We start from the raw sequence: 54,741 nt of genomic DNA on the forward strand, positions 1-54,741 counted from the left end.
CCCAGGCTGTTGAAGATGATCTTGTCGGCATGGGACACCGCCTCGTCGATCTCGTGATCGGCCCAGGCGACGGAATAGGCGTGGGTTTCCTTGCCGAACTCCTCGGCGCCCAGACGCAATTCATACAGCGACGACGAGGTGGTGCCGTCCATGTAGTCGCGCATCAGGTCGAACACCGACCAGGTCGCAAAGCATTTCAGTGCCAGCAACGCCCGCGCGCCCGAGCGGTCGCGCAGCCGCGCGATCTTTTCCATGTTGGCGCGCAGCAGGGATTTGTCGATCAGATAGAAGGGGGTCTGCGGCTGCGTCATGCTGATCCTTGGGGCAAAGACCGTGGGGGCGAAAGCGGAAGGCCCGATATAGCCACGCCGGCCCCTGTCCGCAAGCGAAGGGGGGTGCAGGGCCGCTGCCGGGCGGGTGTCGGGGTCAGTCCCGAAGGCTGGCGGCAAGACGCCGGAATTCGCGTTTCAGCAGATCCATCTCGGCCCGCAGGGCCGAGATTTCGGCGGCCAGATCCTGATCCAGCGGCTTGCCCGCCGCCAGCGTCACGCGGTCCAGACGCTGCGACGCGGCGCTGACCGGCGCGCCGGGTTCGCCCGGATCGGCCACCAGGACCAGCGTCGCCACACCGTCCGAGATCAGCGAGGCGGGCAGGTCCAGCCGCACCCGGCAATCGCCGTCGGCGCTGTCGGTCAGGCTTGCCTCGGCCACCACCTCGCCCAGGCAGGTCGCGCAGATACGGGCGGGGCGCGGATCGCCGCGCAGAACGCCGGACCAGACGCCGCCCCTGATGCCGTGGCTTTCGAAAATCGGCATGGATCGTCCCTATATCTCGGCGCGGGAATGGCGCGACAGAACCGCGTCGCTCAGCGTGACGGCGTTCATGTAGGGCGCCTCGAACAGCAGGTCCAGCCAGACCTTGTCCACCGCGCGGTCCGACAGATCGGCAAAGCCCAGATCGAATTCGACCGTGCGCGCGCAGTCGCGCCCCTCGACCGGATCGCCCAGCTGGCGCAGGACGGTTTCGGTGTTCGGACCCTGCGCGATGTTCAGCCGGGCATAGATCCGGATGGCGCGTTCCGATTGCAGCAGCGCGTCCAGCCGGACGATGCGATGGCGGTCGAAGCCCTGCCGCGCATCGGGCGGCACGGCAAGCGCCAGCGACAGATAACTGCCCGAGAATCCCAGCATCTCCAGCGTCAGGCAATAGGGCGCCAGATCGGTGGCCCGGCGGTTGCGGCGCTGGCGCAGGATCAGCGCGCGGTGGGGGCAGTCGTGAAACAGCGTCACCTCGTCCCCCAAGGGCTGGCCGTCGGCGGGCGCGGACAGCGTGTCGGGCGAGATCCGGCCGCGCAGCATCAGCGGACGCCACTGCCAGTCGGTGCCGGGCGGCAGGACGGCCAGCGAGGCACCGCCGCCGCGCGGCAGGCGCGAATCCGACAGTTGCAGGAACCGCGTCAGCGACCGGTGCAGCGCCGCCGCCTGATCGCGCAGGTCCGGCGGCGGCACGCGGTTGCGCCGGGCCAGCGCATCGGCCTGCGCGTCCCAGTGGCGCACGGCCCGGTCGCGCAGCCGCCGCGACAGCCAGTCCTGGGCCTTGCCCGCCATCGCTGTCTACTGATCCATGTAGATATGGGTTTCCGCCGCCGCGCCGGGATGCGTCACCGCCCCCCAGCGCGCGCCGCCGACAAGCTGCGCGTATTTCCACAGCGCCCCGGCGGCGTAATCGGTCGGCCGCGCCCCGGACCAGTCTTCCTTGCGGGCGGCCAGTTCGTCGTCGGACAGATCGACGCTGATCTGTCCCTTGACCGCGTCGATGGTGATCCTGTCGCCGTTGCGCAGCAGCGCGATGGGTCCGCCATGCGCGGCCTCGGGCCCGACATGGCCGACGCAGAAGCCGCGCGTGGCGCCCGAGAAGCGTCCGTCGGTGATCAGCGCGACCTTCTTGCCCATGCCCTGCCCCGACAGCGCGGCGGTGGTGGCCAGCATCTCGCGCATGCCCGGCCCGCCTGCCGGCCCCTCGTTGCGGATCACGATGACCTCGCCTTCGCGGTATTCGCGGCGCTGGACGGCGGCGAACGCCTCTTCCTCGGATTCGAAGACCCGCGCCGGGCCGGAGAAGACCTGATCCTCGGCCTTCATGCCGGCGACCTTCACGATGGCGCCGTCCGGCGCCAGATTGCCCTTCAGCCCGACGACGCCCCCGGTCCTGGACAGCGGCGTGGCGGCGGGGTGGATCACCTTGCCGTCCACCTCGCGGTCGACGCGGTCCAGTTCCTCGCCGATGGTGCGGCCGGTGGCGGTCATGCAATCCTCGTGGATCAGGCCGGCGTTGCGCAGCTCGCGCATCACCACCGGCACGCCGCCGGCCTCGTACAGATCCTTGGCGACATATTCGCCGCCCGGCCGCAGGTTCACGAAATAAGGCGTGTCGCGGAAGATGTCGCAGACGTCGAACAGGTCGAAATCGATCCCGGCCTCGTGGGCGATGGCGGGCAGGTGCAGACCGGCATTGGTCGATCCGCCGGTGCAGGCCACCACGCGCGCCGCGTTTTCCAGCGATTTTCGCGTGACCACGTCGCGGGCGCGGATGTTCTTCTCGATCAGCGCCATCACCGCCTCGCCCGAGGCCAGGCCGTATTGATCGCGGGATTCATAGGGTGCGGGCGCGCCGGAACTGTTGGGCAGCGCCAGCCCGATCGCCTCGGACACGCAGGCCATGGTGTTGGCGGTGTATTGCCCGCCGCAGGCCCCGGCCGAGGGGCAGGCGACCCGTTCCAGGATGTCCAGCTCGGCATCCGACATGTTGCCGGCCTGATGCTGGCCCACCGCCTCGAACACGTCCTGCACCACCACGTCGCGCCCGTTCAGCCGGCCCGGCAGGATCGAGCCGCCATAGATGAAGACCGACGGCACGTTCAGCCGCACCATCGCCATCATCATCCCCGGCAGCGACTTGTCGCAGCCGGCAAGCCCCACCAGCGCGTCATAGCAATGCCCGCGCATGGTCAGTTCCACCGTGTCGGCAATCGCATCGCGGCTGGCAAGGCTGGACCGCATCCCCTCGTGCCCCATGGCGATGCCGTCGGTGACGGTGATGGTGGTGAATTCGCGCGGGCAACCGCCGCCCTTCTTCACGCCCTGCTTGACCGATTGCGCCTGCCGGTTCAGCGCGATGTTGCACGGCGCGGCCTCGTTCCAGCAGGTCGCGACGCCGACCCAGGGGCTGTGGATCTCGTCCTCGGAAATCCCCATCGCATAGAAATAGCTGCGATGCGGCGCGCGGGCCGGACCCTCGGTGACATGGCGGCTGGGAAGGCGGGCCTTGTCGAAGCGTTCGTTCTTCATCGTGTTCCCCCGGTGATGCGGTTCGCCTTGGGAATAGACCGCCCCGCGCAGCGGAACAAGCGTCAGGCGACCAGCGCGTCCAGCCGGGCGGCGCAGATGAAGTCGTTTTCGGTCGGCCCGCCGGCGGCGTGGGTGGTAAAGCTGACCTGGCAATAACCCCAGCCGAAGGCGATGTCGGGGTGGTGACCCTGCTTGTTGCCCAGCCACGCGGCCAGATTCGCCATCTCGACCGCTTTCAGGAATCCCTTGAACTCGAACCGGCGGGATATGGTGCTGCCATCCGCCGACAGGCTCCAGCCGTCCAGCCGGTCCAGCATGTCCTGGGCCTGCTGCCGGTCATAGGGGGCGATGTCGCCCGTGCAGGGCTGGCAGGTTTTCGCGGCCAGATAGTCGGTCATGTCGCTTGTCCTTTCCCCATGGTTCGGCGGCGCGGCACCGATTGCAGCCAGCAGACCCCGTCCCGCCCCGCCGCGCAAGTCTTGGGTTGCCGTCACAGCAGCGGAGAGGCCAGCGCCAGCAGGTTGTTTCTCAGCCGGCGCAGCACGCTCCAGTTCCGCACCTCGTTCAGGGTGATCCCGTCCGCGCGGTCCAGATAGCTGTCCTGCCGCGCGTCGATTTCGGCCACCAGCCCCTGATCGAAGATCGCCATGTTGACCTCGTAGTTCAACTCGAAGCTGCGGCGATCCAGATTGGCGCTGCCGACCATCGCCATCCGCCCGTCCACGGTCATGATCTTGGCATGCAGAAGACCGGGCCGGAACAGGCGCAGCTGCACGCCGGCGGCCAGCAAGCCGTAATAAAACCCCTCGCTGGTCGCGCCGACCACCAGCGAATCGTTGCGCGCGGGCAGGATCATCGTCACCTCGACCCCGCGCCGCGCGGCCGCGCGGATGGCGGCGTCCAGCGCGACATCGGGCACGTAATAGGGCGTGGTGATGACCACCCGTTCGCGCGCGGCATGCAGCATCCCCGACAGGCAGTCCGACACGCTGCCCGCGCGCCGGTCCGGGCCGGTGGCGACGATCTGCGCCGTCACGCCGGGCGTGTCCACCGGATCGACCGTCTTCAGCATGTCGCCCAGATCGCGACCGGTATAGCTCATCCAGTCGCCCAGAAAGACCGATTGCAACTGCCGCACCGCCGGCCCCTCGACCGAGAACAGCACATCGACCCAGGGCGCGAAACGCGGCTTCACGGCAAAGGCCATGTCCGCGCAGTTGCGGCTGCCGGTAAAGGCGATGCGGTTGTCGACCACCAGGATCTTGCGATGGTTGCGCAGATCCAGCCGGCGAAACAGGACGCTGATGAACGGCAGGCCCCACGGAAAGGCGGTCACGCATTCCGCCCCCGCCTCGCGCATCTGCCGCCATTGCGGCGCGCGGACCAGCGCGCGCGAGCCCAGCGCATCGACGATCACCCGGCAGGCGACGCCGCGGCGCGCGGCGCGTTCGACCGCCTCGGCGACCTTGGTGCCGCTGTGGTCGGGCAGCCAGATATAGAACACGATATGGACATGGTCGCGGGCGCGGTCGATGGCATCGACCAGCCGGTCGATCGCCGCGTCATCCTCGTCCAGCAGGACGATGCGGTTGCCCGACAGCGCGTCCATCCCGCCCACCGCGGCGTTGGCGGCCACCACCGGACGGGCGAAATTCGGCGGGTCGGCGACGACCTCGGGGCTGGGGATGCGCAGCCCGGTCAGACGGTCGCGCACATCGGCCATGCGCTGCACCTCGGCCTGGTTCATCCGCACCTCGCCGAACAGCAGATAGGCCACGATGCCGGCCAGCGGCACCGCCTCGATCACCATGATCCAGGCCAGCCGCACCGACGGGTCCAGCCGCGGCCGGATCAGCACGCGCGCGATGAACCCCAGGGTCAGGGCCGTGTGCATCAGGAACAGGAAGGTCGTCCACATGGCGCGCATCATCCGCGCCGGACCCGGCAATTGCAATTCCCCGCGGCCCGGCCTATCTGGGGCCTGACACAGGCAGGGACGCCGCCGATGAACTGGATCACAAATTACGTCCGCCCGCGCATCAATTCGCTGTTCTCGCGCCGCGAAGTGCCCGAGAACCTGTGGACCAAATGCCCCGAATGCGGGACCATGCTGTTTCACCGCGAATTGTCGGACAATCTGAACGTCTGCACCAATTGCGACCACCATTTGCCGATCAGCCCGCGCGACCGCTTTGCGGCGCTGTTCGACGGCGGCGCCTTTGTCGAGGTCAAGGTGCCTGACCCGGTCGCCGATCCGCTGCAGTTCCGCGACCAGAAGAAATATCCCGACCGGTTGCGCGCCGCCCAGAAAGCCACCGGCGAGAAAGAGGCGATGCTGGTCGCCGAGGGCGAGATCGGGCGCACCCCCATCGTCGCCGCGGCGCAGGATTTCAGCTTCATGGGCGGCTCGATGGGGATGTATGTCGGCAACGCCATCATCGCCGCCGCCGAACGCGCGCTGCGGCGGAAACGGCCGCTGGTGCTGTTCTCGGCCGCCGGCGGCGCGCGCATGCAAGAGGGGATCCTCAGCCTGATGCAGATGCCGCGCACCACCGTCGCGGTCGAGATGCTGCGCGAGGCCGGGCTGCCCTATGTCGTGGTGCTGACGCATCCGACCACGGGCGGGGTCACCGCCTCCTACGCGATGCTGGGCGATGTCCAGATCGCGGAACCGAACGCGCTGATCTGCTTTGCCGGCCCGCGGGTGATCGAACAGACCATCCGCGAAAAACTGCCCGAAGGGTTCCAGCGCGCCGAATACCTGCTGGAACACGGGATGCTGGACCGGGTGACGCATCGCAGCGCCCTGCGCGACGAGCTGGTGTCGATCCTGCGGATGCTGGGCCGGCTGCCCGCCCCGACCAAGGCCGATCTTCCGCCCCCCGCCCCCTCGGCCGCGCCCGCCATCGAGGTCAAGGCCGACGCGAAGACCCGCACCCCGGAAAAGACCGGCGCGGCCAGGGCCGGCTGACCGGGTCTCTTCGGTGTCGAAATATCCTCGGGGGTCCGGGGGCAGACAGCCCCCGGCGTTGCGATCATGAGCCATTCGGACGCCATTCTCGACCGCCTGATGTCGCTGCACCCCAAGGTGATCGACCTGTCGCTGGACCGGATGGAACGGCTGCTGGCGGCCCTCGGCCATCCCGAACGCGCCATCCCGCCGGTGATCCATATCGCCGGCACCAACGGCAAGGGCAGCACGCTGGCGATGATCCGCGCCGGGCTGGAGGCCGGGGGGGCGCGGGTCCATGCCTATACATCGCCCCATCTGGCGCGTTTTCACGAACGCATCCGGCTTGCCGGCACCCTGATCGCCGAGGCCGATCTGGCCGCCGCGCTGGAAGAATGCGAAACCGCCAATCGCGGCCTGCCGATCACCTATTTCGAGATCACGACGGCCGCCGCGTTTCTGGCATTCTCGCGCGTGCCCGCCGATGTCACCCTGCTCGAGGTCGGGCTGGGCGGGCGGCTGGACGCCACGAACGTGATCGCCGCGCCCGAACTGACCGTCATCACCCCGGTCAGCATCGACCACACGCAGTTTCTGGGCGACACGCTGCCGCTGATCGCGGCGGAAAAGGCCGGCATCATCAAGCCGCGCATTCCCTGCGTCGTCGGCCCGCAAGAGGATGCCGCCCTGCGCGTGATCGAGGCGCGGGCCTCGGGGCTGACGGCGCCGCTGTTCGTCCATGGCCAGCACTGGCATGTGGCGCCCGAACGCGACGGGATCGTGTTTCAGGACGAAACCGGGCTGTGGGATCTGCCCGCGCCGTCGCTGATCGGCCCGCACCAGATCGGCAATGCCGGAACCGCGCTGGCCGCGCTGCGGATGCTGGGCGCCACGCACGATCAGGCCCGCGCCGCCGTCACCCGCGCCGAATGGCCGGCAAGGATGCAGCGCCTGGCGCACGGCAAGCTGATCCGCGCCGCCGGCCAGCAGGCGGAGTTGTGGCTGGATGGCGGCCACAACCCGGCCGGGGGACGCGCGCTGGCCCAGACGCTGGCCGCTCTGCCGCCGCGCCCGACCCATCTGGTCTGCGGGATGCTGAACACCAAGGATGTCGCCGGCTATCTGCGCGCGCTGGCGCCGCATGTCGAAAGCCTGACCGCCATCGACATCCCGGACGAGCCGAACACCCTGCCCGCCGCCGACACGGCCCGGCTTGCGCGCGAGGCCGGAATCCCCGCCCGGACCGCGACCGACACGACGGCCGCCGTCGCGGGCATCGCGCAGACCGAACCGGCGGCGCGGATCCTTGTCTGCGGCTCGCTGTATCTTGCGGGGCGCGTGCTGCGCGAAAACGGCTGAATCGCCGCAGGGGGCGCCGGACGGGGCCGGACCACCTGCCGAAAACGGCAAGGATTGGCGGCAAATTCAGGCTGCGGCGCGATCCTGCCCTTGCTATGCTGCGTCTGGCGCATTTTCGGGCGGTTCATGGCGGTCACGGATATCAGGCTTTACCAGACGCGGGTCCGGAACGGGATCGTTCAGGGCGATTCGACGCCGCTGTCGTTTTCGATCGATGAGAACGACGACGGCGCCATCGACCGCCGCGACTGGAGCGCCTTTACCGGCCAGCCGTTCCGCCTGACGGAAGACCAGACCGTCCCGCCGATGCTGTTTTCGGCCCAGACCGGCAGAACCGATACCGGCACGCTGTATGCACAGGACGCCTATCGCGACGGGCAGGATATCGGCGAGATGCTGTCCGGGCTGCACTCCGCCCGATCCTCGCCCCGGATCAGCGATCTGAACATCTGCTTTCTGGCCGGCACGATGATCGCGACGCCGCAGGGCGAGGTGCCGGTCGAGGCATTGCGGCCGGGCGATCCGGTCCTGACCCGCGATCACGGCCCGCAAATGCTGATCTGGACCCACGCGACTCCTGTGACGCAAGCCGATCTGGATCTGACCCCGAACAAGCGGCCCGTGCGGATCGGTGCGTCGGCCCTGGGGGCGGGCCTGCCGCGTCGCGATACCGATGTCTCGCCGCAGCATCGCGTGGTCGTGACCGATGCCGGGGGCGCGGAATACCTGATCTCGGCCCGTCACCTGATGATGGCCGGCACGCCCGGCGTCACGCTGCGCCCGCCCGGCGGCGATTTCCGGCTGGTTCACATCGCCTTTGCCACGCACGAGATCGTGCTTGCCGAGGGCGCGCCGATGGAATCGTTCTATACCGGCAGGATGGCGGTGCGCGCGCTGTCGGTGCCGCAACGGCTTGGCCTGATCGCGTGTTTTCCGCAGATCGCTTATGGCAGCAACCCGATGACGCCGGCCCGGCCGTTCATCAAGCATCGCGACTATGCAAGGATGCGCGCCGAAATGGCCCTGGACTGAAGGCCGCATCAGCCGCGCTCAGCCATCCTTGGGCGATGCGCCCCAGTCGGCGTCCTGCATCTCGCGCAGGCGGCTGGCCGTGCGTTCGAACTCGAAACTGCCCTCGCCTTCGTTATACAGCTGTTCGGGATCGTCCGCGGCGCTGGCGATCAGGCGCACCCCGGCCTCGTAGATCGCGTCGATCAGCGTGACGAACCGCTTGGCCTCGTTATAGTTCGACGCCGACAGGCGCGGAATCCCGTCGATCATCAGCACCCGCACCTCGCGCGCCAGGGCCAGGTAATCCGCAGGCCCCAAGGGTCTGCCGCACAATTCCCAGAACCCGGACCGTGCGACGCCATTCGCGAATGCCGGCAGTTCCACCGTCCGGCCGCGCATCTGGATCTGGTGCGGCCGAGGCGCGGCCCCGTCGGTCAGATCGGCCCAGATCGCGTCCATCGCCGCGCGCGCCTGCGCATCGGCGGGGCTGAACCAGACCTGCCCGCCGCCGGTGCGGCCCTGCCGGTGATCGGTCTCGCTGTCCAGACAGACCACCTTCATGCGCTCGCGGATCAACTCGATGAAGGGCAGGAACAATTGCCGGTTCAGCCCGTGCTTGTACAGATCTTCGGGCACCCGGTTCGAGGTGGTGACGACCGCTACCCCCTGATCGAACAGCACCTGGAACAGCCGTCCCACGATCATCGCATCGGCGATGTCGGTGATCTGCATTTCGTCGAAACACAGCAGCCGCACGGTTCGCGCGACCTCCATCGCGACGGGCTTGACCGCGTCCTGTTCGTGACGCTTGCGCGCCGCCTCCAGCCCGGCCTGGATCTCTTGCATGAATTCGTGGAAATGGACGCGCCGCGTCTGTCCGCCATCGGCAGCGGCCTGCGCCAGCAGGTCCATCAGCATGGATTTGCCGCGTCCGACGCCGCCCCACAGATACAGACCCTGCGGACCCGGGGCGGGCGCGTGCGAGGCCGGATTGCCCACGCCCAGAAACGCCCGCCACGCCGAGCGCGGCTTGTGCCGTGCGGCATCGGGCGCGGCCGCCGTGTCGGCCAGCACGCGGTCCAGTTCCGGCAGCACCGCCTGTTGCGCAGGATCGGGCCGGATCTGGCCCTGCGCCACCTTCTGCCTGTAAAGTTCGCTGACCTTGCCCATCGCCACGCACCTGCCACAGGCGCCGATCCCGCCGCAAGATGGCATCGCACCCGCTTGACCCCGCGCGCACCGCGTTGTCACCTGCCGGCATCACAAGACAGGTGCGCCATGCAGGACACGCCCCGCCTTCGGACCGTCGCCGGCATTCCGGTGCTGTTCGTAATGGCCGCCGAACCCGAATACGGCCCGGCCCTGCGCGCGCGGATCGCGCCGCTGATCACCGGCGTCGGCCCGGTCGAGGCGGCGGTGCAGCTGACCGCGGCGCTGGCGCGGATGCCCACGCCGCCGCGCCTGATCGTGTCGCTGGGATCGGCGGGGTCGAACCGGCTGACGCAGGCCGCCATCTATCAGGTCGGCGCGGTCGCCTATCGCGACATGGACGCGACCGCGTTGGGGTTCGCGGCGGGGGTGACGCCGTTTCTGGACCTGCCCGCACGGATCGATCTGCCGCACCGTATCCCCGGCCTGCCTGCCGCCAGCCTGTCCACCGGCGCCAATATCGTCAACGGGCCGGACTATGCCCGCATCGCCGAGGACATGGTGGATATGGAAACATTTTCCCATCTGCGCGCGGCCCAACATTTCGGCATCCCGCTGATCGGGCTGCGGGGTATCTCGGACGGGGTGGCCAGGCTGCGCGGGCTGATGGACTGGACCGAGTATCTGCATGTCATCGACGACAGGCTGGCCGATGCAGTCGATGCGCTGGACGCGGCCCTGCGCGACGGCAGCCTCAGCCCCTGACCGGCCCGCGCCTTGTCCTTCCGCGCCCAAGCGCCTACACCGCTGATCCGGGGACAGGGGACGGCAGGCTGAGATGGCACGCGGCACGCGCACGCTTGAGGACAGGCCCACAAGCAAACGGGTTGGGGCATTGCGGTCGTTGTGGCCGTTCGTGCGCCCCTATCGCATGCAGGTCGCGCTGGCGCTGGTGGCGCTGGTCCTGACATCGGGGATCAGCCTGATCCTGCCGCTGGCCGTGCGCCGCGTCGTGGACAATTTCGACGACGGTGCGGGGCTGCTGGACGAATATTTCGGTGCTGCGCTGATCATCGTCGCGCTGCTGGCGCTGGGCACCGCGGCGCGGTATTATTTCGTGACCCGACTGGGCGAACGCGTGGTGGCCGATATCCGCAAGGCGGTGTTCGCCCGCGTCATCACGCTGAGCCCCGGTTTCTTCGAACGCATCATGACCGGCGAGATCCTGTCGCGCATCACCACCGACACCACGCTGATCCAGTCGGTGATCGGATCGTCGCTGTCCATCGCGCTGCGCAACATGCTGATCCTGGCGGGGGGGATGGTGCTGCTGGCCGCGACCTCGCTGAAGCTGATGGGGCTGGTGCTGCTGATCGTGCCGGCGATTCTTGTGCCGATCATCGTTCTGGGACGGCGGCTGCGCAGGCTGTCGCGCGCCAATCAGGACTGGATCGCCGCATCCTCGGGGGCGGCGTCCGAAAACCTGCTGTCGGCGCAGACCGTGCAGGCCTATACCCACGAATCGCGCAGCATCGCGCAGTTTGATACGGTCACCGAACGGTCCTACGACGTGGCGCTGCGGCGGATCGGCACGCGCGCGCTGATGACGGCGATCGTGATCTTTCTGGTCTTCGCCGGAGTGATCGGCGTGCTGTGGATCGGCGCGCGCGACGTGCGCGAACAGGCGATGACGGCGGGCCAGCTGGTGCAGTTCGTGATCTATGCGATCCTTGTCGCCGGCTCGACCGGCGCGCTGTCCGAGATCTGGGGCGAGTTGCAGCGCGCCGCCGGTGCGACCGAACGGCTGGCCGAGCTGCTGACGGCCGAGGACGCGCTGGCCGATCCCGCCGATCCGGTGCCCCTGCCCCGGCCGGTCCGCGGCGCCATCGCGCTGAAAGGGGTCAGTTTTCATTATCCCTCGCGCCCCGATGTCTCGGCGCTGGAGGGCGTGGACCTGACCATCCGTCCCGGCGAGACGGTTGCGCTGGTCGGCCCCTCGGGCGCGGGCAAGACGACGGTGATCCAGCTGATCCAGCGGTTCTGGGACCCGGGCACGGGCCAGGTGACGCTGGACGGGATCGACCTGCGCGACATGCGCCGCGACGATTTCCGCCGGGCGATGGCGCTGGTGCCGCAGGACCCGGTGATCTTTGCCGCCTCGGCGCGCGAGAATATCCGTCTGGGCCGCCCCGAGGCCCCCGATGCGCGGGTCGAGGCGGCGGCGCGCGCCGCCCATGCCCATGATTTCATCGCCGCGCTGCCGGACGGATACGACACGCCGTTGGGCGAGCGTGGGGTGATGCTGTCGGGCGGCCAGCGTCAGCGCATCGCCATCGCCCGCGCAATCCTGCGCGATGCGCCGGTGCTGCTGCTGGACGAGGCGACCAGCGCGCTGGACGCGGAATCCGAGGCGCTGGTGCAGACCGCCGTCACCCGCCTGTCCCAGGGCCGCACGACCGTCGTCGTCGCGCACCGGCTGGCCACGGTGAAGAAGGCCGACCGCATCGTCGTCTTCGATCGCGGCCGCATCGTGGCGCAGGGCAGTCACGATGCGCTGGTGGCCGAGGGCGGGCTGTACGCCCGGCTGGCGCGGATGCAGTTCACCGACGGCCAGGAACCCGCACGCGCGACCGCCGCCGGCTGACCCGGATCATTTCGGCGCGGCATAGACGGCGGCCCAGAACCTGGTCTTGCCGTCCGCCCCGATCGCATGACCGATGCCGTAATCGCGCACATGCGGGATGGTGATGTTGTCGCGATGGCCCTGCGAGGCGTTCCATTCCGACAGCACCCGCGACAGATCGAACGGGCCTGCGGCGATGTTTTCAGCCGTCAGAAGGGGGGCATAGCCGCGCGCCTTCACGCGCGGGCCGGGGCCGCTGGACTTGCTGCCGCGATGCGTCATCAAGCCCCGCCCCGCCATGTCGCAGGCATGTTCGGCGGCGACCTGCGCCAACAGCATGTTCGGCCGCACCGGGGGCAGCCCGGCGCTGCTGCGCACCGCATTGGTGGCCTGCGCGCCCACGGCGTTCTGCGTCGCAGAGGGCTGGACGCAGACCGCGGCACCCGGCGCCGTGGCCTGCACATCGTGGGGATCGCGCGCGGCCCCCGGCGCGGTGTGCCCGCCGCAGGCGCCCAATGCGACACAGCACAGCAACGCGCCGATGCGGTGATGAAAGATCGTCATGTCCGTTCCCCGACCCTTTGACTCGCGGTCGACGCTAGAGGCCGCCAAATCGAAAAACAACCACAAGTTGTCGACAACTTTAGCCATCGGCGAACCATTGCCCGTGACAGCCTGCGCGTGCGGATGTCTGCCGCCCCCCCTGTCCCGGCGAAGAATCGCCTGCCCGTTGACAGCCGCGCCGCTCTGTCACCAAATGGATGGGTGGTGGCGACGAATCCCGCCGCAAACCCCGGCCTGGCTGCTGCGTCGGGCAGGCGTGTCAGACCGGACAACCGAAGAGGAAGAACGATGCGCTATACGATCAGCGGAAAACATATCGATGTGGGCGACGCGCTCAGGACTCATGTCGAGACCGAACTGGGCGAGACTGTGATCAAGTATTCGCAGCGACCGACCGACGCGACGGTGACATTTTCCCGCGATGCGCATCAGTTCCTGTGCGACGCCGTCGTGCATCTGTCCACCGGCCTGACCGTCCAGGCCAAGGGCGTCGCGACCGAGATCTATGCCGCCTTCGAAGCCTGCCGCGAGAAGATGGACAAGCAGCTGCGCCGCTACAAGCGCCGGCTGAAGGACCACCACAAGGATCGTTCGGGGCCGGTTGAATTCGGTCAGGCCGGTATATATGTGCTGGCCGCCGACGAGGATGAGTGGGAATCGCAGGACAGCGGTTTGCAGCCGATCATCATCGCCGAGATGGAATCGCGCGTGCCGACCCTGTCGGTCGGCGATGCGGTCATGCAGATGGAACTGGCCGGCGCGCCCCTGCTGGTCTTCCGCAACGAGAAACATGGCGGCGTGAACGTCGTCCACCGCCGCGACGACGGCAATGTGGGGTGGATCGACCCGCGCGGAAACGGCTGACGCCGGATCGCGGCGCGCCGTGGAACCGGGCTGCCTTCTGGGGTCGCGCCCGCGCGCGCGCCCCCGAGGGCACACAGCTTAGGAAAGACCCATCAAGATGCAACTCAGCGAGATTCTGAAGCCCGGGGCCGTGCGGTCCTTGGCTCAGGTGACATCGAAGAAGCGGTTGTTTCAGGAACTGGCGGATCTGGCCAATGCCGAATACCGGCTGAACCCGTCCGAGGTTCTGGACGCCTTGCAGGAACGCGAAAGCCTGGGGCCGACCGGGGTCGGACAGGGCGTCGCGCTGCCCCATGCCCGGCTGCACGGGCTGGACAAGGTGGTGGGTCTGTTCCTTCGGCTGGAAAAGCCGCTGGATTTCGACGCGGTCGACCGCAAGCCCGTCGATCTGATATTTGCGCTGCTGGCGCCCGAATCCAGCGGTGTGGATCACCTGAAGGCGCTGGCGCTGGTCTCGCGCACGCTGCGCGACGGCGATCTGCGCACCAAGCTGCGCGCCAACGACAATCCCGCGGCGCTGCATGCGGTGCTGTCGGCCGCGCAGGGCATCAAGGCGGCCTGAGACGGTTTGAATCGGGGCGATTCGGTCCTATAGTGACCGTTTGCCGACCTGGGGAGGGCCGAAGATGACCAAACATATCAGCGATCAGCCGCGCCGCCATACCGGATCGCGCCTGCGCGAATACACAAGGCAGGAACGCGAATCCGGCACCCATCCCGCCATCGCGTTCCTTCGCGCGCGACCGAAGACTCGAAATGAGGAAAACCGCAAGATCGCGGAATATGCGCGCATCGAACGCGGCAGACTGACCTGAGCGTCCGGCCCGCGCCGCACAGGGCGGCGCGGGCCGGTTCCGGGCGGATGTGCGGGCTTACGCGCGCACCAGCCGTTCGTAGTCTTCCGCGATGCCGCGCGTGGTCTGGCCCACCTGAAAGTTCCAGTCGCCGATCTGGCCGACCGGCGTGACCTCGGCTGCGGTGCCGGTCAGGAAACATTCCTGAAACGCCTCAAGCTCTTCGGGCCGGATGCGGCGTTCGTGGACGGTGATGCCCTTGTCCTTCAGCATCTGCACGATGGTCTGCCGGGTGATGCCGTTCAGGAAACGGTCGGCCATCGGCGTATGCACCTCGCCGTCCTTGACGAAGAAGATGTTGGCGCCCGTCGCCTCGGCGACATAGCCTTCCCAGTCCATGAACAGCGCATCCGAACACCCCTTGGCCTCGGCCGCGTGCTTGGACATGGTGCAGATCATGTAAAGCCCGGCGGCCTTCGCGGCGGTCGGGATCGTGTCGGGGCTGGGGCGTTTCCACTTGGCCACGTCCAGCTTGGCGCCCTGCATCTTGGCGTCGCCGTAATAGCTGCCCCATTCCCATGCGCAGACCGCCATCCGCACCGGGTTTCCCTTGGCCGACACGCCCATGTCGGGCCCCGATCCGCGCCAGGCCAGCACGCGCAGATAGGCGTTTTCAAGCCCGTTGGCCTTCAGCACCGCCTCTTTCGCGGCGTCGATCTCGTCGGCGCTGTAGGGGATCGGCATGTCCAGCAGGCGACCCGATTCGATCAGCCGCAGCGAATGTTCGTGACCCTTGAAGATCTTGCCGTCATAGCACCGCTCGCCCTCGAAGACGGAACTGGCATAGTGCAGCGCGTGGGTCAGGATATGCACCTTCGCGTCACGCCATTCGACCAGTTCCCCGTCCAGCCAGATCTTGCCCTCGCGATCGTCATAACCCGCCGTCATCCTTGTTCTCCATCCGGTTCGGAGTTTGCACATCTTGCGCAACGCCGCCCGAAACCGACCTTTTTGTTGCGCCAAGCCCTTGACGGCTAGCAACGCAATCTTGGAAAGTCAACAAGACTGCCCTATCAGGCGCAGCAGGCACGGAAAAGGAAAGTCGCGGATGCAGGAAAAGGCGCGCGTTCAGCAGATGATGGGCGAGGATCTGCTGTTTCTCACCGACGATCAGCTGCGCCGGGGGATCGAGGCGATGTTCTTTGCCTATCGCGCCTTTACCGCCGATCCCGACCTGATTCTGGCGGATCTGGATTACGGGCGCGCCCATCACCGCGCGCTGCATTTCATCCACCGAGAGCCGGGCCTGACCGTCACCTCGCTGCTGGCGGTGCTGGGCGTGACCAAGCAATCGCTGAACCGGGTTCTGCGCACGCTGATCGCGGACCAGCTGGTCGAAAGCCGGGTCGGACGCCGCGACCGGCGCGAACGGCAGCTTTTCCTGACCGACAAGGGCAGCGCGCTGGAACGGCGCCTGTCCGAGGCGCAGCGCGCGCGGATGCGCGCCGCCTATCGCAAGGCGGGGCCGCAGGCGGTGGCGGGCTTTCGGCAGGTGCTCGAGGCGATGATGGACCCCGAGACGCGGGCGCAGTATCAGGCGATGAAGGATTTGCCGGACGAACCGTGAGGCCACGCCATGAGCACGCAGGACAGCCATATCCTGATCGTCGACGACGATGAGCGGATTCGCGCCCTGTTGGGCCGCTTCCTGCGCCGCAACGGCTTTCTGGTGACGATGGCGCGCGATGCGGCCCAGGCACGCCGGCTGCTGGCCGGGCTGGAGTTCGATCTGATCGTTCTGGACGTGATGATGCCGGGCGAGGACGGCATCGCACTGACCCGCGCGCTGCGCGAGCGGCTGGACACGCCGATCCTGCTGCTGACCGCGAAGGGCGAGACCGAGGATCGCATCGCCGGGCTGGAAAGCGGCGCCGACGACTATCTGCCCAAACCCTTCGAGCCGCGCGAATTGCTGTTGCGGATCGGGGCGATCCTGCGCCGCGTGCCGGTGGCCGAGGTGGCGCAGCCGAAATTCCTCAGCCTCGGGATGCTGCGCTATGACACCGAAAAGGGCGAGTTGTGGCAGGGCGAGACCCCGTTGCGGCTGACCGGCACCGAACAGGCGCTGCTGCGGCGACTGGCGGCCAGCCGCGGCCAGCCGGTCAGCCGCGCCGACCTGATCGAGGATCTGGGCCGCGGCGGCGCACAGGGCGACGAGACGGAAAATTCCGAACGCGCCATCGACGTGCAGATCACCCGGCTGCGCCGCAAGCTGGAACCCGACCCGAAAGAGCCGCGCTTTCTGCAGACCGTGCGCGGCACCGGCTATATGCTGGTCGTCGACTGATCTTGCCCGCCGCGCCTGCGCAGCCTAGCCTGCGCGCCGATGACCGCAGATCCGACATATCGGGGAATCGCGCTGGACGCCGCCACCGCGCTGGCCCTGCTGGAATGGCAGGCCGAGATGGGCGTGGACGAACCCATGCTGGACGCACCCGTGGACCGCTTCGATCTGGCCGCGCGCCTCAAACCCGTCGCGCCGATCCAGCCCTTGCAGATGGAGCCAGCCGCGCAGGCCCCGGCGCTGCTGCCGGGCCTGCCCGACGACACCGCCGCCCGCATCGCCGAGGCCGAGGCGCTGGCCGCGGCGGCCGACAGTCTTGATTCGCTGGCCGCCGCGCAAGAGGCGTTCGACGGGATCGAGCTGAAAAAGGGGGCGCGCAATTTCTGTTTTGCCGACGGCAACCCCAAGGCGCGGGTGCTGATCCTGGGCGAGGCGCCGGGCGACGAAGAGGATCGGCAGGGCCGTCCCTTTGTCGGCCGCGCGGGGCAGTTCCTGGACCTGATGTTCGGCGCGATCGGCCTGTCGCGCACGGCGACCGACGCCGAAAAGGCGCTGTATATCGTGAACGTCCTGAGCTGGCGTCCGCCCGGCAATCGCGACCCCGATGCGGATGAAATCTCCGTGAGCATGCCGTTCGTGCGCCGCCATGTCGAACTGGCCGGCCCCGATCTGATCGTGCTGATGGGCAACACGCCGTGCCAGGCGGCGCTTGGCCGGCGCGGCATCCTGCGGCTGCGCGGCCAGTGGACGCAGGCTTTCGGACGCCCTGCCCTGCCGATGACGCATCCCGCCTATCTGCTGCGCAACCCGCCGGCCAAGCGCGAGGCATGGGCCGATCTGCTGTCGCTGGCCGACCGGCTGGAAAGCCTTTCCGTCTAGGGTTCGTTCCCGCATCATGCGGGGGTTCGAACAAGAACCCACGGGGCCGGCCGCAATGCGCTTTCTGTTCCGCAGCCTGTCGGGGCTGTTCATCGCCTTTCTGACACTGGGCCTGCTGTTTCTGGCGGGATTCCAGCTGTGGCAGGCGACGGTGGACGCGGACGGGCCGCCTGCCGCGCGGGGTGCGGGCGAACAGGTCTATACCGCGCGCCTGCTGACGGTCAGCCCGCAGACGGTGCAGCCGGTCATGCAGGTCTTCGGCACGGTGCAGTCGCGCCGCCGGCTTGAACTGCGCGCGGGCGCGGCGGGCCAGATCGTGCATCTGGACCCGGCCATGCAAGAGGGCGGGCAGGTCAGCGCCGGTCAGCTTCTGGTGCGGATCGACCCGGCATCGGCGCAGGCCGCCCTGGACAACCGGCTGGCGGCGCGCGACGACGCGCAGGCAAGCCTGGGCGATGGCGGCGCAACGTGCAGGTCGCCGCCGACGATCTGGCGGCCGCCGAACGTCAGGCCGAACTGCGCCGCGCGGCACTGGACCGTCAGCAATCCCTGGCCGAGCGCGGCCTTGGCACCAGCGCCGACCGCGAGACGGCGGAACTGGCGGTCTCGGCCGCCGAACAGGCGGTGATCGCCGGGCGTTCGGCGCTGGCCTCGGCGGAAAGCGCGGTCACCGCTGCCCAGAACGCGCTGCGCCGGGCCGAGATCGACCTGTCCGAGGCGCGGCGCGAACTGGCCGATACCCAGATCCGGGCGGGTTTCGCGGGCCGCGTCACCTCGGTCACGGCGGTCGAGGGCGGGCTGGTCGGCCTGAACGAACAACTGGCCGAGATCATCGACCCCGACGCGCTGGAGGTGCAGGTGCCGCTGTCGCTGGACCAGTTCACGCGCCTGCTGGCCGGGGGCGGGCGGCTTGCGGATCGGCCCGCGACGGTGGTGCTTGCCGGCTCGGCCGGGCGGCTGACCGCGCAGGCGCAGCTTGATCGCGCCGCCGCGTCGGTCGCCGAAGGCAGCGCCGGCCGGATCGTCTTTGCCCGCATCCGGTCGGGGGGCGAGGCCCTGCGCCCCGGCGATTTCGTCAGCGTCGAGATTGCCGAACCCGCCATCCCGCAGGCCGCGCAGATCCCCGCCGCAGCCCTTGGGCCTGACGGCACGGTGCTGGTCGCCGATGCAGATGGGCGGCTGACCGCGACGCCGGTCGACGTGCTGCGCCGGCAGGGCGACGACATCGTCATCACGGTGACGGCCGCGCTGAATGGTTCCCGCATCGTGGCCGAGCGTGCGCCGCAACTGGGCACCGGCATCCGCGTCCGCGATGCCGCGGCCCCTGTGCCCGCGCAGGATCAGCAGGCGCGCAATCGCCGGGGGCCGGGCAATGGCTGACGGGCGCGGCCTGCTGTCGGTCTTCACCCGCCACCGGACGCTGGCCCATCTGGTGATGGCGGTGATGGTGGTCGGCGGGCTTTACGCCGCCCCGCAACTGCGCGCGCAGTTCTTTCCCGACACGGTGGTGCAGGAAATCGACGTCGTGCTGCAATGGGACGGCGCCGGCCCCGAGGATGTGGACCGGTCGATGATCGCCGTGCTGGAACCCGCGCTGATGGGGGTCGAGGGCGCGGCGCTGACCACCTCGCGCGCGGTGCAGGGCGGCGGCGAGATCGAGGTCGAGTTCGAGCCGGGCTGGGACATGTCGCGCGCCAAGGCCGATGTCGAGGCCGCGATCGCGGGCGCGGGCGATCTGCCCGAAGGCGCCGAAGACCCCGAGATCCAGCGGGTCTCGTGGCGCGACCGGGTGGCCGATGTGGTCATCTCGGGGCCGGTCGGTCTGGACCAGCTTGCCCGCATCGCGGACGATTTCGTCAACCGGCTTTACGCCGAGGGCATCACCCGGCTGTCGATCAGCGGCATCGCCGCCCCCGAGGTTCTGGTCGAGGTGCGGATGGCCGATCTGGTCCGCCACGACGTCACGCTGGAACAGATCGCCGAGATCGTGGGCGCGGCGGCCTCGGTCAGGCCGGCGGGCGACGTGGCCTCGGGCGCGGCGCGGGTGCGCACCGGCGCCGAGACGCGCGACCCGGCCGCCGTCGCCGCGCTGCTGCTGACGGCGCGGCCCGACGGCACGCAGCTGCGCGTGGGCGACGTGGCCCATGTGCGGCTGTCGGGAATGGATCGCAACACCGCCTATTATGTGAACGGCGAGCCTGCGGTGATGGTGCGGGTGCAGCGCAGCGCCCTGGGCGATGCCATCGGCATGCAGCGCACGGTCGAATCGGTGGTGGAACGGCTGGAACCGTCCCTGCCCGCAGGCGTGGGGATCGAGCTGGTCCGCGCGCGGGCGGAACTGATCGCCGCGCGGCTGGAATTGCTGCTGGACAACGCCGCGATGGGGCTGGGGCTGGTGCTGGGGCTGCTGTTTCTGTTCCTGAACGCGCGCACCGCGCTGTGGGTCGCGGCGGGGATACCGGCCGCATTGCTGGGGGCGGTGGCGATGATGCACGCCACCGGCATGACGCTGAACATGATTTCGCTGTTCGCGCTGATCCTGACGCTTGGGATTATCGTCGACGATGCCATCGTGGTGGGCGAACACGCCGATTATCGCGCCCGCAAGCTGGGCGAGCCGGCCGTGATCGCCGCCGAGCGTGCGGCAAGGCGGATGGCCGCGCCGGTCGTGTCCTCGACCCTGACCACGATCATCGCCTTTGCCGCGCTGATGGCCATCGGCGGCCGGTTCGGCGACATGATCGTGGACATTCCCATGACCGTGATCCTGGTCCTGACCGCGTCGCTGATCGAATGTTTCCTGGTCCTGCCAAGCCACATGGCCCATGCCCTGACCCGCGCCGCGCGCCGCAACTGGTATGACCGCCCCTCGCGGCTGGTCAATGCCGGGCTGGACTGGCTGATCGCGCGGCTGCTGCGGCCGCTGACCATCTGGGTGCTGAAGCTGCGCTATCCGGTGATGGCGGGGACGATCCTGCTGTTTTCCTGGGCAATCTCGTCGCTGATGACGGGGCAGGTGCCGTGGCGCTTTTTCGATGCGCCGGAACAGGGCAGCGTGGCGGGCAATTTCGCCATGCTGCCCGGCGCCACGCGCGCCGACACGATCCGGGTGATGAACGGGGTGCAGGCGGCCGTGGACCGCGTCGCCGGCGAATACGAGGCCGAATACGGCATCAACCCGGTCACCCACGCCATGACGATGATCGGCGGCAATTCCGGCCGGCCGCTGCCGGGCGCCGACACCAAGGACCCTGATCTTCTGGGCGCGATCCAGATCGAACTGATCGACCCGGATTTCCGGCCCTATTCCAGCTTTGAACTGGTCGCCGCGCTGCAAGAGGCGATGCCAAGCGATCCGCGGCTGGAAACGATCAGCTTTCGCGGCTTCCGGTCGGGGCCGGGGGGCGATGCGATCTCGGTGCGCATGACCGGGGCCGAGGCGCAGCGGCTGAAGGATGCGGCCGAGGCGCTGAAGCTGCGCCTGTCGGACTTTCCCGAAGTCTCGGCGCTGGAAGACAGCATGTCCTATGACAAGGACGAACTTGACCTGCAACTGACCGCGCAGGGCAAGGCCCTGGGCTTTACCACGCAGACGCTGGCGCGCGAGCTGCGCCAGCGTCTGGCCGGGATCGAGGCCGCGACCTATCCGGTCGGCACCAGAACCGGCGCGATCCGGGTCGAACTGCCCGAGGATGAACGGCGCGGCGACTTCCTGGACCGGATGATGATGCGCACATCGTCGGGTCAGTGGGTGCCGTTGGGCGATATCGTGACCGTGGGCACCAATGCCGGGTTTTCGGTCATCCGGCGCGAGAACGGCGAACGGATGATCTCGGTCACCGGCGACATCTCCGACGACGATCCCGCCCGCGCCGCCGAGATCAAGCAGCGTCTTGAGACCGCGATCATGCCGGATATCGCGGCCGAATACGGCATCAACTTCGAAACCACGGGGCTGGCCGAACAGGAACGCGAATTCCTGGGCGACGCCGCCACCGGATTCGCGCTGGCGCTGATGGGCATCTACATGGTGCTGGCCTGGATCTTTGCCAGTTGGGCGCGGCCGCTGGTGGTGATGTCGGTAATCCCCTTCGGTCTGGTCGGGGCGGTCTGGGGCCATTACCTGTGGGACCTGCCGATGTCGATGTTCTCGATCGTCGGCCTGATCGGCATGTCGGGGATCATCATCAACGATTCCATCGTCCTGATCTCGACCGTCGATGAATACGCACGCGACCGGGGCCTGCGGCCGGCCATCGTCGATGCGGTCTGCAACCGGTTCCGTCCGGTCCTGCTGACAACGGCGACCACTGTTCTGGGACTGGCGCCCCTGCTGTATGAGCGGTCGTCGCAGGCGCTGTTCCTGAAGCCCACAGTCGTCACGCTGGCCTATGGGCTGGGGTTCGGCATGGTGGTCGTGCTGCTGGCGGTGCCGGCGGTTCTGGGCATCGGGGCCGATATCGGGCGGGCGCGGGCGGGGCTGCGGCGCGGGCTGCGCGCGCCGGCCCTGCGCGGGCCGGTCAGGCTGGGCATCGGGCTGGGCGGGCTTGCCTTTCTGGCGATCCTGCCGCCTGCGACGCTGCTGCCGGCGACGGGGATCGCGATGCCGGAGTGGTGGCCGGTCGCGCCTTCGCAGGCAACGGCGCTTGGCTGGTATGTGCTGGCGTTGCTGGCGGTCGTCCTGCTGGTCGGTGCGATCAGCCTTGCGGGTCGCATCCCTGCATCTCGACCGCGCCATCCGGCCCGATCAGCGTGATCCGCAGATCCCGCACGTCCAGATCGAAGGGCCGGGCCGTGGGCGGAATGAAATCAGCCGTTGCGCGCAGAAACTCTGCCTCGGGCGTCAGGCTGGGCCACGAGACCCAGATCTCGGGGTGATCGGCCAGTTCCATCACCGCGATGTCGGTGTCGGATTGCGGCAACAGCGCGCTGAGCCGCATCCCGTCCTCGATCCCGGTCACGACGCAGGCGGGCTGCTGCGGCACGCGGCGCGGCACGGCCTCCATCGCGGCCTGGATGGCCGGATCGGGCACCCGCGCCGGATCGGGGGCCTGCACCGCGACATGGGCGGGCACGCAGATCTGTTCGCACAGCCCGAAATCCACCGTCGCAGCCAACGTCACCGGCTGGCCCGGATCGACCGGGCGCGCGGTGAAGGGCAGCACCAGCAGGTCGTGATAGCCAAGCGTCATGTCGTCGCCCGACCGGATCGCCTCGGGCGCGGGCCAGTGGAAGGTGACATCGGCCAGGTTGGCCGAACCCTGCCAGTCGAAGCTGGGCGGCAGCCCGCTGTCGCCGGGGCTGCGCCAATAGGTCTTCCAGCCCGGTTGCAGCCGCAACTGCAACGCGGAAATCCGGTTGCCCTGCGGATCTGTCCAGCCCGGCAGCAGCCGCGCCGAATCGAGGCCGGGCGGCAGATCGCCGGCCGCAGCGTGCAGGCTGCCGGCCCAAAACACCGCGACGGCAAGGGCGAATGCGTGTCTCATGCCAAGTTGCATAGACGTGCCGGCCGCCCGCCCCAAGTCACAAAAGCGCTGGCCCCTTGCAACAATCGGCCCGAGCGCCGATCTTGAGGGAAAGGAGGCACGATGAGCAGCAGCCCCGATCACACCCAGGACGACAGCGATACCGGCAATCTGACCGGCAAGATCCTGATCGCCATGCCCGGCATGACCGATCCGCGCTTTCAGCGCTCGGTCGTGCTGGTCTGTGCCCATTCCGAGGAAGGCGCGATGGGGCTGGTGCTGAACCGGCCTTTGCCCGAGATCGATTTCGGCGATCTTCTGGAACAGCTTGGGATCGAGACCGACGGCACCGCCCGCCAGATCGAGGTGCGTTTTGGCGGCCCGGTCGAGCCGGGACGCGGCTTCGTGCTGCACAGCGTTCCCGAACATGGCGACGACCCCGAAGGCCGGCTGCGCATCACCGGCGCGCTGGCGATGACCACGACCCGCGACATCCTTGAGGATCTGGCGCATGGCGAAGGCCCCGAATCGGCGATCCTGGCGTTGGGATACGCCGGATGGGGACCGGGACAGCTGGAAGACGAGATGTTGCAGAACGGCTGGCTGACCGGCGACGGGGCGGAAGAGCTGATCTTTGGTGCCGATCACGACGGCAAATGGCCGCTTGCGCTGCGCGCCCAGGGGATAGACCCGTCGCTGCTGTCACCCTCGGCCGGTCGCGCCTGAGCGCGGCGCGCGGCATGATCGGATGCCGTCCGCGCCTGCGGCGCGGACGATTGCGATACGTTCATGGGGGCGCTGCCCCCGTCGCCTGCGGCGACTCCCCCGAGGTATTTGGAAAAGAGGGCGAGGCGGATGTGCGGCCTTAGCCGAAATCGGGGAAGAAACGGTCCGAGGGGGTGAAGATCTCGACCCCGTCCGCGGTCACGCCGATGGAATGTTCGAACTGCGCCGACAGCGACTTGTCGCGCGTCACCGCCGTCCAGTCATCGGCCAGAACCTTGGTTTCGGGCCGGCCCAGATTGATCATCGGCTCGATGGTGAAGAACATCCCCTCATCCAGGACCGGGCCTTTGCCGGGGCGGCCGAAATGCAGCACGTTGGGCGGGGCGTGAAACACCCGGCCCAGCCCGTGGCCGCAGAAATCGCGGACGACCGACATGCGGTGCGATTCGGCGTATTGCTGGATCGCCGCGCCGATATCGCCGAAAGTGGCGCCGGGGCGGACGGCCTCGATCCCCTTCATCAGCGCATCGTGGGTGACCTGAATCAGCCGCTGCGCCTTGATCGACGCCTTGCCGGCGACATACATCCGGCTGGTGTCGCCATACCAGCCATCGACGATCACGGTGACGTCGATGTTCAGGATGTCGCCGTTCTGCAGCACCTTGTCGCCCGGGATGCCGTGGCAGACGACATGGTTCACGCTGATGCAGCTGGCGTGCTGATAGCCGCGATAGCCGATGGTGGCCGAGGTCGCGCCCGCCTCTTCGATGCGGTTGCGGATGAAGTCGTCCAGCATGCCGGTGGTCGCGCCGGGCTGGACCAGCGGCCCGACCTCGTCCAGAATCCGTGCGGCCAGCGCACCTGCCTTGTGCATGCCGGCGAAATCCTCGCGGGCATGGATGCGGATGCCTTCGCGGGTGATGCGGCTGTCGTCGTCCATCGCTGATCCTTTCATCTCGCCCCATAGATAGGCCGGTCGCGCCACTTGTTCCAGTGCCGCGGCTGTGCATAGAAGATGCGATTGACGGCGAAAGGGCGCGGGCGATGCACACGGACAATCCGACGGCGGCGATTCTGGTGATCGGCGACGAGATCCTGTCGGGCCGCACGCGCGACAGCAACGCCCATCATCTGGCGCAGGTGCTGTCCGCAACCGGGTTCGATCTGCGCGAGATCAGGGTGGTGGCCGACGATCAGGAACAGATCGTCGCGGCGGTCCGGGCGCTGGACGACAGTCTGGGCGGGGCGTGGAACCTGCTGTTCACCAGCGGCGGGATCGGCCCGACCCATGACGACATCACCGCCGACGCGGTGGCCGCAGCCCATGACACCACGGCGCAGATCCATCCGCAGGCGCGCGCGGCCTTGCAGGCGCGCTGCGACCGGATGGGGACCGAGCTGACCCCGAACCGGCTGCGGATGGCGCGGGTGCCCGTGGGCGCCACGCTGATCGAGAACCCGGTCTCGGCGGCCCCCGGATTCTCGATCGGGAACACGCATGTGATGGCCGGCGTGCCCGAGGTGTTTCGCGGCATGGTCGATTGGCTGATCCCGCGCCTGGCCGCAGGCCGGCCGGTGCGGTCGCAAACGGTCGAGGTGCGCCGCGGCGAAAGCGACGTGGCCGGGGATCTGCGCGCGGTCGCCGCCCTGTTTCCCGATCTGTCGCTTGGGTCCTATCCCTATCACGACGAACGTGGCTGGGGCACGAACCTGGTCGTGCGCGGGCTGGACGAGGCACGCATCGAACAGGCGATGGACCAGTTGAAACGGCGGCTGGAGCTGTGATGGACCCGGCGATTGCGGCGGCGTTCGACGCGACCTGGCCCGCGGCCGGGCATGCCGAAGCCGGCGGTTTCCGGGTCGCGCGCGCAGAGGGCGCCGGACGCCGGGTCGGTTCGGCCCGCGCGATCGGGCCGTGGACGCCGGACGACATCGACGCGGCCACGGCTCTGCATGCGGCATGGGGTCAGATCCCGGCCTTTCGTGTCGATGACGACGATGACGCGCTGATCGCGGCGCTGTCGGCGCGCGGGTTCCGCCGCCAGACCCCGACCGCGATCATGCAGATCGCGGCGGGCGAGTTGACCGAACGCGCCGTGCCGCAGATGACGGTCTTTGCCGTCTGGCCGCCTTTGGCGATCCAGCGCGACATCTGGGCGGCGGGCCAGATCGGGCCGGCGCGTCAGGCGGTGATGCAGCGGGCCGCCGCGCCCAAGACCGCCTTGCTGGGACGGACCGGCGACCGGGCGGCGGGCACCGGGTTCGCGGCGATCCATGCCGGCGTCGCGATGGTGCACGCGGTCGAGATCCTGCCCGACTGGCGCCGCAGGGGGCTGGCGGCGTGGATGATGCGCGGGGCGGCGCGGTGGGCGCGGGAAAACGGCGCCGAGCGGCTGGCGCTGGCGGTGACGCGGGCGAACGCACCGGCGCTGGCGCTGTATCGCGATCTGGGGTTCACCGAGGCTGGCGGATACGCCTATTACGTCAAACCCTGAACGCCCGCCCGCGCCGGGGCGTCACAGATCGGTTCGCAATTCCCACAGATCGGGAAACAGCACCACGTCCAGCATGCGGCGAAGATAGTTCACGCCCGACGTGCCGCCCGACCCGCGCTTGAAGCCGATGATGCGTTCGACCGTGGTGACGTGGTTGAAGCGCCAGCGACGGAAATAATCCTCGAAATCGACCAGCTTCTCGGCCAGTTCGTAAAGTTCCCAATACCGGTGCGGGTCGCGATAGACCTGCGCCCAGGCCGCCCGCGCCTGCGGATCGGGCTGATGCGGCTGATCCAGTTTCCGGCGCGCGGGCACGTCGAATCCGGCGGCGCGCAGCCTGCCCACCACCTCGTCGTAAAGCGAGGGGCGTTCGGCCTCGGCCAGCAGCGGCGCGACCAGTTCCGGGCGGTGTTCGTGCGGCCGGATCATCGCCATGTTGCGGTTGCCGGCCACGAATTCGATCATCCGGTATTGATGCGACTGAAACCCGCTGCTTTCGCCAAGCGTCTCGCGGAATTCGGTGTATTCGCTTGGCGTCATGGTGCGCAGAACGTCCCACGCGGAATTCAGCTGTTCCATGATCCGGGCCACGCGGGTCAGCATCTTGAAGGCCGGTTTCAGATCGCCCGCCGCGATGCGCACGCGCGCGGCGGCCATTTCGTGCAGGGCCAGTTTCATCCACAATTCGCTGGTCTGATGCTGGATGATGAACAGCATCTCGTCATGGGCCTGCGATTTCGGATGCTGGGCGGTCAGGATCGGGTCCAGACACAGATAGTCGCCATAGGACATCCGCCCCTGAAACGACATGCGGGCGCCTTCCTGGGCGGGATCATAGCTCATGGCTTCAACCTGAATCGCTGGATCTTGCCGGTCTGGGTCTTGGGCAGCGTGTCGCAAAAGATGACGCTGCGCGGGTATTTGAACGGCGCGATCGTGTCCTTGACGTGGCGTTGCAGGCGTTCGACCGTCGCCTGATCGGCCGCAACGCCCTGGGCCAGCACGACATGGGCCTGCACGATCTGCCCGCGCTGCGAATCGGGCACGCCGATCACCGCGCATTCCAGCACGTCGTCATGGGCCAGCAGCGCGGCTTCGACATCGGGTCCGGCGATGTTGTAGCCCGAGGACAGGATGATGTCGTCCGACCGCGCGGCAAAATGGAACCGACCGTCCTCGTCCTGCCAGAACGTGTCGCCGGTCAGGTTCCAGCCGTTCTGGACGTAATCCCCCTGCCGCGCGTCATCCAGGTAACGGCAGCCGGTCGGCCCGATCACCGCCAGCCGGCCCAACTCTCCGCGCGGCAGTTCCTGGCCGTCCTCATCCACGATCCGGGCGCGATAGCCGCCGACCGGGCGTCCGGTGCAGCCCGGATGGCTGTCGTCAAGACGGTTGGTGATGAAGATGTGCAGCATCTCGGTCGAGCCGATGCCGTCCAGCAGCGGCTTGCCGGTCTTGTCGCGCCATTCCTCCCACACGGGGGCGGGCAGGGTTTCGCCGGCGCTGACGGCGACGCGCAGGCTGGACAGATCCGCGCCCTGTTCCATCGCCCGCAGCATCACGCGATAGGCGGTGGGCGCGGTAAAGCAGATCGTCGCGCGGTGCTTTTGAATGATCTCGATCATGTTGGGCGGCGAGGCGTTCTCCAGCAGCACCGCCGAGGCGCCGAAGCGCAGCGGAAACACCGCCAGCCCGCCAAGCCCGAAGGTGAAGGCCAGGGGCGGGCTGCCGACGAACACGTCGTCGGGCGTCACGCCCAGGACCTCCTTGGCATAGCCGTCGGCGATGATCAGCAGATCGCGGTGGAAATGCATCGTCGCTTTCGGCTCGCCGGTGCTGCCGCTGGTGAAGCCCAGCAGCGCCACATCGTCGCGGCCGGTGCGCACGGCGTCGAACTGCACGGGCTTGGTCAGGGCGGCGCGATCAAGTTCGGCGTCGTGATTGGCGGTGCCGTCGAAGCCTACCACCGTGTCCAGATAGTCCGAGACGTTGGCCGCGGCCACCAGATCGCCCATCAGCCGGGTGTCGCACAGCGCATGGGTGATCTGCGCCTTGTCGATCACCTTGCCCAATTCGCCCGCCCGCAGCATCGGCATCGTGTTGACCACGACCGCGCCCACCTTGGTCGCCGCCAGCCAGCAGGCGACCATGGCGGGATTGTTGGCGGACCGGATCAGGATGCGGTTGCCGGGTTTCACGCCGTAATCGTCGACCAGCGCATGGGCCAGGCGGTTGGTCCAGTCGGCCAGTTCCTTGTAGGTGCGCGCGCGCCCGTTGCCGACCAGCGCGTTGCGGTCGCCGAATCCGCGCTCGACCATCCGGTCGGTCAGTTCGGCGCCGACATTCAGCCAGTCGGGATAGTCGAACCGCGACTGCTCGATCTCGGGCCACGCTTCGGGCGCGGGCAGATGGTCGCGGGCGAAACTGTCGGTATGTCCGCTTGGTCCCAGTTTGTGCATTGACCTCTCCTGTTCGCCGTTCTTGTCGTTCTTTCCTTCAGTCCGGCACGATCGCGGTGGCCTCGATCTCGACCTTGGCGCGGTCCTCGACCAGATCGGCGACCTGCACCAGCGCGATGGCGGGGAAATTCTTGCCCAGCACGTCGCGATAGGCGGCCCCGATCTCGCGAAGCGAGGCCAGATATTCGCGCTTGTCGGTCACATACCAGGTCAGCCGCACCAGATGTTCCGGCCCGGCCCCGCCTTCGGCCAGAACCGCCACGACGTTTTCCAGCGCCTGGCGGACCTGACCGGCCAGATCGTCGGTCTGGAACTGCTGATCGGCGTCCCAGCCCACCAGCCCTCCGGTCAGGACCATCCGGCCGCGCGCCGAAATGCCGTTCGAATATCCGACGGCGCGTTTCCAATGCGGGGGGTGCAGTTTCTCATGCATGATGTGTCTCCAGAATGGGGCGGATATGGTCGGGCCAGGGCGCGGGCACAAAGCCGCGATCCATCCAGACCACGGTGCTGCGCGCCTCAAGCCGGTCTTCGGCGCAAATTAGGAACCGGGCGCTGCTGCGGCCGACATGTTCGACCGTCAGCCGCCAGTCCAGCCGGTCGCCCAGACGCGCGGGCTTGCGGAAATCGATCTCGAGCCGCGCGGTGGGCATGCCGTAACCCTCGTCCATCATGCGCCCGAAGGAATAGCCCACGCGGTCGATGAAAAAGTTTTCCACCATGTGGTTCACCATCTCGGCATAGCGCGGATAAAAGACGATGCCGGCCGGGTCGCAATGGCAGAACTCGATCGCGATGGTGCGGTCATAGCTCATTCGTTGGCGTCCGGCGGCAGGAACTCGACATCGTGGCGGGCCGAGACGCGCACGACCTCGTCCACATCGGTCATGTCGTGCAGCGTCTCGAACAGGGCGCGCAGCCTACCCGCGGGCGCGACCCAGAACAGCGCCTTGGCGGGCCTGTCTGACTTGTTGAAATAGCCGTGCGGCACCCCGCGCGGCATCCGCACAAGATCGCCCGCCCGCGCGACCGACCAGACGCCGTCCAGCTTGACGTGCAACTCGCCCTCTTGCATCAGGATGTATTCGTCCTGCGTGGCGTGGATGTGGACGGGCACGAACTGGCCCGGCTCGCTGTTCGTCTCGAACGCGAAGGCATCGTCGCTGTCGGCCTTGGGAAAATACCGCTGGCCCAGGATGTTCCATTCGACATCGTCCAGCCCTTCACCCTCGCGCGTGATCCCGCCGGCAAGTTCGGTCATCCTTGTCCTCCGTGAAAATCGGCCAGCGCGGCGCGCGCGACGACCAGTTTCTGCACATCGCTGGCACCCTCGTAGATGCGCAGCGCCCTGATCTCTCGGTAAAGGCTTTCGACCGGGGTGCCGACCCGGACGCCGTCGCCGCCGAACAGCTGCACGGCGCGGTCGATCACGTCGTGCGCCGCCTCGGTCGCATACAGCTTGGCCATCGCCGCCTCGCGCGTGATCCGCGCCGCGCCCCGGTCCTTGGTCCAGGCGGCGCGATAGACCAGCAGCGCGGCCGCATCGACCTTCAGCGCCATGTCGGCCAGGTGACCCTGGACCATCTGCAGATCTGACATCGGCGCGCCGAAAAGCTGCCGATCCGTCACCCGACCCATCGCCTCGTCCAGCGCGCGGCGGGCAAACCCCAACGCGGCCGCGCCCACGGTCGGACGGAAATGGTCCAGCACGGTCATGGCGATGCGAAAACCGCCGCCGGCCTCTCCGATCAGCGCATCCGCCGGCAGCCGCACCCCGTCCAGCCGCAGATGGGCCAGCGGGTGCGGGGCCATCACCTCGATCCGGCTGACGATACCCAGCCCGGCGACATCGGCGGGCATCAGAAAGGCCGACAGGCCCCTGGCCCCCGCAGCCTCGCCGGTGCGCGCGAAGATCACATACAGATCCGCGATCCCGCCATTCGAGATATAGGTCTTTTCGCCGTCCAGAACCCACTCGTCCCCGTCGCGCCGCGCCGTCGTCGCGGTGCGGGCGACGTCCGATCCCGATCCCGGCTCGGTCAGGGCAAAGGCCGAGATCGCGCGGCCCGCCCGCGTCCGGTCCAGCCATTCGCGCTGCGCCGGGGTGCCGAACAGGCTGACCGCCCCCATGCCCAGACCCTGCATGGCAAAGGCGAAATCGGCCAGACCGTCGTGACGCGCCAGCGTTTCGCGGATCAGGCACAGGCTGCGGATGTCCAGCACCTCGCCGCCCGAATGGCGCAACCAGCCCGCCGCGCCCAGATCGCGCACCAGTCCGCGACAGGCCGCGTCCACGTCGCCGTGATCGACCGGCAGGGACGCGCCGGCCCACTCGTCCAGCGCGGCGGCCAGATCGCGGTGGCGATCCTCGAAAAACGGCCAGTCCAGAAAGCTTCGATCCATCTTCGGTGTCCAAATATCCCGGGGGTCCGGGGGCAGCGCCCCCGGCGTCTCAGTTGCCTTCGAAAACCGGCGTCTCTTTGGCCGCGAAGGCGCGATAGGCGCGTTCGAAATCGCGGGTCTGCATGCAGATCGCCTGCGCCTGCGCCTCGGACTCGATGGCCTGATCCAACCCCATGTTCCATTCCTGATTCAGCTGCGTCTTGGTGATCCCGTGCGCCCATGTCGGCCCGGCCGCGATCTTTCGCGCCAGATCCATCGCCGCGGCCTCGACATCCTCGTGCAGGCCGTTCCAGAATCCCCATCGTTCGCCCTCATCCGCGCGCAGCACGCGGCCGGTATACAGCAGTTCCGCCGCGCGGCCCTGTCCCACGATCCGGGGCAGCATCGCGCAGGCGCCCATGTCGCAGCCGGCCAGACCGACGCGGGTGAACAAAAACGCCGTCTTGGCCGTGGGCGTCGCCAGCCGCAGATCGCTGGCCATCGCCATGATCGCGCCGGCGCCGACGCAGATCCCTTCGACCGAGGCGACGATCGGCCGGCCGCAATGGATCATCGCCTTGACCAACTCGCCGGTCATGCGGGTAAAGGCCAGCAATTCGGGCATCTCCATCCCGACCAGCGGGCCGATGATCTCGTGCACGTCGCCGCCCGAGCAGAAATTCCCGCCATTGCTGGCCAGCACGACCACGTCCACGTCATCGGCATGGGCAAGGTCGCGGAACGCGCGCCCCAGCTCGGCATAGCTGTCGAAGGTCAGCGGGTTCTTGCGCTCGGGGCGGTTCAGCCGGATCGTCGCGATCCGGTCCCGGACCTGCCACTGGAAATGTTTGGGCGTCAGCCCGGCCATGCTGATCGGTTTCATGCCTGTCTCCCCGCGCGCATGACGATGTCGCGCATCGTTTCAAGATCGGTTTCGCTGAGATTGGCGAAGATCGCGTCCACCTCGGCCTCGTGCCCTTCGGCCATCGCCTCGAACGCGGTCAGCCCCACCGGCGTCAGCCGCACGCGAATGCGGCGGCGGTCGCCATCCTCGGATTCGCGCTGGACCAGACCGTCGCGTTCCAGCCGGTCCACGACCGCCGTCGCATTGCCGTTCGACACCAGCAGCATCCGCGACAATTCGGACATGGTGACGCCCTCGCGCCGCCGCCACAGCGCGGCCATGACGTCGAAACGCGGCAGGGTGGTGCCGTGTTCGCGGCGCAGATAGTCGCGCAGCCGGTTTTCCGCCCCGCGGGTCACGCCCAGCAGGCGGATCCAGGTCTTCAGCCGGCGCTTGGACAGATCGCTCATGCGCTTTCGCCCCCGTCCAGCATGATCGCCTGCCCGTTGACCGACGCCGCCCCGGCCGAGGCCAGCCACAGCGCCGCCGCCGTCACCTCGGCCGGGTCGATCAGCCGCCCCTGCGGATTTTTCGCCGTCAGCGAGGCGATGGCGCCGGCCTCGTCGCGCCCGGTCTTGTCCATGATGTTGGCGACGCTGCGCCGGGTCATGTCGGTGTCCAGAAAGCCCGGACAGATCGCGTTGACGGTGATTTCCTTCTTCGCCACCTCCAGCGCCAGCGACCGCACCAGACCCATCACCCCGTGCTTGCTGGCGGCATAGGGCGCGGCATAGGCGGCGCCGCGCAGCCCCGCGATCGAGGCGACGGCGATCATGCGCCCGCCCGCCTCCATCTGCGCCAAGGCGTGCTGAAAGGTCAGGAACGTGCCGGTCAGGTTGGTCGTGATCATCCGTTGCCAGTGATCCATCGTCACCTTGCCGAAGGGCGCGGCGTCGGCCACGCCGGCATTGGCGATCACGATCTGGAACGGACCGGCATCGGCGAAGATCCGGGCGACGCTGTCAGGGTCGCCGACATCGCCGGTGACCGCGCGGATGCCGCCGCCGGCGATGCGATCCAGCGTTTCGGGCGTGCGTCCGGCAATGACCACCTGATGACCCGCATCGGCAAAGGCGCGGGCCATGCTGGCGCCGGCCCCGCTGCCGCCGCCGGTGATCAGGACGCGGTTCATGCCCGGATCTCTTCGGCCTGTCGCTCGGCCAGACGCATCGCCTGATCGCGGCCGGCCTGATAGGGCAGCGGCCATTCGGTATCCCGGTCGCCCAGGGCGACGGCGGCGTGCAGCGTCCAATAGGGATCGGCCAGATGCGGGCGGGCCAGGCAGACCAGATCGGCGCGGCCGGCCATCAGGATCGAATTGACGTGGTCGGGTTCATAGATGTTGCCGACGGCCATCGTCGCCATCCCGGCCTCGTTGCGGATGCGGTCCGAGAACGGGGTCTGGAACATGCGGCCATAGATCGGCCGCGCATCCGCCGATGTCTGACCCGCCGACACGTCAATGATATCGGCCCCTGCGGCGTGGAAGGCGCGCGCGATCCGGACGGCCTCTTCCGGCGTCACGCCGCCGTCGCCCACCCAGTCATTGGCGCTGATTCGGACCGACATCGGTTTTTCTTCGGGCCACGCAGCGCGCATCGCGGAAAACACCTCAAGCGGCCAGCGCATCCGGTTTTCCAGCGAGCCGCCGAATTCGTCCTGCCGCCGGTTCGACACGGGCGAGATGAAGCTGCTGATCAGATAGCCATGCGCGGCGTGCAACTCGATCATGTCAAAGCCCGCCCGCTCGGCCATGCGGGTCGAGGCGACGAACTGATCCCTGACCTCATCCATCTGCGCGCGGGTCATTTCGGCGGGAACGGCATTATCCGCCGACCACGGCTCGGCCGAGGCCGAGATCAGCGGCCAGTTGCCGTCTTCCAGCGGCTGGTCCATCCCCTCCCACCCGATCCGGGTCGAGCCCTTGCGCCCCGAATGGCCGATCTGGCAGCAGATCTTCGCGTCGGTTTCCTGATGCACGAAGTCGACAAGCTCGCGCCACGCATCCTCGTGTTCGGGCGCATACAGCCCCGGACAGCCCGGCGTGATCCGCCCCTGCGCCGACACGCAGGTCATCTCGGTATAGACCAGACCGGCACCGCCCTTGGCGCGTTCGCCGTAATGGACCAGGTGCCAGTTCGTGGGCTTGCCATCGACGGCCTTGTATTGCGCCATGGGCGAGACGACGATGCGGTTCTTCAGCGTCATGTCGCGCAGGCGGAACGGCGCGAACATGGGCGCGCGTCCGGGCTTTCCGCCCGCCTGTTCCTGAAACCAGTCCTCGGCCCAGCGGACCCAGTCCGGGTCGCGCAGGCGCAGGTTTTCGTGGCTGATGCGCTGGCTGCGGGTCAGCAGCGAATAGGTGAACTGAACCGGGTGCAGGTCGAAGTAACGCTCGACCTCCTCGAACCATTCCAGGCTGTTGCGGGCCGCCGATTGCAGGCGCAGCACCTCGATCCGGCGTTCTTCCTGATACCGTTCGAACGCACGTTCCATCGTCGGTTCGCTGTGCAGGTAGTCGGCCAGCGCGATGGCGCTGTCAAAGGCCAGCCGGGTGCCCGACCCGATGGAAAAATGCCCGGTTGCCGCCGCATCGCCCATCAGCAGGACATTCTCGTGATACCAGCGGTCGCAGATCACGCGCGGAAAATTCATCCACACGGCCGATCCGCGCAGATGCGCGGCGTTCGACATCAGCTCGTGCCCGTCCAGATGCGCCTCGAACGCCTTGCGGCAGGTCTCGACGATCTGTTCCTTGGTCATGTCCTCGAAGCCGAAATTGTCCCAGGTGCGCTGGCTGCATTCGACGATGAAGGTCGCGGTGTCGTCGTCGAACTGATAGACATGCGCCCACAGCCAGCCATGTTCGGTCCGCTCGAAGATGAAGGTGAAGGCGTCGTTGAATTTCTGATGCGTGCCCAGCCATATGAACTTGCACAGGCGCATGTCGATGTCGGGCTTGAACACATCCTCGTATTCGGTGCGGATGCGGCTGTTCAGACCGTCGGCGGCGACGACCAGATCGTAATCCTTTCGATAGTCCTCGGCGCTGCCGAACTCGGTCTCGAACCGCATCTCGACGCCCAGTTCGCGGGCGCGTTCCTGCAACAGGACCAGCATCTGCTTGCGTCCGATCCCGGCAAAGCCGTGCCCGCCCGAGACGTCGCGCCGCCCTTCGCGGATTACCGCGATGTCGTCCCAATAGATGAAATGGTCGCGGATCGCCTGCGTCGATTTCGGGTCGTTGCGCTGCATCCGTTCCAGCGCGTCGTCGGACAGGACCACGCCCCAGCCGAACGTGTCGTTGGCGCGGTTGCGTTCCAGCAGCGTCACCTGATGGTCGGGGTCGCGCAGCTTCATCGAGATGGCGAAATACAGGCCCGCAGGGCCGCCGCCGAGACAGAGAATTTTCATGCAGTTCCACCTCCTGTCAGGCGGAAGGCTGGCACGGGATCGGCGTTATTTCAAGTTTAAAATGTTGTGCCGGATCGTTGCCGCGATCATCGCCGGCACCTCGGGCGCAAGGCCGATCGGGTCCAGCCGCGGCCCGCTGAACCCCGCCTCGTCCAGCGCCTGCGGAAGATCCTTCAGCACATGTTCGGCCCGCAGCGCGAACAGCGGCAGGTGAACGGCGCGGGTCAGGTTGCGGGCGGCCGCGGCGATGAAGGGCGGCTGTTCGACAAAGCCGGTGACGGCGCGGGCAAAGCGGGGCGCGACCTGCCGGGCCAGCGCCGATGTCATCTCGAAACTGGCCTGCGAGCGGCCAGAGCCATGCGCGCTGAGCAGCAGGGTCGTGTCGGCCGCCGTCCAGCCCTGTGCGGCGGCGGCACGCTGCGCGGTGGTCGCGACCAGCCCGGCCAGACCCGAATCCGAGCCGAAGGGCGGCAGGATCCGCGCCCCGCCCGCGCCCGCCCGGGCCAGTTCGCGCGGCAGCAGATGGCCGGTGAACCAGCCCTCGGCCATGAACATCGGATAGATCAGGCTGTCATCGTCGCAGGCGGCGGCCAGCGCGCCCGGCATCGCCATCGTCGCCCCGCGAATCTCGCATCCCGGATCTTCGGCCGCGACGCGCAGGGCCAGATCGCGAATCGCCTGTTCCTGCGGTTCGGGATCGCCGGGCTGGCCATGCGAGACGATGACGGCGACAGGCACGGCCATCAGTCGCGGAAATGCATGGCAAAGGCGTCGGGAATGTCGAATTCCTCCAGCGCGCGGCGCCGTCCTTGGGGCGACATCTTGGCGGCGGTGCGTTCGATGATGCGGGGCATCTTGTCGTCGGGCTGCTCGGCGGCGAAATCGCCCAGGTACCAGCGGATGAAGGTAAAGCAGATCACATCCTCCAGCGCCTGAACCTCGGGGTCGCGTTTCAGCCCCTGCTTGGTCAGCATACGGCGGGCGCGGTCGAGATCCTCGGCGTCGTATCCGGCCTGCTGCATGATCCCCGCGACCCGGTCGGCGTGGCGCCGGCCCTGTTCCTGACGCCAGCGCAGATAGCCCGCCCGATCCATCGGAAACGCGTCGCGCGGCAGCGTCCAGCGTTCGATATGCTGACCCCGGCAGGCGATGCGCAGCGCGTCCGAGGCGTCGGGGAACAGGCGCTGCTGTTCGGCGGTCATCCGCTGGCCATACAGCAGCGCGGCGGGCGTGCCGTCTTCCAGATTGGGATCCTGGGCGTTCGCCGCGTCGATGGCGGCAAAGACGTGGTCAAGCCGGGTGGTCATGCGCGTCCCTTTCATTTTGTCGCAGTTTCACCCGCTGGCGGGCGGCGCTGCAAGCCGCTATGTCACCGGGATGGGTGGTTGGACCGAATACGGGCTGGCATGGGTCTGCTTTCTGGCTGCGCATATCGTGCCGGCCACACCGGCGATTCGCGGCCGGCTGGTGTCGGCCCTTGGGCGGCGCGGATATCTGGCGGGGTTCAGCCTGCTGTCGCTGGCGTTGCTGATCTGGCTGGTGCGGGCGTCGGGCAGCGCCCCCTATATCAGGTTATGGGACGCGGGCGGGTTCGGGCGTTGGATGGTCAATCTGGCGATGCCGCTGGCGATCCTGTGCGGGGCGCTGGCGGTCGGGCTGTCGGGTCTGATGGCCGGATTCGCGATCTGGGCCGGCGCGCATTTGGTCGCGAATGGCGATCTGGCCCATGCGATCCTGTTCGGCGGGATGCTGATCTTTGCGCTGGCCGGGCTGGCCCGATCCGGCGTGCCGAGATCGTTTCGCCCGACGCCGCTGCGGCTGTTGCTGGCGGTGGCGCTGTGGATCGCGCTGATCGCGCTGCACCCGCTGATCGTCGGCGTCTCGCCCCTGCCCCTCTGACCCGATGGCGTGGTTCACCGCAGACGGAACCCCTGCGGAATCCGGTCGCGATCCTGCAGAATCAGATCGGCCATCACCTGCGCGATCTTCGGCGCCATTCCGAACCCGATCTTGAAGCCGCCATTGGCCACGAAATGTCCGCGCCGCCCCGGCCATGCGCCCAGCAGGGGCGCGCGCGACCGGGCGCGCGGACGCAGGCCGGCCCATCGGTCGATCACCGGCGCATCGGCCAGCGCGGGACAGACCGCGCGGGCCTGCGCGATCAGATCGTCCAGCATCGCGTCGGGATCGACATGGTCGAACGCGTTTTCCGAGGTCGAGCCGATTGCCGTCGTCCCGTTCGCGTGCGGCACGATATGCAGCCCCTGCGCAAAGATTTGCGGCGCGTCAGGGGCCGCAAACCGCAGCAGCGCCGACTGACCCTTGATGCCGGTGCCCATCGGCCGGCCCAGATCGCGCTCCAGCATCGCCAGTCCCGGCGCGCCGGTCGTCCACAGCACCGGCCCGTCCCGCTGCCAGTCCTCGATCCGCCGCCCCTCGACGATCTCGCCGCCGGCGGCACGGATTGCGGCCGCTGCCGCCGACAGCGCCGCGCGCGGGTCGATCCGCGCGCTCAGCAGATCCTGCGCCCACAGCCCGGTCGGGCTGTCGGGCACCAATGGCGATGCGGGGCTGGCGGTCAGTCGCATCGGCATCGTCGGGGGCCATTGCCGGGCGGCGGCGGCGATGCGGTCCTCCATCAGCGCCGCCATGCGCGCATCGGGGACCGGTTGCAGCCGCCCGGTGCGGCCAAAGCCGCTGGAGAGGCCCGAGGCGGTTTCGATCCCCGCCCAGAAGGGCGCGGCAAGGATCAGGCTGTCCAGCTGGAACGCCTTCTTCTCGTTCCAGTTCTCGGGCGCGTGCGGGGCCAGTGCGCCGACCGTGCCGCCGGATGCGCCGGCCCCGATCCGTTCGGCCTCGAACACCCGGACATGGTGGCCGCGACGCGCGATTTCCCATCCGCAGGACAGGCCCAGGATGCCGGCGCCGATGATGGTGATGCTTGTCAAACCGGCCATCCTTCGCCTAGCTGCCTGCATGAGCGATCTAGCCGAACAGACGGGCTGCGGCCAGCCGCAGCTGGAATGGCGCCCTGACGGGGTGCCGGTCTCGACCCGGTTCGACGATCCGTATTTCAGCCTGGCCGGCGGGCTGGCCGAGGCGCGGCACGTGTTCCTGGCCGGCAACGATCTGCCGGCGCGGCTGCGGCCGGGCTTTCGCGTGGCGGAGCTGGGCTTCGGCACCGGGCTGAATGCGCTGGCGCTGGCGGCGGTGGCGCAGGTGCCGGTCGCGATGACCAGCTTCGAGGCCTATCCGATGGCCCTGGATGAACTGGCCCGCGCCCATGCGGCATTTCCCGAGCTGACCGATCTTGCCGCGCAGCTGCGCGCGGGATGGGGCCGGCTGCGCATGCAGGTGGGTCATGTCGATCTGCGGCTGGTGTGGGGCGATGTCCGCCAGACCCTGCCCGGCTGGCAGGGCCGGGCGGATGCGTGGTTTCTAGACGGCTTCGCCCCGGCCCGAAATCCCGAAATGTGGTCCGCGCCGCTGATGCGCCAGATCGCGTGCCACAGCGCCGCCCACGCCAGTTTCGCGACCTATACCGCCGCCGGTGACGTGCGGCGCGCGTTGCAGGCGGCAGGCTTTGCAGTCGAACGCCGGCCGGGCTTCGGACGCAAGCGGCACATGACGGCGGGGCGTCTGCGCGCCGACGCGACGGGGCCGGCGACGGCCGATCCGCGATGAGGGTCCGGTGGCGTCCGCCGGTCGCCGGGCTTGAACAGGACGTGCGGCATGTGCGACAGACGGCCGGAACGGACGATGCTGCGGGATCGGCCGCACCTTTGGCGTGCCGGCGGCGCACGGGCGGTGACGCAGCCTGCGGGCCGGTATCACAGATCGGCCCGGCAACGGGTCGGGCCGGGCGGAACGGACGACCCCGCGCGACACAGTTTCCTGTCCTGCACCCCGATCCTGCGGTGAAGGCCGGGATCGACATGGCAAGGAAGACGCGATGAGTGGTAATCGGATCGTGGTGATCCTGGGCTCGATCCGCGATGGGCGGATGAACGACCGCGTCGCCTCGTGGGTGGCGGCGCAGCTGGCCGCGCACGGCTTCGCGCCCGAGATTCTGGACCCCGCCGATCCCGAATTGCTGCCCGTCCAGATCGGCGATCCGCAGGCCATCGACCGGCTGCGCCAGCGGATGGAGGGGGCGGACGGCTTCGTGATCGTCACGCCCGAATACAACCATGCCGAACCCGGCCATCTGAAGACGCTGATCGATTCGGTAACGGCCGAGTGGTGGGCGCGCCCCGTCGGGCTGATCGGCTATGGCGGCATCTCGGGCGGGCTGCGCGCGATCGAGGCGCTGCGCGTCATCCTGGCCGAACTGCACACCGTCACCATCCGCGACACGCTCAGCTTCGCCTCGCCCTGGCGGCGCTTTGACGAGGACGGACGGATCACCGATCCCGACGATGCCGCCGCCGCCGAAGGCGCGATGGCGGTCTTCGCGCACCGTCTGCGCTGGTGGACCGAGGCGCTGGCCGATGCGCGCCGCGCGCGGCCCTATGACCGCGAGGACGAGTGAGATGGACCCGCTGCTGAGGGACTGGCGGTCGTGGGGTCTGATGTTCGCAGCGATGCTGACGATCATGTCGAACGCCACCATCACCCCCTCGCTGCCGGGGCTTGAGGCGTCGTTCGCGGACAATCCGCTGGCGCCCCTGCTGACGCGGCTGCTGATCACCGCGCCCTCGCTGCTGGTCGCCATCGTGGCGCCCTTCGCCGGTATCCTGACCGACAGGCTGGGCCGGCGCCGGCCGCTGCTGGCGGGGCTGATCGTCTATGCGGTGGCCGGCACGGCGGGGCTGTATCTGACCTCGCTGGAGGCGATTCTGGCCAGTCGCCTGCTGTTGGGGCTGGGCGTGGCCGCCATCATGACCGCGCAGGCGGCCCTGGTCGGGGATTACTTCGCCGGGCCGGCGCGCGGGCGGCTGATGGGATACCAGATGGCGGCGACGAATATCGGCGGGCTGGTCTTTGTCACCGCCGCCGGTGCGCTGGCCGCAACCGATCCGCGCCTGCCCTTTGCGATCTATGGGCTGGCGGCGCTGCTGTTTCCGCTGCTGGCCGCGATCCTGCCAGAACCGGTTCGTTTCGCGCCCGATCCCGCCCAGGGCACGCCGGCCGACGATGCCGAACCTGGCTGGCGGCTGACGGTGACGATCATGACGGTGGCGGCCGGTCTGACATTTGTCATCTTCTACGCGGTGCCGACGCAGGTGCCCTATCACCTGCGCAACGAGGGTCTGGCCGATCCGCGCGCGGCGGGCGTGGTGATGGGCGCCATGATGTTCTCGGCGGCGCTGACCTCGGTCATCTCGGGGTGGACGCGGCCGTGGCTGGGGCGGATCGGAACGCCGGTCACCGGCTATCTGCTGCTGGCGGCGGGATTCGGCGGGCTGGCCATCGGCCATTCCCTGGGGCTGGCCATGGCATCGACGGCGCTGATCGGGGCGGGGCTGGGCTTCTGCATGCCCACGTTCGTGACCACGGCGCTGAACGTGACCCCGGCCCGCCGGCGCGGGCTGGTGACCGGACTGATCACGGCGGCGATCTTTCTGGGCCAGTTCCTGTCGCCGCTGGCGTCGCAGCCACTGGCCACGCATCTGGGCTATGCCGGCGCGTTTCGCATCGGTGCCCTGGCCTTCGTGGCGCTGGCCGTCGTGCTGACGGTTGCCCTGCGCCGCCGCCCACCCCATGTCACAAGGCCGCTGCGCCAGCACTAGCGGTCACGGAAGGAACAGGAAGATGGCCGGAATCATCCAGATCGACAATCTGTCCAAGGAATATGCCGGCGGCACCAGGGCGCTGAGCAACGTGTCGATGGAAATCGAGGAGGGCGAGATCATCGCGCTTCTGGGTCCCAACGGGGCCGGCAAGACGACGCTGATCTCGATCATCTGCGGGCTGGTGGTGCCCACCGGCGGCACCGTCCGCGTGGGCGGGCACGACATCCGCACCGACTGGCGCGCCGCGCGCAGGCTGATCGGCCTGGTGCCGCAGGAAATCGCGCTGGAGCCGTTCGAGAAGGTGATCAACAGCGTCCGTTTCACCCGCGGCCTTTACGGCGGGCGCCCCGACGACGCCTATCTTGAAAAGGTGCTGCGCAGCCTGACCCTGTGGGACAAGCGCAACGCGATGACGCGCGAATTGTCGGGCGGCATGAAACGCCGCGTGCTGATCGCAAAGGCGCTGTCGCACCGGCCCAAGGTGCTGTTTCTGGACGAACCGACCGCCGGCGTCGATGTCGCGCTGCGGCGCGAGATGTGGCAGGTGGTCGAGGGGCTGCGCAAGGACGGCGTGACCATCATCCTGACCACGCATTATCTGGAAGAGGCCGAGGAAATGGCCGACCGCATCGGCGTCATCAACAAGGGACAGCTTCTGCTGGTCAAGCCCAAGGACGAGCTGATGGGCGAATTCGGCAAGAAGACCCTGACCATCGAGATGGACGAACCGCTGGACGCCGTGCCCGCCGAACTGGCCGGGCGCGGCCTGATCCTGTCGCAGGACGGCCGCCGCATCCGTTACGACTACGATTCCCGGGCCGAGCGGACGGGGATCGCGCGGCTTCTGGGCGATCTGGCGCGTCAGGGGCTGACCGTGCGCGACGTCTCGACCCGGCAATCCAGCCTGGAAGAGGTGTTCATCTCGCTTGTGGAAGATGACAGGTCCGAGGACGCGGCATGAACATGGCAATCAACTGGTCCGGTGTCTGGGCGATCTTTCATCACGAGATGATGCGCTTCTTCCGCACGATCATGCAGTCGCTGCTGTCGCCGGTGGTGTCCACGACGCTGTATTTCGTCGTGTTCGGCGCGGCCATCGGCGGGCGCATCCAGTCGGTCGAGGGCGTGCCCTATGGCGCCTTCATCGTGCCGGGGCTGATGATGCTGACGATCCTTCAACAATCGGTCAGCAACGCCAGCTTCGGCATCTATTTCCCCAAGTTCAGCGGCACGATCTATGAATATCTGGTCTCGCCCGTCGGCTGGATCGAGGTGACGGCGGGTTTCGTCGGGGCCGCCGCCGCCAAGGCCATGCTGATCGCGCTGGTGATCCTGGCGACCAGCTTTTTCTTCGTGGGCGTGCATATCCTGCACCCGTTCTGGATGCTGGCCTTTCTGTTCCTGACCGCGCTTGGCTTCAGCCTTCTGGGATTTATCATCGGGCTGTGGGCCAAAAGTTTCGAGCAGCTGCAACTGGTTCCGATGATGGTCATCACGCCGCTGGTTTTCCTGGGCGGCGCGTTCTATTCGTCCAGCATGCTGCCCCCCTTCTGGGAGGGCGTGGCGAAGCTGAACCCGGTTCTCTACCTGATCTCGGGGTTCCGGTGGTCGTTCTTCGGGCTGGCCGATGTGCCGGTCGGCGTCTCGCTGTTCGCCGTCGCGCTGATGGTCGTGGTCTGTTTCGGCATCATCCGCTGGATCTTCGCGACCGGCTGGCGGCTGCGCGAATAGGTCAGTTCCCGCGCTTGCGGCCGGGTTTCAGGCTGTCGCAGATCCGCGTCTGCGGGTCCAGCCTGACATATTCGCGCGCGCTGAGGACCTGCATGTTCAGCGACCGGTTCCAGCCGCCGAACCATTTTTCGCGGATCGCACCGCGATAGTAATTGCCCATGATCTGATCGACGAAGGGCGGGATGATCGTGGTGTTGGGGATGCGCGGGGCGTGAAAGCCGATCCGCGCCTTCGGCCCCAGACAGGCATTGGGCAGGGTGATCAGCATCGTGCAGGCCGACCGGCAATAGCCGCGGATGCGCACGGTCTTGCCGGACCGGGCCAGTTGTTCGCGCCGCTGCGTCATCTGCAGGACATTGCCGCCGCTGTCATTGGTGACGTCGAGGAAACGTCCCTTGACCGTCGTCTTCGCCTGCGCCATCGGCGCCGCAGCCAGCAGCAGCGTGGCCAGAACAACCGGCAACCATGTGCCGCGTCGCAACATCTTCATCGTCATCCTGCCCACACCCGAACGTCATTGGCGATGCTGCCCGCAATATCGGCCGTGGGCCGGCGCTGCGAAAGCCGCCTTGCGCCGCTGTCACGCGATCGTCAGAGGAGGTGATTCCCGCTAATCCCTTTTCCGGGCCACGCGAATCGCTTATCTGCCGCTGATGCAACAGAATCCGCCCGACCTGCGCCCCGATCTTGCCCGCGCCCGCATCCCCGACGAACGGCGTCAGGGCCAGCCGACCATCGGCATGGTCAGCCTTGGCTGCCCCAAGGCGCTGGTCGACAGCGAACGCATCCTGACCCGCCTGCGCGCCGAGGGTTATGCGATCAGCCCCGATTATGCCGGCGCGGATGCGGTGATCGTCAACACCTGCGGCTTTCTGGACAGCGCCAAGGCCGAAAGCCTGGACGCGATCGGCGAGGCGCTGGCCGAAAACGGGCGGGTCATCGTCACCGGATGCCTGGGGGCGGAGCCCGACTACATCACCGGCGCGCATCCACGGGTGCTGGCCGTCACCGGGCCGCATCAATACGAATCGGTGCTGGACGCGGTGCATGGCGCGGTGCCGCCCAGCCCCGATCCGTTCATCGACCTGCTGCCCGCCTCGGGCGTCAGCCTGACGCCGCGCCATTACAGCTATCTCAAGATTTCCGAGGGCTGTAACCACAAATGCAAATTCTGCATCATCCCCGACATGCGCGGCCGTCTGGTCAGCCGTCCGGCCCATGCGGTCATGCGCGAGGCCGAAAAACTGGTTCAGGCGGGCGTGCGCGAACTGCTGGTCATCAGCCAGGACACCAGCGCCTATGGCGTGGACCGCCGGCACGACACCGAACGCGGGCACCGCGCCCATATCACCGATCTGGCGCGCGATCTGGGGTCGTTGGGGGCGTGGGTGCGGCTGCACTATGTCTATCCCTATCCGCATGTGCGCGACCTGATCCCGCTGATGGCCGCCCATTCCGACTCGGGCGGGGTGGTGCTGCCCTATCTGGACATCCCGTTCCAGCACGCCCATCCCGACACGCTGCGCCGCATGGCCCGGCCGGCGGCGGCCGCGAAGACGCTGGACGAGATCGCGGCATGGCGCGCGATCTGCCCCGACATCGCCCTGCGTTCGACCTTCATCGTCGGCTATCCCGGCGAGACGGAAGACGAGTTCCGGACCCTGCTGGACTGGCTGGACGAGGCGCAGCTGGATCGCGTCGGCGCGTTCCAGTATGAAAACGTGCGCGGCGCGCGGGCGAACGCCCTGCCCGATCACGTGCCGGACGAGGTGAAACAGGACCGTTTCGACCGCTTCATGGAAAAGGCGCAGGCAATCAGCGCGGCGAAACTGGCCGCGAAGGTCGGTCAGCGGATCGAGGTGATCGTGGATCAGGTGGACGCCGACGGCGCCACCTGCCGCACCAAGGCCGACGCACCCGAGATCGACGGTAATCTGTTCATCGACGAAGGTTTTCAGGCGCTGAAGCCCGGCGACATCGTCAGCGTGACCGTTGACGAGGCGGGCGAATACGATCTGTGGGGACGGCTGTGATCCCGGCCGCGCGGCAAGGCTGGGACCCGGACGGAAAACCCCGCAAGCCGCGCATCGTCGGCATCGGCGCGCAGAAGGCCGGCACAAGCTGGCTGTCCGAAATGCTGGCCCAGCATCCGCGGATCTGGACCCCGCCCTTCAAGGAGGTGCAGTTCTTCAACCACCGCTTCGTGCCCGAACATCGCCAGTGGCTGCCGTGGCATTTCCGGCGCAGCAAGGAAAATCTGGTCCGCCGCCACATCGCGACCGGCACGCCGATGACGCCCGAGATGGCGGCCTATCTGTCCGAAATCACGACCGGCGAGATGTTCACCGCGAAATGGTATCGCAGCGTGTTCGCGCCCGCGCCGCCCGGCACACGGCCCATCGACATCACCCCCGAATATTCCACCCTGCCCGACGAGGGCGTGGATTTCGTCGCCGATTTCCTGCCGCAGGCGCAGTTCATCTATATCATCCGCCACCCGGTCGACCGCGCCATCTCTCAGTTGAAGATGAACCTGCGGCGCAAGGGGCGCAGCCCCGCCAGCCTTGACGACTGGATGGCCGAGATCGAGGCGCCCGAGTTGATGGACCGGGGCGATTACGCCGCCTATCTGCCGCGCTGGCGCGCGCGATTCGGACCCGACCGGCTGCTGGTGCTGCCCTTCGGGCGCATCGCCCGCGATCCGCAGGGCCTGATCCGCGATGTCGAGGCGTTTCTGGACCTGCCCGCCGCCGAATATCAGGGCCTGCACAAGAAGGTCTTTGCGGCCCCCGGCGGGCCGTCCGTGCCCGATGCCGCGCGCGCGGAACTGCGCGCCCGGCTGGAGCCGCAATTCGCGTTTCTTCAGGCGACGATGCCGGCCGCGTTCCTGGACGATCTGCGCTGACCTTTCACCGGGACGCGCTATCGCCTACATACCCGCAAAACCCTTAGGAGATTCCCATGGCGTCCTATCAGTTCGTGTATCACATGGACGGCGTGTCCAAGACCTATCCCGGCGGAAAGAAGGTCTTCGAGAACATCCGTCTGAACTTTCTTCCCGGCGTCAAGATCGGCGTGGTCGGCGTCAACGGGTCGGGCAAATCGACGCTGCTGCGCGTCATGGCCGGGCTGGACAAGGATTTCACCGGCGAGGCCTGGGCCGCCAAGGGCGCGACCGTGGGCTATCTGCCGCAGGAACCGCAGCTTGATCCGGCGCTGAACGTGCGCGGCAACGTGATGGAGGGCGTGAAGGCCAAGCAGCAGAAGCTGGAACGCTATAACGAGCTGGCGATGAACTATTCGGACGAGACCGCCGAAGAAATGGCCGCCCTGCAGGACGAGATCGACGCAGAGAACCTGTGGGACCTGGACAGCCAGATCGACGTCGCGATGGAGGCGCTGCGCTGCCCGCCGGACGACGCCGACGTGGACAGCCTGTCGGGCGGCGAACGCCGCCGCGTGGCCCTGTGCAAGCTGCTGCTGGAAGCGCCCGACATGCTGCTGCTGGACGAACCGACCAACCATCTGGACGCGGAGACCATCGCCTGGCTGCAAAAGCACCTGATGGAATACAAGGGCACGATCCTGATCGTGACCCATGACCGCTATTTCCTGGACGACATCACCAGCTGGATCCTGGAACTGGATCGCGGCCGGGGCATCCCGTACGAGGGGAACTATTCCGCGTGGCTGGAACAGAAGGCCAAGCGGCTGGCGCAGGAATCGCGCGAGGACAAGTCCAAGCAGAAGGTTCTGGAACGCGAACTGGAATGGATCCGCGCCGGCGCCAAGGCGCGTCAGGCCAAGTCCAAGGCGCGGATCAACGCCTATAACGAGATGGCCGGCCAGTCCGAACGCGAAAAGCTGTCGCGCGCCCAGATCATCATTCCCAACGGCGAACGTCTGGGCAACAAGGTGATCGAGGTGAACGGCCTGAAGAAGGCGATGGGCGACAAGCTGCTGATCGAGGATCTGGATTTCAGCCTGCCGCCGGGCGGCATCGTCGGCGTGATCGGCCCGAACGGGGCCGGCAAATCGACGCTGTTCCGGATGCTGACCGGCCACGAGGAACCCGATCAGGGCGAGATCGTCTATGGCGAGACGGTGCAGCTGTCCTATGTCGATCAGTCGCGCGACGCGCTGGACCCCAACGCCACCGTCTGGGAGGAAATCAGCGGCGGCGCGGAACAGATCGTGCTGGGCGATGCAACGATGAACAGCCGCGCCTATTGCAGCGCGTTCAACTTCAAGGGCGGCGACCAGCAGAAGAAGGTCGGCCAGCTGTCGGGCGGCGAACGCAACCGCGTGCACATGGCCAAGCTGCTGAAAGAGGGCGGCAACGTGCTGCTGCTGGACGAACCGACCAACGATCTGGACGTCGAGACCCTTCAGGCGCTGGAAGCCGCGTTGGAGGATTTCGCCGGCTGCGCGGTCATCATCAGCCACGACCGGTTTTTCCTCGACCGTCTCTGCACCCATATCCTGGCGTTCGAGGGCAATGCCCATGTCGAATGGTTCGAGGGCAATTTCGAAGCCTACGAGGCGGACAAGGTGCGGCGTCTGGGGCCGGATTCGGTCGAGCCGAAGCGGGTGAAATACAAGAAGTTCACGCGCTGAAGCCGGCAGCCCTCCGACCAAGGTCTTAGGCAGGCCTGCCTAGGCAATCGCGCGCAGATGCACGCTGCGGTGGCGTCTGGCATGATCGTGCCATCGCCAGCTGTATTCATGGCGTCGCGTTTTCCGATGCCGATATTTTCGCCTGCGAACACCGCGCCGGCGGGTCCTTGCGACCACCGGGGCGGGCGGGCCGAGCAGACCTTTTCAGGCAGGACTTTCAGACCCGCCGAAGCCATCCTCCTCCCGGATGGTTTCGGCGGTGTCCTGCCCGCGCCGGGGTCGCTGCGTGCCGTGGCTGGCGCGCAGGACCAGGTCGATCAGCTCGACCACCGACCCGACCCGCAGCTTTTCCAGGATGCGGGCGCGGTGGTGATCGACGGTGCGCGGGCTGATATCCAGATGCCGCCCGATCTCCTTGCTGGAGACCTCGGCCGGGTTGGCAAGGATATGCTCCACGATCTGCTGCTCGCGCGGGGTCAGGCGGGCAAAGCGGTCGCACACCTCGCGGAGGGCGCGGCGTTCGCGGTGCATGCTGCGCGCCATCTTCAGGGCCTGCCCGATCCGTTCGACCAGATCGGCCTGCCGGAACGGCTTTTCCAGGAAATCGACCGCCCCGTCCTTGATCGCCTGCACCGATTCCGGAATCCCGCCGTGGCCGGTCACGAAGATGATGGGCAGCGGGCTGCACCGGTCGTTCAGCTGGCGCTGCAATTCAAGCCCGTTCATGCCCGGCATGCCGTAATCCAGGACCAGGCACCCCGGCGGCAGATCGTCATGCGCCGCCAGAAACGATGCCGCGCTGTCGAACGCCCTTACATCGAAACCCCGCATCCGCAGCGCGCGGGAAAGCGAGATGCGGATCGCCTCATCGTCATCGACGATGAAGACGCTGCGCGGATCTGGGTCATGGTCCATCGCTGTCGATCCTTCCTGTGCTGTCGTGGCGGGCCGTTGCGCGTGGCGCCGCGGCCGCCGTTCCGTTCCGTCCCGTGCCGGCCCCTGCCCTCCGTTACACGGCGTCTGTCCCGGTCCCGTCAACCCGCAGGGTGAAACGGAACCGCGCACCCGGTTGATGGTTTCGATCCAGCATCAGCGAACCGCCATTCGCCTCGATCATCGAACGGCAGATCGACAGGCCCAGCCCCATGCCGGTCGCCTTCGTCGTTTCGAACTGCGAAAACAGGCTGACCGAGGGATCGACGCCGGGGCCGGTATCCTCGACCGTCACCTCGACCATGTCGCCGCGACGCTGCGCGGCCACCGTCACGCGGCGCAGCTTGCTTTCGGCATCGGCCATCGCCTCGATCGCGTTGCGCAGAAGATTGACCAGCACCTGCGCGATCTGGACGCGATGCGCGCGAACCGGCGGCAGATCGGGCAGCGCCGCCACCACGGTCACATTCGCCTCGACGGCCTCGGCCTGGACAAGGCGGCGCGCCTGTTCCAGCAATTCGGCCAGATCGAAGGCGGTGACGCGGCTTTCGTCCTTGCCGATGAACCCGCGCAGTGCCCGGATGATCTCGCCCGCGCGCAGCGATTGCTGCTCGATCTCGGTCAGCACCTCGCGCAGTTCGGGGGCGCTGTTTCCGGCCTTGTCCACGATCAGCAGGCCGGTATCGGCGTTCTGGGCGATAGTCGTCAGCGGCTGGTTCAGTTCATGGGCAAGCCCGGCGGCCATCTGGCCCATCGTGTTGCCGCGCGCCAGATGCGACAGATCGCGGTTCAGGCGCACGATCTCGTTCTCGCGGGCGCGCGCCTCGGTCAGATCGTCCATGGTCACGACCGCATGCAGCGGCGTGCCGCGATGATCCCGGATCAGGATCGCGTTGACCCGGATGCAGACGATTTCCCCGTCCCTGCGCCGGATCCGCGCCTCTCGATCCGCAGTGAACACGTCGTCGTCGGCAAAGGCCTGCGGGGTGAACATGGGCGGATCGCCCTGCACCGTCAGATCGGCAAAGCGCATCTGCAAAAGCCGGTCGGCATCATGGCCGGTCAGATCGCAAAACGCCGCATTGACCTTGAGGAACCGGCCCGTCGCGGGCGAGATCTGGGCCATCGCGCGCGGCGACAGATCGAAGGTCTGGCCGTATTCCCGTTCGGCCTTCTTGCGGGCGACGATCTGCTGCATCAGCGATTCGTTGGCCAGCGCCAGTTCCTTGTAGGTGCGCGGCAACGGCTCGGCCGCGTCCACCTCGCCCTGCGAGATCAGGGCGGACCGCACCGCGAATTCCCGCACCGGGCGATAGATATACAGTGCCAGCGCAAGGCCGACGATGCCGGTGATGGCCGCAACGAGCGCGGCGATCCAGATGTTGAAGGCACGGTTGCGCCGCAACTCTCCGATGAAATCGTTCTGCGGCGCATAGACCGCGATCGTCCACGGCATCTGTTCGCTGATCGCCGGCAGGACATTGGCGATATAGGCGTCGCCGTCATGGCTGAACTCCGAAAACAGCTCGTTCTGGATCGGAAAAGCGACCGAGCCGACCAGATTGGCAAAGGCCGCGCGCGCGATGGGATCGCCGAATTCGTCGATGCTGACGAATCGCAGCGTGCCGTCGCTGTCGCGGGTCTTGATCAGCGACGGATCGGGATGCGCGATCACGTCGCCGTTGCTGTTGATGATCAGCGCCCGGCCATGCGTGCCGATCTGCAACCGCGCCAGGAAGTTCGAGATGTTGCTGATCTCGATATCGACGCCGACCACGCCCCGGATGCCGCCATTCCCGTCGGGCACCGGCGCGGCCAGGGTGATGCCGGGTTGCTGGGACGAGAAGAAGATATAGGGCTCGGTCCAGATCGTGGCCATCGCGGCGCTGGCGCGGCGATACCACGGGCGGCTGCGCGGATCGAAGCGGTCGCCGGGATCGCGTGCGCGTTCGACCGGCTGAAAATCCTCGGTCCGCCAGACGAAATCGACCGAACGCGCCCCGTCCTCAAAGGTGATCAGCTTCGAGCGGAACGGCGCCGGCGCATCGGTGCGCATGACATAGACGAAGCTGCCATCCTCGCCGCCGAAATACAGCCCCGAGAATTGCGGCGTGATGCGCAGTTGCTGGAACAGGAACTGTTCAAGCTGCGCGGGATTGTCGCTGGCAAGAACCTCGTGCTGGGCCAGCCGCGCCGCCAGTTCCGCCGCCCCCTGCGCCGGGTTCAGAAAGCGGCTTGAATGTTCGGCGGTGTTGTTGCCGACATCGCTCAGCAGGGTGCGCGCATGGTCCATCAGCACCCGCTGCGAGGTCAGATAGGACGAAAACACCACGGCCAGCACCGCAAGGAACTGAAGCCCCGCCAGTCCGACGGCAAGCAATGCGGCAAGCGAATTTCTCATGGTCCGGCGAACAGATGCGGTTTCGTGACGGACCCATGTCTAGCAAGCGGGCGCGCGGTGCAGCACCCTTCCGCAGCGTCAATTGAGGAAAATCAAGGTTGGGAATGGCGGACCCGGCATCCGGTTCGATGATTGGGAAGGCGAACGGACCGTCCTGCCACGCCCAAAGCCCCGGACGCGGCACGCCGGGGCCTTCGGTCTGGCGCGATCGCGCCGGTCAGGTCAGGACATGACCTGCTTGCTGCGCGCGCAGTTCGACTTGCGCGCCGGGGTGACGGTGGCGGGCTGCGATTGCAGCCTGGTGTCGGTGGCCTGCGGCGCGGTTTGCGCGGTGGGCGCAGGGATGACCGGCACGGTCGTGCGCGCCTCTTGCGCAAGGGCGGGTGCGGCCATCAGGGCGGCAAGGACGAAGGGCGTGGCAATGCGAAGGCGCATGGCGGGTTCCTTTTTGCAGTTGGTTGCCCCTTCATCCTGCAACCGAATCGCCCGATCTCAAACAAAAAGCGCAAATGCGGCCGCCCGACTCGCGCAAACGTGTGCTGCCGCGCGCGCCCGGTCCCACCGGATCGTGACTGTCATCTTGGGGATTTGCACCTTATGCAGGTGTCGCGATTGCCGTCCGGACGACCGAAAGGGAACGAACATGCTTACCCGCCGCCACCTGCTTGTCAGCGTCACGGCGCTTGGCGCAACCGCCGCCCTGCCGGCCCTGTCGCAGGGGACCGAGCGCGCCAACCCCATGCCCGAGGAGCTGCGCAAGACGCTGGAGCGCAGCAGCAACGCCCCGGTTCTGGGCAATCCCGACGGCGACATCACCCTGACCGAGTTCTTCGATTACAACTGCCCGTTCTGCCGCAAGATGGTGGGCACGGTGCAGCAGCTGATCTCCACCGATCCGGGGCTGCGCGTGGTCTATCGCGAATGGCCGGTCTTCGGCGAGGGGTCCGAGTTCGCGGCCCGCGCCTCGCTGGCGTCGCTGGATCAGGGCAAATACTGGGCGTTCCACAGCACGATGATGGGAATGAAGGGCCGCGCGGTCGAGGCGACGGTGATGCGCACCGCGCGCGAGGTCGGCCTGGACGAGGCCCGGCTGCGCCGCGACATGCAGGCCGGCCATATCGACGAACATATCGAAACCTCCTATGCGCTGGCCGAGCACATGGCACTTGTCGGCACCCCGACCTTCATCGCCGGCGACGAGGGGGTTTTCGGCGAGCTGACCCTGAAAGAGATGCGCGAGCTGATCGACCGGGCGCGCAGGACGCTGGCGGGCTAGCCGCCCGTCCGCCCCGCCCGCCGAACCCGCATGAACCACATTCAAAACCCTGCGCTTATCTGCTAGGCGACCTTTCGTGTTCGGGACCCGGTCCCGCGCGCAAAAGGTTTCCGGACGGAGGTTGCACGATGGGCAAAGGCAGCAGGTGGCGCGCGTCACCCGAGGATTACTTCTTCGTCATCGGCCGCGATTCCGGCCTGTCCGTCGAACAGCGCCCCGACTGGATTCTGAAAAAAGTGCCCGGCGCGACGGTCCGGCAATACGCGCGCAGCGATCACGCCAACATCCAGCAGGTTCTGCTGAAAAACATCGAACCGCGCTGGACCCGGATCACGCCCGCCATCTTCGAGATCAACTCGGTCCCCATCCGCGCCCGGAACGTCGTGTTCCGCGGCGGGTCCGCCGAGGTCGGCGGCAAGTGCCTGCTGAACGGAGCCGCAGGCGACCGCGTCTATTCGCGGTTTCTGAAGAACAACCGGGGGATGGAAAATTTTCGTCGTTCCAACGAGTTCTTCGAGGCTTCGCGCGCGGAAACGACCATCGACCTTCCACAGGAGGGACCTTTTCCCGACGGAATGAATGTCGGCGTCGAATGTCGCAATCGCCGCAACTTTTATCATTTCATCACTGAATCGCTTTCGCAACTGGTGCATTTTCGGGATCGTTCGATCGACAGCATCACATTCCACTGTCGCAACAATGATCCGTCCGGCTTCGCCGAACGGTATATCCGCGCCCTGTTTCCCGACCTGGCTGGAAAGATCGCATTTACGGATCGTCGCGCCAGATATGACGACGTTCTGATCCCATTCAATTTTCGCCACATGATCTATAGCAACGGCGATCCGCTTGTGACCGAGCCGCTGGCAGAGACGGGCAAGGACGTTTCATGGCAGCAGATCGGCGCTCATGTCCGCCGTCGCAAATTTGCTTTCAAGAACAGCTATGACGTGTCGCTTCGTTTGCTTCGAGAGCATGCGCATTCTCTTATGGACCCAAAACTCGTCGCGCAAATGCCCAAGAAAATCTGGGTCAGCCGCGACAATCGCCATCAGAACGTCAATTCGCGCGCGATGCACGGCGAGGAAGAATTGGTCCGCGAGCTTAAACGTCAAGGCTTCGAGCAGATGTTCTTCGAGCACATGACACCGCTGGAACAGATTGCAGCGGTCAGCGCAGCGGAAGTTATCGGCGCAGTTCACGGGGCGTTTTTCGGGCATATGTGCTTCGCCCAGCCTCATGCGCACGTCATCGAAGTGGGTTCAGTGCAAACCCAGTTGCATCGTTGGGGCGATTTTCTTGGAAACGCTCACGTCGCCGGCTGTTCCTATAGCAAGGTTTACGCGGACGTCGCCAGCGACACGCCCGACCAGATACCTGCAATCTCCGAAGGTCTTTACGGTGTCGCGGTTGGGCCTGATGCGATTGACCTTATCTGCCAGCTATCCGAACGCCAGCCTGCTTGACGTCGCGGTTGTCATCCAGCATTCGATTCGGCTGAAAAGCTGGAAACAAAGCTGTCATCTGCACGAAGCGGCTTGAACCCGATCTCATGCCGCTGCTCTTGCCGGTGAAGGTCGGCATTCCGCTCTTCCGTTGTCAGGTCTTCCCAGGGCGTGTCGCCGTCTATCAGGCCCGCCGATTTGAACTGCTCATACATCCTGCTCAGGCGAACTTCTCCGAATGAGCTGCGGCTTGGACGGTGCGTATTTGCAGGAAGCCAGTCGTTTTCCAAGGCGTTGATGACACTGGCCGTCATTCCCTTGAACTCTGTCAGCTGCCTCACGAACTGTTCGCCAAACGCCATGCTGCGGCGGGTGATGATCCCGACCCGTTGGTCCGCATTTCCAACATAACCGACCAGATGCAAGGGCGAGCAATCGACCGCTATGATCCGCTCGGCCTGTTTATACTGCGCAAGTTGGTCAAGTTTCGTGGCTTTCTGCGGATGGAATATCTCGTAACCTTCCGCTGCGAGATATTCCTCAAGCTTTGCCTCTCCAAGGATGCCACCGCGATCACGCGGAAGCTCAGAGCGTGAAATATAGATCTTGCGCCCCCCCTTGGCGGTTACGCTTCGACCGGCATGGTGGTTGATATAGTCTCTGAACTTTCGGCTTCCGCCGGTAAGATCGCCAAGGCCGAAACCCTGTTTGGGAACATACAGACGGTCAATACGGATCGGACCGGTCGGGCAAAGGATCGGCAGATCCACGCCCAGCCCGTCCAGCAATTCCCGATAAACGTCGAACGGACGCATATTGTCGACCATCTGGAACTTGGGCGTAAAAACCAATCCGTCGATCTTGTCGCGAAGC

56 protein-coding genes (2 of these 56 running past the window's edge) are annotated in these 54,741 nt (G+C 67.3%); 27 read left to right on the top strand and 29 right to left on the bottom strand.

Annotated elements, in window-relative coordinates; genetic code table 11:
• From JHW45_RS16410 to cls, 6 genes are all read right to left on the bottom strand, one after another.
• A protein-coding gene (locus JHW45_RS16410; protein WP_272858652.1) for a carboxynorspermidine decarboxylase crosses the window boundary here: on the bottom strand, positions 1–311 show its start. It extends 790 nt beyond the left edge of the window; 311 of the gene's 1,101 nt are visible here — the first part of the coding sequence; the start codon lies at positions 309–311; the stop codon falls past the left edge of the window.
• Positions 312–426: 115 nt separating this feature from the next.
• On the bottom strand, positions 427–816 hold the full coding sequence (locus JHW45_RS16415; protein WP_272858653.1) for a hypothetical protein: 390 nt from the start codon (positions 814–816) through the stop codon (positions 427–429).
• A gap of 9 nt (positions 817–825) precedes the next feature.
• Positions 826–1,608: a DUF6478 family protein gene (locus tag JHW45_RS16420; RefSeq protein ID WP_272858654.1), complete on the bottom strand. Its 783-nt coding sequence runs from the start codon at positions 1,606–1,608 to the stop codon at positions 826–828.
• Between the two features lie 6 nt (positions 1,609–1,614).
• Entirely contained in the window at positions 1,615–3,348 is a 1,734-nt protein-coding gene (gene ilvD, locus JHW45_RS16425) for a dihydroxy-acid dehydratase (RefSeq protein WP_272858655.1), read from the bottom strand.
• 62 nt (positions 3,349–3,410) lie between these two features.
• The gene (locus JHW45_RS16430) at positions 3,411–3,746 is read right to left on the bottom strand and encodes a 4a-hydroxytetrahydrobiopterin dehydratase (RefSeq protein ID WP_272858656.1); all 336 of its coding nucleotides are present in this window, start codon (positions 3,744–3,746) and stop codon (positions 3,411–3,413) included.
• Between the two features lie 92 nt (positions 3,747–3,838).
• Positions 3,839–5,266 carry a cardiolipin synthase gene (cls, locus tag JHW45_RS16435; RefSeq protein ID WP_272858657.1) on the bottom strand — a complete coding sequence of 476 codons (1,428 nt, stop codon included), beginning with the start codon at positions 5,264–5,266 and terminating at the stop codon, positions 3,839–3,841.
• Positions 5,267–5,353: 87 nt separating this feature from the next.
• On the opposite strand from cls, the gene accD reads away from it, so the two are divergent.
• The 3 genes from accD to JHW45_RS16450 all read left to right on the top strand — a co-directional run bounded on the left by accD (position 5,354) and on the right by JHW45_RS16450 (position 8,689).
• A complete protein-coding gene (gene accD, locus JHW45_RS16440; protein ID WP_272858658.1) occupies positions 5,354–6,319 on the top strand; it encodes an acetyl-CoA carboxylase, carboxyltransferase subunit beta in 966 nt (321 codons plus the stop codon).
• Between the two features lie 66 nt (positions 6,320–6,385).
• The gene (locus JHW45_RS16445; protein WP_272858659.1) at positions 6,386–7,657 is read left to right on the top strand and encodes a bifunctional folylpolyglutamate synthase/dihydrofolate synthase; all 1,272 of its coding nucleotides are present in this window, start codon (positions 6,386–6,388) and stop codon (positions 7,655–7,657) included.
• Positions 7,658–7,783: 126 nt separating this feature from the next.
• Positions 7,784–8,689 carry a Hint domain-containing protein gene (locus JHW45_RS16450; RefSeq protein WP_272858660.1) on the top strand — a complete coding sequence of 302 codons (906 nt, stop codon included), beginning with the start codon at positions 7,784–7,786 and terminating at the stop codon, positions 8,687–8,689.
• Between the two features lie 18 nt (positions 8,690–8,707).
• On the opposite strand, the gene zapE is transcribed toward JHW45_RS16450, so the two are convergent.
• Complete coding sequence (gene zapE / locus JHW45_RS16455; protein ID WP_272858661.1) at positions 8,708–9,838, bottom strand: cell division protein ZapE; 1,131 nt, start codon at positions 9,836–9,838, stop codon at positions 8,708–8,710.
• Positions 9,839–9,946: 108 nt separating this feature from the next.
• Between zapE and JHW45_RS16460 the strand changes: the two genes are divergently transcribed.
• Together JHW45_RS16460 and JHW45_RS16465 are read left to right on the top strand one after the other, a co-directional pair.
• A complete protein-coding gene (locus JHW45_RS16460) occupies positions 9,947–10,582 on the top strand; it encodes a 5'-methylthioadenosine/S-adenosylhomocysteine nucleosidase (RefSeq protein ID WP_272858662.1) in 636 nt (211 codons plus the stop codon).
• Between the two features lie 73 nt (positions 10,583–10,655).
• Positions 10,656–12,461, top strand: a complete 1,806-nt coding sequence (locus tag JHW45_RS16465; protein ID WP_272858663.1) for an ABC transporter transmembrane domain-containing protein — start codon at positions 10,656–10,658, stop codon at positions 12,459–12,461.
• A 6-nt stretch (positions 12,462–12,467) separates the two neighbouring features.
• Here JHW45_RS16465 and JHW45_RS16470 read toward each other — a convergent pair whose 3' ends face one another.
• On the bottom strand, positions 12,468–13,004 hold the full coding sequence (locus JHW45_RS16470; protein ID WP_272858664.1) for a CAP domain-containing protein: 537 nt from the start codon (positions 13,002–13,004) through the stop codon (positions 12,468–12,470).
• A gap of 288 nt (positions 13,005–13,292) precedes the next feature.
• On the opposite strand from JHW45_RS16470, the gene hpf reads away from it, so the two are divergent.
• The 3 genes from hpf to JHW45_RS16485 all read left to right on the top strand — a co-directional run bounded on the left by hpf (position 13,293) and on the right by JHW45_RS16485 (position 14,683).
• Entirely contained in the window at positions 13,293–13,868 is a 576-nt protein-coding gene (gene hpf, locus JHW45_RS16475; RefSeq protein WP_272858665.1) for a ribosome hibernation-promoting factor, HPF/YfiA family, read from the top strand.
• Between the two features lie 97 nt (positions 13,869–13,965).
• Positions 13,966–14,430: a PTS sugar transporter subunit IIA gene (locus JHW45_RS16480; RefSeq protein WP_272858666.1), complete on the top strand. Its 465-nt coding sequence runs from the start codon at positions 13,966–13,968 to the stop codon at positions 14,428–14,430.
• 64 nt (positions 14,431–14,494) lie between these two features.
• On the top strand, positions 14,495–14,683 hold the full coding sequence (locus JHW45_RS16485) for a hypothetical protein (RefSeq protein WP_272858667.1): 189 nt from the start codon (positions 14,495–14,497) through the stop codon (positions 14,681–14,683).
• A gap of 57 nt (positions 14,684–14,740) precedes the next feature.
• Here the strand turns inward: JHW45_RS16485 and JHW45_RS16490 are convergent, their stop codons facing one another.
• Positions 14,741–15,610, bottom strand: coding sequence for a branched-chain amino acid aminotransferase (locus JHW45_RS16490; protein WP_272858668.1), 870 nt, complete (start codon positions 15,608–15,610; stop codon positions 14,741–14,743).
• Between the two features lie 160 nt (positions 15,611–15,770).
• On the opposite strand from JHW45_RS16490, the gene JHW45_RS16495 reads away from it, so the two are divergent.
• From JHW45_RS16495 to JHW45_RS16520, 5 genes are all read left to right on the top strand, one after another.
• Positions 15,771–16,289, top strand: coding sequence for a MarR family winged helix-turn-helix transcriptional regulator (locus JHW45_RS16495; protein WP_272858669.1), 519 nt, complete (start codon positions 15,771–15,773; stop codon positions 16,287–16,289).
• Positions 16,290–16,298: 9 nt separating this feature from the next.
• Positions 16,299–17,009 (top strand): response regulator, encoded by a 711-nt coding sequence (locus tag JHW45_RS16500; protein WP_272858670.1) that lies wholly within the window; start codon positions 16,299–16,301, stop codon positions 17,007–17,009.
• A gap of 39 nt (positions 17,010–17,048) precedes the next feature.
• On the top strand, positions 17,049–17,885 hold the full coding sequence (locus tag JHW45_RS16505; protein WP_272858671.1) for a uracil-DNA glycosylase: 837 nt from the start codon (positions 17,049–17,051) through the stop codon (positions 17,883–17,885).
• A 468-nt stretch (positions 17,886–18,353) separates the two neighbouring features.
• Entirely contained in the window at positions 18,354–19,265 is a 912-nt protein-coding gene (locus tag JHW45_RS16515) for an efflux RND transporter periplasmic adaptor subunit (protein ID WP_473087552.1), read from the top strand.
• Positions 19,258–22,641: an efflux RND transporter permease subunit gene (locus JHW45_RS16520; protein ID WP_272858673.1), complete on the top strand. Its 3,384-nt coding sequence runs from the start codon at positions 19,258–19,260 to the stop codon at positions 22,639–22,641. Before JHW45_RS16515 ends, JHW45_RS16520 begins: the two co-directional genes overlap by 8 nt.
• On the opposite strand, the gene JHW45_RS16525 is transcribed toward JHW45_RS16520, so the two are convergent.
• Positions 22,583–23,371 carry a protein-disulfide reductase DsbD domain-containing protein gene (locus tag JHW45_RS16525; protein ID WP_272858674.1) on the bottom strand — a complete coding sequence of 263 codons (789 nt, stop codon included), beginning with the start codon at positions 23,369–23,371 and terminating at the stop codon, positions 22,583–22,585. The genes JHW45_RS16520 and JHW45_RS16525 overlap by 59 nt on opposite strands.
• Positions 23,372–23,473: 102 nt before the next feature.
• Here JHW45_RS16525 and JHW45_RS16530 point away from each other — a divergent pair, with 102 nt between their 5' ends.
• Positions 23,474–24,076 carry a YqgE/AlgH family protein gene (locus JHW45_RS16530; RefSeq protein WP_272858675.1) on the top strand — a complete coding sequence of 201 codons (603 nt, stop codon included), beginning with the start codon at positions 23,474–23,476 and terminating at the stop codon, positions 24,074–24,076.
• A gap of 139 nt (positions 24,077–24,215) precedes the next feature.
• Here the strand turns inward: JHW45_RS16530 and map are convergent, their stop codons facing one another.
• Positions 24,216–25,016, bottom strand: coding sequence for a type I methionyl aminopeptidase (map, locus tag JHW45_RS16535; RefSeq protein WP_272858676.1), 801 nt, complete (start codon positions 25,014–25,016; stop codon positions 24,216–24,218).
• Between the two features lie 104 nt (positions 25,017–25,120).
• On the opposite strand from map, the gene JHW45_RS16540 reads away from it, so the two are divergent.
• A complete protein-coding gene (locus JHW45_RS16540; RefSeq protein ID WP_272858677.1) occupies positions 25,121–25,861 on the top strand; it encodes a competence/damage-inducible protein A in 741 nt (246 codons plus the stop codon).
• Positions 25,861–26,571, top strand: a complete 711-nt coding sequence (locus JHW45_RS16545) for a GNAT family N-acetyltransferase (RefSeq protein WP_272858678.1) — start codon at positions 25,861–25,863, stop codon at positions 26,569–26,571. Before JHW45_RS16540 ends, JHW45_RS16545 begins: the two co-directional genes overlap by 1 nt.
• 21 nt (positions 26,572–26,592) lie before the next feature.
• Here the strand turns inward: JHW45_RS16545 and kynA are convergent, their stop codons facing one another.
• Genes kynA through JHW45_RS16605 form a run of 12 tightly spaced genes read right to left on the bottom strand, consistent with a single transcriptional unit; the run spans position 26,593 to position 37,037 of the window.
• Positions 26,593–27,414: a tryptophan 2,3-dioxygenase gene (gene kynA / locus JHW45_RS16550; RefSeq protein WP_272858679.1), complete on the bottom strand. Its 822-nt coding sequence runs from the start codon at positions 27,412–27,414 to the stop codon at positions 26,593–26,595.
• The gene (locus JHW45_RS16555) at positions 27,411–29,030 is read right to left on the bottom strand and encodes an AMP-binding protein (protein WP_272858680.1); all 1,620 of its coding nucleotides are present in this window, start codon (positions 29,028–29,030) and stop codon (positions 27,411–27,413) included. Before JHW45_RS16555 ends, kynA begins: the two co-directional genes overlap by 4 nt.
• Positions 29,031–29,067: 37 nt before the next feature.
• Positions 29,068–29,463 (bottom strand): RidA family protein, encoded by a 396-nt coding sequence (locus JHW45_RS16560; protein ID WP_272858681.1) that lies wholly within the window; start codon positions 29,461–29,463, stop codon positions 29,068–29,070.
• Positions 29,456–29,845 carry an acyl-CoA thioesterase gene (locus tag JHW45_RS16565; protein ID WP_272858682.1) on the bottom strand — a complete coding sequence of 130 codons (390 nt, stop codon included), beginning with the start codon at positions 29,843–29,845 and terminating at the stop codon, positions 29,456–29,458. The genes JHW45_RS16560 and JHW45_RS16565 overlap by 8 nt, the downstream gene beginning before the upstream one ends.
• The gene (locus JHW45_RS16570) at positions 29,842–30,291 is read right to left on the bottom strand and encodes a cupin domain-containing protein (RefSeq protein ID WP_272858683.1); all 450 of its coding nucleotides are present in this window, start codon (positions 30,289–30,291) and stop codon (positions 29,842–29,844) included. The genes JHW45_RS16565 and JHW45_RS16570 overlap by 4 nt, the downstream gene beginning before the upstream one ends.
• The gene (locus tag JHW45_RS16575; RefSeq protein WP_272858684.1) at positions 30,288–31,433 is read right to left on the bottom strand and encodes an acyl-CoA dehydrogenase family protein; all 1,146 of its coding nucleotides are present in this window, start codon (positions 31,431–31,433) and stop codon (positions 30,288–30,290) included. The genes JHW45_RS16570 and JHW45_RS16575 overlap by 4 nt, the downstream gene beginning before the upstream one ends.
• A 49-nt stretch (positions 31,434–31,482) precedes the next feature.
• On the bottom strand, positions 31,483–32,295 hold the full coding sequence (locus JHW45_RS16580; RefSeq protein WP_272858685.1) for an enoyl-CoA hydratase family protein: 813 nt from the start codon (positions 32,293–32,295) through the stop codon (positions 31,483–31,485).
• Positions 32,292–32,726, bottom strand: coding sequence for a MarR family winged helix-turn-helix transcriptional regulator (locus JHW45_RS16585; RefSeq protein ID WP_272858686.1), 435 nt, complete (start codon positions 32,724–32,726; stop codon positions 32,292–32,294). Before JHW45_RS16585 ends, JHW45_RS16580 begins: the two co-directional genes overlap by 4 nt.
• A complete protein-coding gene (locus JHW45_RS16590) occupies positions 32,723–33,448 on the bottom strand; it encodes an SDR family NAD(P)-dependent oxidoreductase (protein WP_272858687.1) in 726 nt (241 codons plus the stop codon). The genes JHW45_RS16585 and JHW45_RS16590 overlap by 4 nt, the downstream gene beginning before the upstream one ends.
• Complete coding sequence (locus JHW45_RS16595; protein ID WP_272858688.1) at positions 33,445–35,730, bottom strand: bifunctional salicylyl-CoA 5-hydroxylase/oxidoreductase; 2,286 nt, start codon at positions 35,728–35,730, stop codon at positions 33,445–33,447. Before JHW45_RS16595 ends, JHW45_RS16590 begins: the two co-directional genes overlap by 4 nt.
• 45 nt (positions 35,731–35,775) lie before the next feature.
• Positions 35,776–36,474, bottom strand: a complete 699-nt coding sequence (locus JHW45_RS16600) for a CbiX/SirB N-terminal domain-containing protein (protein ID WP_272858689.1) — start codon at positions 36,472–36,474, stop codon at positions 35,776–35,778.
• Positions 36,474–37,037, bottom strand: a complete 564-nt coding sequence (locus JHW45_RS16605; protein ID WP_272858690.1) for a DUF4202 domain-containing protein — start codon at positions 37,035–37,037, stop codon at positions 36,474–36,476. Before JHW45_RS16605 ends, JHW45_RS16600 begins: the two co-directional genes overlap by 1 nt.
• On the opposite strand from JHW45_RS16605, the gene JHW45_RS16610 reads away from it, so the two are divergent.
• Positions 37,036–37,629 (top strand): NnrU family protein, encoded by a 594-nt coding sequence (locus JHW45_RS16610; protein ID WP_272858691.1) that lies wholly within the window; start codon positions 37,036–37,038, stop codon positions 37,627–37,629. The two genes, JHW45_RS16605 and JHW45_RS16610, sit on opposite strands and share 2 nt — an antisense overlap.
• A gap of 14 nt (positions 37,630–37,643) precedes the next feature.
• On the opposite strand, the gene JHW45_RS16615 is transcribed toward JHW45_RS16610, so the two are convergent.
• Positions 37,644–38,678: an NAD(P)/FAD-dependent oxidoreductase gene (locus JHW45_RS16615; protein ID WP_419181814.1), complete on the bottom strand. Its 1,035-nt coding sequence runs from the start codon at positions 38,676–38,678 to the stop codon at positions 37,644–37,646.
• A gap of 28 nt (positions 38,679–38,706) precedes the next feature.
• On the opposite strand from JHW45_RS16615, the gene mnmC2 reads away from it, so the two are divergent.
• The 5 genes from mnmC2 (at position 38,707) to JHW45_RS16640 (ending at position 43,196) form a co-directional block, all read left to right on the top strand.
• Positions 38,707–39,414, top strand: a complete 708-nt coding sequence (gene mnmC2 / locus JHW45_RS16620; protein WP_272858693.1) for a tRNA (5-methylaminomethyl-2-thiouridine)(34)-methyltransferase MnmC2 — start codon at positions 38,707–38,709, stop codon at positions 39,412–39,414.
• A 268-nt stretch (positions 39,415–39,682) separates the two neighbouring features.
• The gene (locus tag JHW45_RS16625) at positions 39,683–40,261 is read left to right on the top strand and encodes an NADPH-dependent FMN reductase (protein ID WP_272858694.1); all 579 of its coding nucleotides are present in this window, start codon (positions 39,683–39,685) and stop codon (positions 40,259–40,261) included.
• Between the two features lies 1 nt (position 40,262).
• A complete protein-coding gene (locus JHW45_RS16630; RefSeq protein WP_272858695.1) occupies positions 40,263–41,462 on the top strand; it encodes an MFS transporter in 1,200 nt (399 codons plus the stop codon).
• A 22-nt stretch (positions 41,463–41,484) separates the two neighbouring features.
• The gene (locus JHW45_RS16635; RefSeq protein ID WP_272858696.1) at positions 41,485–42,426 is read left to right on the top strand and encodes an ABC transporter ATP-binding protein; all 942 of its coding nucleotides are present in this window, start codon (positions 41,485–41,487) and stop codon (positions 42,424–42,426) included.
• Positions 42,423–43,196, top strand: coding sequence for an ABC transporter permease (locus tag JHW45_RS16640; RefSeq protein WP_272858697.1), 774 nt, complete (start codon positions 42,423–42,425; stop codon positions 43,194–43,196). Before JHW45_RS16635 ends, JHW45_RS16640 begins: the two co-directional genes overlap by 4 nt.
• Before the next feature lies 1 nt (position 43,197).
• On the opposite strand, the gene JHW45_RS16645 is transcribed toward JHW45_RS16640, so the two are convergent.
• The gene (locus JHW45_RS16645) at positions 43,198–43,686 is read right to left on the bottom strand and encodes a hypothetical protein (protein WP_272858698.1); all 489 of its coding nucleotides are present in this window, start codon (positions 43,684–43,686) and stop codon (positions 43,198–43,200) included.
• A gap of 163 nt (positions 43,687–43,849) precedes the next feature.
• Here JHW45_RS16645 and rimO point away from each other — a divergent pair, with 163 nt between their 5' ends.
• From rimO to ettA, 3 genes are read left to right on the top strand one after another with little or no spacing between them, the layout of a single operon-like run.
• On the top strand, positions 43,850–45,229 hold the full coding sequence (rimO, locus tag JHW45_RS16650) for a 30S ribosomal protein S12 methylthiotransferase RimO (protein WP_272858699.1): 1,380 nt from the start codon (positions 43,850–43,852) through the stop codon (positions 45,227–45,229).
• Positions 45,226–46,101: a sulfotransferase family protein gene (locus JHW45_RS16655; protein WP_272858700.1), complete on the top strand. Its 876-nt coding sequence runs from the start codon at positions 45,226–45,228 to the stop codon at positions 46,099–46,101. The genes rimO and JHW45_RS16655 overlap by 4 nt, the downstream gene beginning before the upstream one ends.
• Before the next feature lie 56 nt (positions 46,102–46,157).
• Positions 46,158–47,813 (top strand): energy-dependent translational throttle protein EttA, encoded by a 1,656-nt coding sequence (gene ettA, locus JHW45_RS16660; protein ID WP_272858701.1) that lies wholly within the window; start codon positions 46,158–46,160, stop codon positions 47,811–47,813.
• Between the two features lie 204 nt (positions 47,814–48,017).
• Here ettA and JHW45_RS16665 read toward each other — a convergent pair whose 3' ends face one another.
• The 3 genes from JHW45_RS16665 to JHW45_RS16675 form a co-directional block, all read right to left on the bottom strand.
• Entirely contained in the window at positions 48,018–48,728 is a 711-nt protein-coding gene (locus tag JHW45_RS16665) for a response regulator transcription factor (protein WP_272858702.1), read from the bottom strand.
• Positions 48,729–48,822: 94 nt separating this feature from the next.
• A complete protein-coding gene (locus JHW45_RS16670; protein ID WP_272858703.1) occupies positions 48,823–51,147 on the bottom strand; it encodes a sensor histidine kinase in 2,325 nt (774 codons plus the stop codon).
• Between the two features lie 222 nt (positions 51,148–51,369).
• Positions 51,370–51,582 carry a hypothetical protein gene (locus JHW45_RS16675; RefSeq protein ID WP_272858704.1) on the bottom strand — a complete coding sequence of 71 codons (213 nt, stop codon included), beginning with the start codon at positions 51,580–51,582 and terminating at the stop codon, positions 51,370–51,372.
• Positions 51,583–51,790: 208 nt separating this feature from the next.
• Here JHW45_RS16675 and JHW45_RS16680 point away from each other — a divergent pair, with 208 nt between their 5' ends.
• Both JHW45_RS16680 and JHW45_RS16685 read left to right on the top strand, forming a co-directional pair.
• Positions 51,791–52,423 carry a DsbA family protein gene (locus tag JHW45_RS16680; RefSeq protein WP_272858705.1) on the top strand — a complete coding sequence of 211 codons (633 nt, stop codon included), beginning with the start codon at positions 51,791–51,793 and terminating at the stop codon, positions 52,421–52,423.
• Between the two features lie 128 nt (positions 52,424–52,551).
• Entirely contained in the window at positions 52,552–53,889 is a 1,338-nt protein-coding gene (locus JHW45_RS16685) for a glycosyltransferase 61 family protein (RefSeq protein WP_272858706.1), read from the top strand.
• Between the two features lie 11 nt (positions 53,890–53,900).
• Here JHW45_RS16685 and JHW45_RS16690 read toward each other — a convergent pair whose 3' ends face one another.
• Positions 53,901–54,741, bottom strand: partial view of a glycosyltransferase family 61 protein gene (locus JHW45_RS16690; RefSeq protein ID WP_272858707.1) — the 3' portion only. Its footprint extends 302 nt past the window's final position; only the last 841 of its 1,143 coding nucleotides appear in the window; the start codon falls outside the window, past its right edge; it ends in the stop codon at positions 53,901–53,903.

This window comes from Paracoccus stylophorae (assembly GCF_028553765.1).
GTDB classification, from domain to species: domain Bacteria; phylum Pseudomonadota; class Alphaproteobacteria; order Rhodobacterales; family Rhodobacteraceae; genus Paracoccus; species Paracoccus stylophorae.

Excerpts from the sequence above, each read along its gene's own strand:
- JHW45_RS16485 (WP_272858667.1), top strand. The coding sequence starts at position 14,495 with ATGACCAAACATATCAGCGATCAGCCGCGCCGCCATACCGGATCGCGC.
- JHW45_RS16570 (WP_272858683.1), bottom strand. The coding sequence starts at position 30,291 with ATGACCGAACTTGCCGGCGGGATCACGCGCGAGGGTGAAGGGCTGGAC.
- JHW45_RS16565 (WP_272858682.1), bottom strand. The coding sequence starts at position 29,845 with ATGAGCTATGACCGCACCATCGCGATCGAGTTCTGCCATTGCGACCCG.
- JHW45_RS16555 (WP_272858680.1), bottom strand. The coding sequence starts at position 29,030 with ATGCACAAACTGGGACCAAGCGGACATACCGACAGTTTCGCCCGCGAC.
- JHW45_RS16495 (WP_272858669.1), top strand. The coding sequence starts at position 15,771 with ATGCAGGAAAAGGCGCGCGTTCAGCAGATGATGGGCGAGGATCTGCTG.
- JHW45_RS16460 (WP_272858662.1), top strand. The coding sequence starts at position 9,947 with ATGCAGGACACGCCCCGCCTTCGGACCGTCGCCGGCATTCCGGTGCTG.
- JHW45_RS16530 (WP_272858675.1), top strand. The coding sequence starts at position 23,474 with ATGAGCAGCAGCCCCGATCACACCCAGGACGACAGCGATACCGGCAAT.
- JHW45_RS16430 (WP_272858656.1), bottom strand. The coding sequence starts at position 3,746 with ATGACCGACTATCTGGCCGCGAAAACCTGCCAGCCCTGCACGGGCGAC.
- JHW45_RS16670 (WP_272858703.1), bottom strand. The coding sequence starts at position 51,147 with ATGAGAAATTCGCTTGCCGCATTGCTTGCCGTCGGACTGGCGGGGCTT.
- JHW45_RS16590 (WP_272858687.1), bottom strand. The coding sequence starts at position 33,448 with ATGAACCGCGTCCTGATCACCGGCGGCGGCAGCGGGGCCGGCGCCAGC.
- JHW45_RS16665 (WP_272858702.1), bottom strand. The coding sequence starts at position 48,728 with ATGGACCATGACCCAGATCCGCGCAGCGTCTTCATCGTCGATGACGAT.
- JHW45_RS16420 (WP_272858654.1), bottom strand. The coding sequence starts at position 1,608 with ATGGCGGGCAAGGCCCAGGACTGGCTGTCGCGGCGGCTGCGCGACCGG.
- JHW45_RS16505 (WP_272858671.1), top strand. The coding sequence starts at position 17,049 with ATGACCGCAGATCCGACATATCGGGGAATCGCGCTGGACGCCGCCACC.
- JHW45_RS16580 (WP_272858685.1), bottom strand. The coding sequence starts at position 32,295 with ATGAAACCGATCAGCATGGCCGGGCTGACGCCCAAACATTTCCAGTGG.
- cls (WP_272858657.1), bottom strand. The coding sequence starts at position 5,266 with ATGTGGACGACCTTCCTGTTCCTGATGCACACGGCCCTGACCCTGGGG.
- JHW45_RS16635 (WP_272858696.1), top strand. The coding sequence starts at position 41,485 with ATGGCCGGAATCATCCAGATCGACAATCTGTCCAAGGAATATGCCGGC.
- JHW45_RS16685 (WP_272858706.1), top strand. The coding sequence starts at position 52,552 with ATGGGCAAAGGCAGCAGGTGGCGCGCGTCACCCGAGGATTACTTCTTC.
- JHW45_RS16520 (WP_272858673.1), top strand. The coding sequence starts at position 19,258 with ATGGCTGACGGGCGCGGCCTGCTGTCGGTCTTCACCCGCCACCGGACG.
- ettA (WP_272858701.1), top strand. The coding sequence starts at position 46,158 with ATGGCGTCCTATCAGTTCGTGTATCACATGGACGGCGTGTCCAAGACC.
- JHW45_RS16610 (WP_272858691.1), top strand. The coding sequence starts at position 37,036 with ATGCGCGTCCCTTTCATTTTGTCGCAGTTTCACCCGCTGGCGGGCGGC.
- JHW45_RS16525 (WP_272858674.1), bottom strand. The coding sequence starts at position 23,371 with ATGAGACACGCATTCGCCCTTGCCGTCGCGGTGTTTTGGGCCGGCAGC.
- rimO (WP_272858699.1), top strand. The coding sequence starts at position 43,850 with ATGCAACAGAATCCGCCCGACCTGCGCCCCGATCTTGCCCGCGCCCGC.
- JHW45_RS16450 (WP_272858660.1), top strand. The coding sequence starts at position 7,784 with ATGGCGGTCACGGATATCAGGCTTTACCAGACGCGGGTCCGGAACGGG.
- JHW45_RS16645 (WP_272858698.1), bottom strand. The coding sequence starts at position 43,686 with ATGAAGATGTTGCGACGCGGCACATGGTTGCCGGTTGTTCTGGCCACG.
- JHW45_RS16415 (WP_272858653.1), bottom strand. The coding sequence starts at position 816 with ATGCCGATTTTCGAAAGCCACGGCATCAGGGGCGGCGTCTGGTCCGGC.
- mnmC2 (WP_272858693.1), top strand. The coding sequence starts at position 38,707 with ATGAGCGATCTAGCCGAACAGACGGGCTGCGGCCAGCCGCAGCTGGAA.
- ilvD (WP_272858655.1), bottom strand. The coding sequence starts at position 3,348 with ATGAAGAACGAACGCTTCGACAAGGCCCGCCTTCCCAGCCGCCATGTC.
- accD (WP_272858658.1), top strand. The coding sequence starts at position 5,354 with ATGAACTGGATCACAAATTACGTCCGCCCGCGCATCAATTCGCTGTTC.
- JHW45_RS16540 (WP_272858677.1), top strand. The coding sequence starts at position 25,121 with ATGCACACGGACAATCCGACGGCGGCGATTCTGGTGATCGGCGACGAG.
- JHW45_RS16545 (WP_272858678.1), top strand. The coding sequence starts at position 25,861 with ATGGACCCGGCGATTGCGGCGGCGTTCGACGCGACCTGGCCCGCGGCC.
- JHW45_RS16585 (WP_272858686.1), bottom strand. The coding sequence starts at position 32,726 with ATGAGCGATCTGTCCAAGCGCCGGCTGAAGACCTGGATCCGCCTGCTG.
- JHW45_RS16465 (WP_272858663.1), top strand. The coding sequence starts at position 10,656 with ATGGCACGCGGCACGCGCACGCTTGAGGACAGGCCCACAAGCAAACGG.
- JHW45_RS16630 (WP_272858695.1), top strand. The coding sequence starts at position 40,263 with ATGGACCCGCTGCTGAGGGACTGGCGGTCGTGGGGTCTGATGTTCGCA.
- JHW45_RS16575 (WP_272858684.1), bottom strand. The coding sequence starts at position 31,433 with ATGGATCGAAGCTTTCTGGACTGGCCGTTTTTCGAGGATCGCCACCGC.
- kynA (WP_272858679.1), bottom strand. The coding sequence starts at position 27,414 with ATGAGCTATGATCCCGCCCAGGAAGGCGCCCGCATGTCGTTTCAGGGG.
- zapE (WP_272858661.1), bottom strand. The coding sequence starts at position 9,838 with ATGGGCAAGGTCAGCGAACTTTACAGGCAGAAGGTGGCGCAGGGCCAG.
- JHW45_RS16675 (WP_272858704.1), bottom strand. The coding sequence starts at position 51,582 with ATGCGCCTTCGCATTGCCACGCCCTTCGTCCTTGCCGCCCTGATGGCC.
- hpf (WP_272858665.1), top strand. The coding sequence starts at position 13,293 with ATGCGCTATACGATCAGCGGAAAACATATCGATGTGGGCGACGCGCTC.
- JHW45_RS16640 (WP_272858697.1), top strand. The coding sequence starts at position 42,423 with ATGAACATGGCAATCAACTGGTCCGGTGTCTGGGCGATCTTTCATCAC.
- map (WP_272858676.1), bottom strand. The coding sequence starts at position 25,016 with ATGGACGACGACAGCCGCATCACCCGCGAAGGCATCCGCATCCATGCC.
- JHW45_RS16480 (WP_272858666.1), top strand. The coding sequence starts at position 13,966 with ATGCAACTCAGCGAGATTCTGAAGCCCGGGGCCGTGCGGTCCTTGGCT.
- JHW45_RS16625 (WP_272858694.1), top strand. The coding sequence starts at position 39,683 with ATGAGTGGTAATCGGATCGTGGTGATCCTGGGCTCGATCCGCGATGGG.
- JHW45_RS16680 (WP_272858705.1), top strand. The coding sequence starts at position 51,791 with ATGCTTACCCGCCGCCACCTGCTTGTCAGCGTCACGGCGCTTGGCGCA.
- JHW45_RS16605 (WP_272858690.1), bottom strand. The coding sequence starts at position 37,037 with ATGACCACCCGGCTTGACCACGTCTTTGCCGCCATCGACGCGGCGAAC.
- JHW45_RS16595 (WP_272858688.1), bottom strand. The coding sequence starts at position 35,730 with ATGAAAATTCTCTGTCTCGGCGGCGGCCCTGCGGGCCTGTATTTCGCC.
- JHW45_RS16470 (WP_272858664.1), bottom strand. The coding sequence starts at position 13,004 with ATGACGATCTTTCATCACCGCATCGGCGCGTTGCTGTGCTGTGTCGCA.
- JHW45_RS16490 (WP_272858668.1), bottom strand. The coding sequence starts at position 15,610 with ATGACGGCGGGTTATGACGATCGCGAGGGCAAGATCTGGCTGGACGGG.
- JHW45_RS16600 (WP_272858689.1), bottom strand. The coding sequence starts at position 36,474 with ATGGCCGTGCCTGTCGCCGTCATCGTCTCGCATGGCCAGCCCGGCGAT.
- JHW45_RS16560 (WP_272858681.1), bottom strand. The coding sequence starts at position 29,463 with ATGCATGAGAAACTGCACCCCCCGCATTGGAAACGCGCCGTCGGATAT.
- JHW45_RS16445 (WP_272858659.1), top strand. The coding sequence starts at position 6,386 with ATGAGCCATTCGGACGCCATTCTCGACCGCCTGATGTCGCTGCACCCC.
- JHW45_RS16500 (WP_272858670.1), top strand. The coding sequence starts at position 16,299 with ATGAGCACGCAGGACAGCCATATCCTGATCGTCGACGACGATGAGCGG.